Genomic DNA, 55,538 nt, shown 5'->3' with positions numbered 1-55,538 from the left:
CGGATCGTAATCGGCCGGAAAATTCAGGGTGAGATTGAGATGCTGGCTGGCAAAGATCCCGAGCATCCTGTCATGGTGTCCAACTCAAAGTACTGGATGGGCCCGGATATTATCGTTGCTCGCGGCACCAAGTCCAAGGTGCGTGACTATGGCCGGGTTTGGGATTTCGGTGGCAAATCAGCCGAGATTTGCCCAATCGACTGGCACGGGCCCAAGTGATGATTACCGGAGCGTTTGCCCGGGAGATGGCCCGATATAATCATTGGGAAAACAGTCAGTTGGCTGCTTTTCTTCAGGAGCTTTCACCTGCCGATCTGACCCGTGATCGTGGAGCCTTTTTCGGATCCATCATGGGTACAGCAAACCATCTTCTGTGGGGCGACTGGATCTGGATGTCACGCTTTGACAAAGGCGCTGCCCCTGATGGTGGTATTCTGGAAAGCACGTCAATTTGTGCTGATCTGGCGGAGTGGCTACCGCTGCGCGAAACCATTGACGCGCGTATCACTGACTGGGCTCAGTCCCTAGGGGATGATCCGATCGAGGGGTCCTTCACATGGTTCTCAGCTGCGAAAGAGGCCAATGTTACAAAGCCTTACGCGCAATGTGTGATCCACATGTTCAATCATCAGACCCACCATAGGGGTCAGTTGCACAAAATGTTGACCGAAGCAGGCTCAGACGCTCCGGTCAGCGACCTTGTTTTTCTGCCCGAGGATTTTTGAGATGGCAGTCATCACACCCAGCCGCCGCGTTAGAAAAACACCGTTTTCACCTGGTGTCGAAGCCGAGGGCGTAAGCGGGTACACAGTGTATAACCATATGCTGTTGCCGACTTTTTTTGAAAGCGTCGAAGCGGATGCGGCGCATCTCAAGCAACATGTGCAGGTCTGGGATGTCTCCTGTGAGCGTCAGGTTCAGATCAAAGGGCCAGACGCGCTGCGTCTGATGAAGATGCTCAGCCCTCGCGATATGGATCGGATGCAGGCTGATCAGTGCTACTATGTTCCCGTTGTTGACCAGAATGGAGGCATGCTGAATGATCCGGTAGCAATCAAGCTTGCCGATGATCACTATTGGCTGTCGGTGGCTGATGGGGATTTCTGGCAATTTGCACTGGGGATAGCCGTTGCGCTGAATCTGGATGTTCAAATCGCCGAACCGGATGTCTCGCCACTGGCGGTTCAGGGACCAAAAGCAGACGATTTGATGGCGCGCGTTTTTGGCGAAGAAGTCCGTAATATCAAGTTCTTCCGCTACAAACGTCTGGCATTTGAGGACACCGAGTTTGTTGTGGCTCGCTCTGGATGGTCGAAACAGGGCGGGTTCGAGATCTATGTCGAAGGTTCCGACTACGGTATGCCATTGTGGAATGCGCTGTTTGCCCAAGGTCGTGACCTGCATGTGCGGGCGGGGTGTCCGAACAATATCGAGCGGATCGAAAGCGGTTTGCTGAGCTTTGGCTCGGATATGCGGCGCGAAAACACGCCTTATGAATGTGGGCTGGGACGGTTTTGCAATTCACCAGAGGACTACATCGGCAAGACAGCTTTGGCCGATCAGGCGGAAAACGGCCCTCCGCGCCAAATCCGACCGCTTGTCATTGAAGGTGAGATCGGACCCTGCACGGAAGCGTGGCCGTTGATGGCCGAAGGTGGTCAGGTCGGGCAGGTGGCGTCAGCGGTTTTCTCGCCTGAGTTTGGGGTGAATGTCGCAATCGGTATGGTCGACAGATCCCATTGGGGCCCGGGAACACGGGTCGAGGTATTGACCGAGCATGGAATGCGTTGGGCTGAAGTGCAGGAGAAATTCTGGCGCTGATCAAGCCAGACTATAAAAAAAACAAGGGTCAACAGACCCGTTGCTAGGAGCAAGATGATGTTTAATGCGTTACTCGTTGAAAAAGATGAAGAAAGTGGATTGGCAAGCGCGTCGGTCAAGCAGGTGTCCGAGGATATGCTGCCGCACGGAGAAGTGACGGTTGCCGTTGAATATTCGACCGTCAACTATAAGGATGGACTGTGCATGTCGCCCAAAGGTGGCGGCCTTGTGCGCAGCTATCCACATATTCCCGGCGTCGACTATGCGGGCACCGTCGAGGCATCGTCGGATGATCGTTACAAGCCTGGCGACAAGGTCGTACTGACCGGTTGGCGGGTGGGCGAGGCGCATTGGGGCGGGTATTCCCAAAAAGCAAATGCTCTAGCCGATTGGCTTGTCCCTCTGCCCGAGGGCCTGAGCGCACGTCAGGCGATGGCTGTCGGGACGGCAGGTTTTACCGCAATGCTTGCAGTAATGGCATTGGAAGATCATGGGCTGACACCTGATCATGGTCCGGTATTGGTCACCGGCGCAGCGGGTGGCGTAGGGTCGGTCGCCACGGCAATTCTGGCCAATCTGGGATATGAAGTTGCAGCAGTGACAGGCCGACCGGAGACCGAAGACTATCTGAAATCTCTGGGTGCGACGACTATTGTGCCGCGGGATGAGCTCAATGAGACAACCAAACGCCCATTGGAAAGCGAAATGTGGGCAGGGTGCGTTGACGCCGTAGGTGGCGCAATGCTTGCCCGCGTGCTGGGGCAGATGAAGTATGGCTGTTCCGTTGCGGCTGTTGGCCTGGCAGGTGGTGCTGCTCTGCCTGCTTCCGTGATCCCATTTCTTTTGCGTGGCGTGAACCTGCTGGGCATCGACAGCGTAATGCAGCCTTATGATAACCGTGTGAGGGCCTGGCAACGCGTCGCGACCGATCTGCCAATGGACAAGCTGGAAGCCATGGTACATGCCGCGACACTGTCCGATCTGCCGCAATTGGGCGCTGATATCCTTCAGGGACAGGTAAAGGGTCGCGTCGTTGTTGATGTAAACAGCTGACCTTTACCGAAACTCCTTTGACCGGTCAGTCATCGTGCTGGCCGGTCTTCTATTCTGGAAAATGGTACAAAATGGCAGAAACAACTCTGGTCATTGGTACAATTCCTGATCATGATTGCTATACATCCCATTTGCGATGGCTTAAGACCCATCCGAACAGCACCTGAATACGGGGAGTGAGCAGCATGTCTGATGATTTTATTCTGGACACCGATGATCTTAAACGCCGCATGGACGGCGCAATGTCCAACCTGAAAACCGAATTTGCCTCGCTGCGCACGGGGCGCGCTTCTGCTTCGATGCTCGAGCCTGTGATGGTGGATGCCTACGGTTCAATGACCCCGATTAACCAGGTCGGTACCGTCAACGTACCCGAGCCTCGCATGGTTACGGTAAATGTCTGGGACAAAGGTCTTGTTGGTAAGGTCGAAAAGGCAATCCGTGAAAGCGGACTGGGTATTAATCCACAGCTGAACGGCACGATCATCATGCTGCCCATTCCGGAACTGAACGAAGAGCGCCGTCGCGAACTGGGTAAAGTTGCAGGCCAGTACGCAGAACACGCACGCGTGTCGATCCGCAACGTCCGTCGTGATGGTATGGATCAGATCAAGAAGGCCAAGGCCGATGGCATGTCCGAAGATGATCAGAAACTTTGGGAAGCCGAAGTTCAGGATCTGACCGACGAGATGATCAAAGCGGTCGATACCGCTCTTGAAACCAAACAAGCCGAGATCATGCAGGTCTGAGCCACGATCATGCCCAAGGATCCCCAAACACCGCCGGTCCAGGGGCCGCGCCATGTTGCCATCATTATGGACGGAAATGGCCGCTGGGCTCAGGCGAGGGGAAGGCCACGTCTGTTTGGTCATCATGCCGGTGCCCGTCGCGTGCGCGAAGTTGTTGAGGCATGCCCGGGACTGGGGATCAAGTATCTGACAGTGTTCGCATTTTCGACCGAGAACTGGAAACGAACTCAGGTTGAAGTCGCCGGACTCATGAGCCTGTTTCGACGCTACATCGTGAAAGAGACGCGAACACTGAAAGAGAACGGTATCCGCGTGAGATTTATCGGTGATCGGGTGAGGCTGGATTCAAAGCTGACCGATTTGATGGATACACTTGAGCGGGAAACGCAGGACAATGACCTTGTCCACCTGACCGTTGCGTTGAACTATGGCGGTCGGGATGAAGTCGCGCGTGCAACCCAGCGGTTGGCACGGGATGTGGCTGACGGCAAACTGCTGCCTGACGATGTCGACGAAGAAACGCTGCCCAGATATCTGGACACTAGGGTACTACCGGATCCGGATCTGGTGATACGTACCAGCGGCGAAGCACGGATTTCAAATTTCCTCCTCTGGCAGTCGGCGTATTCCGAATACGAATTTATCGATACACTTTGGCCTGACTTTACTGCGGCCGAGTTGGAACGCCTTTGCAAGAGCTTTGGTTCCCGGGAGCGGCGCTTTGGAGCGGTTCCGGCATGAGTGATGGCCGATGGTCTGATCTGACTGCCCGCATATTGTCCGCAGTTGTTTTGATTGCAATCGGTGCAATCGAAGTTTGGCTTGGTGGTCTGTGGTTCGAGGCGTTCATAGCAGCTGCCTGTGGTCTGATGACCTGGGAACTGGTCCGAATGGTTGATCCAGAGCGGAGCGGTGTTGCAATCCAGCTGGGTATCCTGACTGGATTTGCTGTTGTTCTTAGCTATCATCTTCCACCGCTCTACAAACTTCCCTTCCTGTTGGCTCCGGCACTTGTCGGTGCCGGGCAGGTAAAAAAGGCGCGTGGTATTTACGCTTTGTTTGCGATCTGGATCGCGGCTTCGGGCCTGGGGTTCATTTCGATCCGCGAGAATATGGGTTTCGGCTGGATGGTTTGGTTGATCTCGGTGGTGGTTGCCACCGACGTTGCCGGGTATTTTGTGGGCAAAACCATCGGTGGCCCTAAATTCTGGCCAAAGGTGAGCCCCAAAAAAACCTGGTCGGGAACTGCCGGTGGTTGGGCTGCCGCAGCAATCGTTGGCGGCATCTTCGCAATGCAGGCCGGTTTCGGCATCATGTTCGTGTTGATTTCAGTGCTGGCTTCGATGGCTAGTCAGGCGGGCGACATCGTGGAAAGCGCAACAAAGCGGAAATTTGGCGTGAAAGACAGTTCAAACCTGATCCCCGGGCACGGAGGATTTCTGGATCGCTTTGACGGAATGATGGGAGCATCGCTGTTTGTGCTGATCGCTGGGTTATTCTACGCGCCCGGAGGCATGTAATGCGCAAGATAACAATCCTGGGTGCGACCGGATCTGTCGGACAAAATACGATTGATCTGATTGCGCGCGATCGCGATGCATATGATGTTGTCGCATTGACCGGTGGTGCAAATACCAAACAACTTGCCGATGACGCAATTCGGCTGGGCGCAGATTTGGCTGTAACGGCTTATGATGATCGTTTGGATGACTTGCGGGCAGCACTGTCCGGCAGTGGTGTGGAAGCCGCGGCTGGTCAGGCCGCAATCAAAGAAGCAGCCGCACGTCCCGCCGATTGGGTGATGTCAGCAATCGTCGGATCAGCAGGTCTTGCGCCGGGAATTGAGGCGCTAAAGCAGGGCGCAACGCTCGCACTTGCAAATAAAGAGACGCTGGTCTGCGCTGGACAATTGGTCCTTGAGACCGCGCAACAACATGATGCGCGGCTATTGCCGGTAGATAGCGAACATTCGGCTGTGTTTCAGGCGCTTGTTGGTGAAGACATGGCGGCTGTTGAACGCATCATTATCACCGCAAGCGGTGGGGCTTTTCGCGACTGGCCTATTAGCGATCTTGCAAATGCAACTGTCGAACAAGCCTCGAGCCATCCCAACTGGGATATGGGGCAGCGGATCACTATCGACAGCGCATCGATGTTCAACAAAGCGCTCGAGTTGATTGAAACCAAAGAATTCTTTGGAATCGATCCGACAAAGATCGAAGTCTTGGTTCATCCGGAATCGATTGTTCATTCGCTGGTTGGCTTTAACGATGGCGCGGTGATGGCCCATCTTGGGGCGCCAGATATGCGGCACGCAATCGGCTATGCGCTGCACTGGCCAGATCGGCGCGAGCTGCCGGTAAACCGGCTGGATCTGGCGAAACTCGGGCAATTGCGCTTTCAGGAACCTGATGAAGCTCGCTATCCGGCATTGCGCCTTGCGCGTGAGGTGATGGAGCGGGGAGGTTTGTCCGGCGCCGTATTCAACGCCGCAAAAGAACGGGCGCTCGATCTTTTCATAGATCGACGTATCCGGTTTCTGGACATGGCCGATGCGGTGGCTGCAGTTCTGGATCGGTTTGAAAGCGAGTCCCATCTTCTTGATGCCACTCTGACCCTTGATAACGTGCATCAAACGGACCATCTGGCACGGCAATGGGTGGATGACGCCGTATTGCAAAGAGCAGGATAAAAACTTTGGATATACTTTCTCTGATCCCTCAATTCGGCAATTTGCTCTATACTATACTGGCTTTTGTCATCGCGCTGTCAGTCATCGTCGCGGTGCATGAATATGGTCACTACATCGTAGGGCGCTGGTCGGGCATCCATGCTGAGGTGTTCTCAATCGGATTCGGCCCGGTTCTATGGAGCCGCGTAGACAAGCGGGGAACGAAGTGGCAGATCGCATTGCTGCCCTTTGGTGGCTACGTCAAGTTTCTGGGGGACGCCAACGCTGCTTCGGGCAAGGATGAAGAGGCGATGGCCGAAATCGTCGAACAAAGCCCTGAAGAGCTGCGCCGTACGATGCACGGCGCGCCCTTGTGGGCTCGTGCTGCAACTGTGGCAGCAGGTCCGATATTCAACTTCGTAATGTCGATCCTGGTGTTTGGCCTGATTTTCTGGTCGGATGGAGTATCCCGAGAGCCGTTGACAGTCGGATCACTGCACCCACTGCCGGGAACGGCTCAGGAATTGCAGGATGGTGATGAAATCGTAGCCATCGCAGGCATACCAGTACCCGATTTTGATGAAGAAGGCGGGTGGCGCAATTTTACCCGCTCGTTGCCGGTGGAACCGGCGCTTGATTACACGATCATTCGCGATGGCGAGACGTTCGATGTGACTGCGCCATGGCTTTTCCCTCCGCTGATTCAGCAGGTTGCGCCGCGCAGTGCGGCGATGGACATCCAGCTTGAACAAGGCGATGTCATCACCGCCGTCAATGGTGATCCGATCTTTGCCTTTTCACAGTTGAAAGAGCACGTGGAAAGCTCTGATGGTAAGGTTCTGTTGCTGGATGTCTGGCGTGATGGGGCAGAGCTGGAGTTCGCACTTGCCCCACGAAGAACGGATGAACCGCAAACGGATGGTGGCTTTGTTACGCATTGGCGTATCGGCATCGTGGGCGGCATGATGTTGGAGCCTGCGACGGAACCGGCCGGTATTGTTGATTCCTTGTCCGGGGGGGTCCGTCAGACTGTCCGCATTATCGAAGGGTCATTGTCAGGTATCTGGCACATGGTTACCGGTGCTATCAGCACGTGCAACATGTCTGGCCCAATCGGTATCGCCGAAACATCGGGCGCAATGGCAAGCCAGGGCGCGCAGAACTTCATCTTTTTCATTGCTGTTCTGTCTACGGCGGTCGGGTTGTTGAACCTGTTTCCAATCCCGGCGCTTGATGGAGGTCATCTGGTATTTTACGCCTATGAGGCCGTGGCGGGTAAGCCGCCAAGCGACAAGGCGTTACGGGTGCTGATGGCTGTAGGCATCACCCTGATTCTGTCGTTGATGCTATTTGCGGTCAGCAACGATCTGTTCTGCTAAATGTGACACCTGCGGCACCTTAAAGCCGTAAAATTGCCCTAATTCGAGTTCATAGAATTGGGGCAATTTTTCTATGTCCGGATCCGGCATCATGACCAAGGCACTGCAAAAATCTTATCAGGGATTTCGCTTCCTGTTCGTCCTGAATTGGGATGTTTTACTAAGCTTTGGGGTCACTGCGCTCGCTCTGACGGTTGGCGCGTATCTTGCCACGGTCGCCATCGTCTTGGGTTTCTGATTCTTCACACACTATCGAAAATTTACATCGCGCGGCCCATTGGGTCGCGTTTGTGTTTGGTCTTTTGACAACGCGCGCCAATGCCGTTACTCAACTTCTAAAGTCCGAAAATTCTAGGTAGAGAAAAATATGGCTTACAGGAGAGGCGCGGGCACATCCTGCGGTATGCAAAAGCCGCAAGGCAACATTTTGTGGCAGACACTAACGATTTTTTTCCTCTTTGCAGCAATGAGTTTACTGGTTTTGCCACAAGCCGCACAGGCGCAAAACTATAGCTTCAGTTCATTTCAGGTTGATGGAAATCAGCGGATCGAAAGTTCGACAATCATTGCCAGAACGGGAATCGCACCTGGTCAATCTGTAACAGCGGGCCAGTTGAACGACGCTTACCAGCGTTTGCTTGACAGTGGCGTTTTTGAAACAGTCGAGCTGACACCTCGTGGGAGCACATTGGTTATCAATGTGCAGGAGTACCCAACAATCAACCAGATCAGCATCGAAGGTAACCGTCGCGTAAAGGACGATTTGTTGCTTGATGCCATATCCTCCGAACCAAGGCGTGTCTTTACGCCTCAGGTTGCGGAAACAGATGCTGACCTGATCGCTGAAATCTACTCGGCCCAAGGCCGTGTTTCGGCCACCGTGATACCGCGGATCATTCGGCGCAGTGAAAACCGCGTCGACCTCGTATTCGAAGTTTCCGAAGGTACCACTATTGAGATTGAGCGCGTCAGTTTTGTTGGAAACCGTGCTTATTCTGACCGTCGTCTGCGCCGCGTACTTGAGACCAAGCAGGCAAACATTCTTCGAACCTTTTTGCGCGGTGATACCTTCATTGCGGATAGGATCGAGTTTGATAAGCAGGTCTTGCGTGATTTCTACTTGTCTCGTGGCTATGTCGACTTCCGAGTGAACAGCGCGAATGTCGAGTTCACACGTGAGCGAGATGCTTTCTTCCTGGTTATGAACATCACCGAAGGGCAGAAATTCAAGTTCGGCAAAATCAGTACTGTCAGTGAAATCCCGGGCGTGGACGCTGCGGCATATCAAGCGGCGCTCAAGATCAAGCCGGGCGTTACGTATTCTCCAACCTTGGTTGAGAACTCAATCGCGCGGCAAGAACGTTTGGCAATCAAGCAAGGCGTGGATTTTCTTCGCGTCGAGCCCCGGGTGACACGCAACGAACGCGATCTTACTCTGGATGTTCAATTCGTTCTTACCAAGGGCCCTCGTATCTTTGTTGAGCGCATTGATATTGAAGGCAACACAACCACACTCGATCGTGTAATTCGACGCCAGTTCGATACGGTTGAAGGTGACCCATTCAATCCTCGTGAGATACGACAGAGTGCTGAACGCATTCGGGCATTGGGTTTCTTCGCGGTCGCTGATGTGGAACCACGCGAAGGTACAACACCGAGTCAGGTCATCGTCGATGTCGATGTCGAAGAACAGCCAACCGGCTCATTGAGCCTTGGCGGTAGCTATTCGGTCTCGGATGGTTTTGGTATTGCGATTGGATTGCAGGAATCTAACTTCTTGGGTCGCGGTCAAACGCTTGGTATCAATCTTTCGACCGCACAGGATGCTGAAGAGTATAGCCTGAACTTCACCGAACCATATCTGCTGGGTCGTAAGTTGCGCTTTGATTTGGGACTGGGATTGACCAGCACCAACTCCAGCTTCGCCAGCTATGATACTAAATCGGTATTCTTCAGGCCGCAGCTTAGCTATGCAATTGGCGAGTTGTCCGCATTGAGGCTTCGCTATGGCTGGGATCGCAGTGAGATGTCCCAGCAAAGTGGTGAAGTAAACGGAGCGGTTATTACTTCTGAAATTGCACAAGGTGAACGTGTAAGCAGTTCGTTGGGGCTTACCTACGTATATGACAGCCGCTTGGGTGGTCTGAATCCAAATGCGGGTGTTCTGTTCGAAGTCGGCGTGGATGCCGCAGGGCTTGGAGGTGACAACCAGTACTTCAAGACATCCGCACGAACGATAGCCCAAACCAGAGTTTTGAATGAAGAAATGACCTTGCGTGCGAGCTTAGAACTAGGCGCATTGCACTGGAGAGGAAATGACTTCAGCCGGACAATTGATCGTTACGTGCTTGGTCCCAGTACGTTCCGTGGTTTTGAGCCAGCTGGTCTTGGCCCGCGAGATTTGTCCAACGGGCAGGATGACGCGATTGGCGGTAACTACTACTGGGTCGCAAGGTTCGAGACAGATTTCCCATTGGGTCTGCCTGAAGAGCTGGGTCTGCGTGGTGGCGTTTTCTATGATGTTGGTAACCTCTACAACATCGACAACGTGAACACAGCTGGTGCTACGATTGTTGGTGCCAACGGATCTATACGACACGTAGTGGGGGTATCGGTACTCTGGGAAACACCGTTTGGGCCTTTGCGGTTCAACTTTTCCAAAGCTCTCAAGAAGGAAGATTTCGACAAGGAGCAGAACTTTGACCTGACCATTCAGGCACAGTTCTGATTTCCATGATCAAAGTACCGATGGAAATACTACAGGGCTCGCTTAGAGCCCTGTTTGTCTTTTTTCTGATGTTAATTGCCAATCCGGCATTCGCTCAGCAATTGGGTGTTCCTGAATCCGGAGTGCTGACGATCTCTAGCGAAAGGCTGTTCGCCGAATCCGCATTCGGACAGCGTGTATTCGGAGAAATCGAAGCCGAAAGCGCATCGCTTGCTGCCGAAAACGAACGGATCGTATCTGAACTTAGCAATGAGGAAAAAGAACTCACCGAAAAAAGGGCACAAATTGAAGCGTCTGAGTTTCGCCCATTGGCCGAAGCATTCGACCGGAAAGTGCAACAACACAGAGATAGCCAGCGCGCAAAACTGGACGCATTGGCCCGACGCAGCGAGGAAGCTCGTGGCAGATTTTTTGAGTTGGTCCAACCGGTTCTCATTGATCTTCTGCGTGAATACGGTGCGTCGATGATCATTGAGCGTTCCAATGTTTTTCTCAGCTCAGATGCTTCTGATATAACGGATGCCGCTATCGCTAGGATAAATAGCGCGATTGGTGACGGGACCGGTTTGGAAGACAATGACAGCCAATAGGCTGTCTTGCTCTTATCCAGCGGTATTGCTAACCACTCGAAAACGAGAAATCCAGAACAGGAAATCTGCACAATGACCACAGAAACCAAGAGTGCCGACATTCAGTTGATTCAGCGCATTCTGCCGCATCGCTACCCGTTTCTGCTGGTCGACAAGGTGGTGGATATCTCGGGCTACAAGTCTGCGGTTGGCATTAAGAACGTCACCATGAATGAACCTCATTTTCAGGGTCATTTTCCGGGCACGCCAATCATGCCGGGTGTAACAATTGTTGAGGCAATGGCTCAGACAGCAGGTGTCATGCTGGGTGTCGGCATGGACGTCATCGACAGCGAGTTGCTGATCTACTTCATGAACATCGACAAGTGTAAGTTCCGTCGTAAGGTTGTGCCTGGCGATATACTTGAAATGCATGTGGAAACCGTTCGTGGTAAAATCGGCGGCAAGATCTTCAAATTCAGTGGCCGGGCGACCGTAGACGGTGAAGTGGCGGCCGAGGCCGAATTTTCAGCCTATGTAGACTGGGACATGGAAAAGACGACATGAGCGGTATTCATCCCAGCGCAATCATCGAAGACGGCGCGCGGATCGGCCAGGACTGTGTAATCGGGCCGTTTTGCTATGTCGGCGCGCAGGTCAGTCTGGGTGACCGGGTCGAGCTGAAGTCACATGTGGTTGTCACCGGAGACACTTCGGTGGGTGAAGACACCGTGATATTTAACTTCTCGGTCATTGGAGAGATCCCCCAGGATTTGAAGTTTGGCGGCGAAGATACACGTCTTGAGATCGGCAAACGAAACCGCATCCGCGAACATGTGACGATCAACACCGGTACCGAAGGTGGTGGTGGTGTAACCCGTATTGGCGATGACTGCCTGCTGATGGCGGGTGTTCACGTCGCGCATGATGTACAGATCGGCAATCGGGTCATCATGGTGAACCATGCCGGCGCAGCTGGGCATTGCGTCGTTGAAGACGACGTGATCGTCGGCGGCATTTCAGGTCTGCATCAATGGGTTCGTGTTGGTCGTGGCGCGATCATTGGTGCACTGACGATGGTCGCCAATGACGTCATTCCCTACGGCCTGGTACAGGCACCTCGTGGTGAGCTTGATGGTCTGAACCTTGTAGGGCTGAAACGACGCGGTGTTTCCCGAGAAGATATCTCGGCTCTGCGTGCAGCCTTTCGTGAGTTGTCAGAAGGCGATGGTACATTCATGGACCGGGCCAAGCGACTGGGCGATTCTGACAGCGAATATGTTCGGAGGATCGTCGATTTTGTGACCGGCGAATCCGACCGATCTTTCCTGACACCAAGGAAGTAAGCAAATGCTGGCTCTGATCGCAGGAACAGGTGCGTTGCCGGATGAACTGATTGCTCGGTTGGCCGAGCGCCCATTGATCTGTTCCATGGAAGGGTTTTTGCCCGACAACCTGGCTCCTGAGATTAAATTTCCTCTCGAGCAGTTGGGCAGTTTCGTTTCAGAGCTGAAGAGCCGAGGAGTGACTGAAATCTGCATGGCAGGCGCAGTACGACGCCCTGCAATTGATCCAAAGCGCATCGATGCTGCTACGATGCCATTGGTTCCAATATTGCAGAAAGCCATGATGTCAGGGGATGATGGTGCCTTGCGCGCAGTGATCGGCATTTTTGAGGATGCTGGCATTAACGTGCGCGCAGCCCACGAGATTGCACCGGACATCCTGCCTCCGCTGGGGTGCCTGACACAGGCGCAGCCATCGGACGCTGATCTTGCAGATGCCGATCGGGGTGCCGGTATTCTTCGCAATATGGGCGCTGCTGACATCGGACAGGCCTGTGCTGTTCTCAAAGGGCAGGCGCTGGCCGTTGAAGGTATCTTTGGCACTGCGTGGATGCTGCAGTCTTTGACCCAGCGACCAGACGCGGGCGGAGGGATCCTGTTCAAAGGCCCAAAGCCGGATCAGGACAGACGTGCTGATCTGCCTGCGATCGGGCCGGACACTGTCGCGGCAGCCGTAGCGGCTGGCCTGACAGGTATCGTCATCGAAAAGGGCGGCGTCATTGTTCTCGAACGCGAGCGTGTAATCGAGGAATGTGACCGGCTGGGACTGTTCCTGTTCGTCCGCGAGCGGGCGGTCTGATGCGTGTTTTTCTGGTCGCCGGAGAACCTTCGGGCGATCGGTTGGGTGGCGCATTGATGGAGGGTTTGAAAACCCTCGTCCCCGAAGTTCAGTTTGACGGCGTTGGCGGCCCTCTGATGCAGGAGCAAGGACTGGTCAGCCGGTTTCCCATGTCAGAACTCAGCGTCATGGGACTGGTTGAGGTGTTGCCGAAGTTCTTTCACCTGAAACAGCGCATTTCCGAGACAGCGCAAGCTGTATTGGACACGAAACCAGATGTACTGATTACGATCGATAGCCCTGATTTTTCATTGCGCGTGGCCAAAATCGTGAAGTCTGGTAGTGATATCCGCACAGTTCACTATGTGGCGCCCAGTGTTTGGGCATGGCGGCCCGGACGGGCGGATAAGATGGCGAAGGTCATTGACCACGTTCTGGCGCTGCTGCCGTTTGAACCGCCCTATATGGAACGCGCTGGGATGGAATGCGACTTTGTTGGTCACCCCGTCGCCAGCGAACCAATAGCGACCCCTCAGGACATCTCGGCATTCCGTCAGACATTTGATTTAGGGGATGCACCGATTTTGCTGGCCTTGCCGGGCTCTCGCAAAGGCGAGATTGAAAGGCTGGCCCCGTGTTTCGGCGAGGCGCTGCAGCTTTTCCTGGCCGAGCGACCAGATTTTCGGGTTGTTGTTCCAACTGTCGGGCCAGCCACAGATCTGATCAATTCGATCGTGCCAAACTGGCCTGGCAATGCGCTGGTGTTAGACCCCCGAAAGGTAAGCGCATCGCAGGCCACGGCCCATAAACGGGCGGCCTTCGGCGCGGCTGATCTGGCGCTTGCAGCGTCGGGCACAGTTTCGTTGGAATTGGCAGCACAGAACACACCAATGGTGATTGCCTACAAGCTGAACTGGCTGACACAAAAAATGGCCGAGCGCATGGTCAAGTTGGATACCGTAACACTGGTCAACCTCGTATCAGACACACGTGCGGTTCCGGAATGTCTGCTGGATGATTGCCAACCCGATAAGATCGCATCGGCATTGAAACACGTTTCTGAGAACCCGACCGAGCAATACGATGCCATGTCAGTCACTATGGAGCGCTTGGGAAGAGGCGGAGAAGCCCCAGGCCTGCGGGCAGCCCGGGCGGTTCTTGAGCGAATGAGGGCCTGATGCTGGATCACGTGGTTTTTGCTGCATCCGCTTTCATGGCTCAGATATTGACCAATCTGGACAATCTGGCGGCCTTGCTCGCCCTGATGCTGGTATCCGGGCCGCGTCGGGCTGTAACGGGATTTCTTCTGGCACAGATTATCGTGATCAGCGCCGCATTGTTGCTTGCATTGGGCGTAGATGATGTCGTGCCTCACTGGGCCGGATATCTGGGCGTGTTTCCTCTGACCCTCGGGCTGTTTGGAGTAGTACGGCAGTACAGGGGCACTGGCTCCGAAACCGACCCGCACATATCATCCAGCGCATCAACGCTGGTGACTATGATGCTTTTCATCAGCTTATCGATGGATACATTCGCCGTTCTTGCGCCTTTGCTCGCCGATTCCGCCCCGAGTTTCCGGATAGCGGGCGTGATTGGCGCGTCCTTGGCTGCTTTAGGATTGGCTTTTTTGGGCTTTCTGGGCGCGCGAACACCGGTCATGACCGGCGGATTGGCCCGCCGGCTGGAGAAACTGGTGCCCTATGTGATGATCTGCGCCGGGATCTACATCCTCAGCAACTCATGGACTGACGCGATCTAATAACCGCGCCAGATCCACCCGCCGCCAAAGATGCGGCTGCCCTCGGATTCATAGAATACACAGGCCTGACCGGGAGAAATGCCTTCTTCTGCCGTAAACAGCTCTACTTCGGCAGTAGTGTCCGACAGTGGTCGAATGATTGCCTCGCGCGGTGGCCGGGTCGAGCGGACCTTGACCGAGACATGCCATTCTTTCTGAGACATGAATGGCGCATCGCCCAGCCAGTTAATCTCACGGACAGGAACCGTGCGGGTGGCCAGCATCTCTTTCGGACCAACCACAACCTGCTTTTTGTCGACGTCGAGCTTTACCACGTACAAAGGCTCGCTCAGGCCGCCGATGCCAAGACCGCGACGCTGACCGATCGTGTAGTGAATGACACCGTTATGTTGCGCCAGAACCCGACCGTCCGCATGAACGATCTCACCCGGTTCTGCTGCACCTGGACGTAATTTTTCAATCACACTGGCATAATTGCCGTTCGGTACAAAACAGATGTCCTGGCTGTCAGGCTTATCTGCGACCGCCAATCCATACTGCGCAGCCATTTCACGCGTCGCGTCCTTTGAGGGCAGGTGGCCAAGCGGAAAGCGAAGGAAGTCCAACTGCTCTGGCGTGGTCGAGAACAGAAAATAGGATTGATCCCTGTTCGCATCCTCTGCGCTGTGCAGCTCGGGCCCGTTCTCTCCCATCTTGCGCTGAATGTAGTGGCCGGTTGCCATACAGTCGGCATCTAGGTCCTTTGCCGTTTCCAGCAGATCCTTGAACTTCACACGCTCATTGCAACGGATACACGGTACAGGTGTCGCGCCAGCCAGATAGCTATCTGCGAACTCATCAATCACCGCATCTTTAAAGATGTTCTCATAGTCCAGAACGTAGTGCGGGAACCCGCGCTCTTCGGCGACGCGACGTGCATCGTGAATATCGATCCCTGCGCAGCATGCACCTTTTTTGGCCAATGCAGCGCCGTGATCATAAAGTTGCAGAGTTACACCCACGACGTCATACCCCTGATCCGCGAGGTAGGCCGCAACGACCGAACTGTCCACGCCACCGGACATGGCAACAACCACCCGCGTTTCCGAAGGCGGTTTGGCAAAACCAAGTGAGTTCAGCGGGGTCTCGGTATCGAGGGCCATGGCGGTTCCAGTCAGGGTTAAGAAAGACCGGCAGAATATAGGAAAATTCTACACACTCTCAAGGGGCGGTTTCACTCAGCATTAAGTAGGCTGGGTTCAGCTTTGTCGCAGCAAGAAAAGGGTTGAGAAGATGTATTTGCACAAAGTTGAAGGACCACGGTCGGTAACCCTGCCTGATGGAACGATTTTAACGCGTGCTGATCTGCCACCTGCAGACACGCGACGCTGGGTTGCCTCGCGAAAAGTGGTGGTCGTACGCGGGGTTTTGTATGGGTTAATAACGCTGTCCGATGCCAAAAAGCGATATGGCATCAGCGAAGAGGAGTTTAATTCCTGGGTTTCCGCCGTGGCAGAGCATGGTGTGGATGCGTTGAAAGTGACGGCTATAAAAAAATATCGACAACCTAAGGTAGAAAGTGAATAACTGATTCAACGGTAACGTCAGATTAACCATTTTTGTTCAGGTTCAATTTGAACTGGAATATTTGACCCGAATTGGAGCAGTGATTATGCGCATACTTCTTGTCGAGGATGATCCGACCACGTCGAAAAGCATCGAGCTGATGCTGACGCATGCCAACCTGAACGTTTATGCGACGGACCTCGGTGAAGAAGGCATAGATCTGGCCAAACTCTATGACTATGACCTCATCCTTTTGGATCTCAACCTGCCTGACATGAACGGTCATGAGGTTCTGCGCCAACTCAGGATCTCTCGTGTCGAAACACCAATCCTGATCCTGTCCGGAGCGGATGATACCGAAAGCAAGATTAAAGGCTTCGGATTTGGGGCGGATGACTATTTGACCAAGCCGTTCCATCGCGAAGAACTTGTTGCAAGGATCCATGCCATCATTCGCCGGTCCAAGGGACATTCTCAATCGATCATTCAGACAGGTCGGGTCGCAGTAAATCTGGATGCCAAAACCGTTGAAGTGGAGGGTAAAACCGTTCATCTGACCGGTAAGGAATACCAGATGCTGGAGCTTCTGAGCCTTCGCAAGGGCACCACTTTGACTAAGGAAATGTTCCTGAACCACCTGTACGGCGGCATGGATGAGCCTGAACTGAAAATCATCGATGTGTTTATCTGCAAACTGAGAAAGAAACTCAGTAATGCAACGGGCGGCGACAACTATATCGAGACGGTGTGGGGTCGGGGTTACGTTCTGCGCGATCCTCAGAACAATACAGTCGATGAGACCAGAATGGCCGTCGGCGCCTGACTTGAATTGGGGGGCTGCCGTTAATGGTTCGGGATGGCAGTTCCCACACTCACGGCGCAGTACGCCACTGGACCTGGCCATGCCCCCGTCTTATCACTGGTTCCAAGAATTCGTGACAGGACGTGGGCATGAGCAACACAATTTCGGTACAAGAGCTGACTGAGGATCAGGCGCGGGAAGAACTGGCGCGCCTTGCCACGTTGTTGCTGCGGGCAAACGATCTTTATCACACCAAAGACGCGCCAGAGATTTCGGATGCCGAATACGATTCCTTGAAACGGCGAAATATTGAGATTGAGGCGCGATTCCCCAAGCTCAAGCGTGATGACAGCCCGTCCGAACATGTAGGTGCACGCCCGGCTGATGGGTTTGCGAAAGTCTCTCATGCCGTTCGGATGATGTCGCTGGGCAATGCGTTCGATGATGAGGACGTGGCCGATTTTGACCGGTCGATCCGCAAGTATCTGGGCCTGTCAAATGAGGCACCACTGTCCTTTACCGCCGAGCCGAAGATCGATGGCCTTTCGCTCTCACTACGTTACGAAAATGGCGAATTGGTTCAGGCTGCAACCCGCGGTGACGGTGAGGTGGGTGAGAACGTCACGGCGAATGCGCTGACCGTCGCTGACATTCCCAGACGGATCAAAAATGCTCCCGACATTTTGGAGGTTCGGGGCGAAGTTTACATGTCGCACGAGGATTTCGACAAGCTGAATGAACGACAGGTCGAGGCCGGAGGCAAAACCTTTGCCAATCCGAGGAATGCGGCTGCTGGATCATTGCGACAACTGGATTCAGAAATTACTCGGGCGCGACCTCTCAGATTCTTTGCTTATGCCTGGGGAGAGTTGTCGGAGCCGCTGGCAGAAACCCAGATGGGCGCGATCCAACGTTTGAAAGCCTTTGGATTTCAAACCAATGAGTTAACACGCCTTTGCGAAACAACCTCGCAGATGCTGGACCATTACCGTGATATCGAAGCCCAGCGTTCGACACTGGGCTATGACATCGATGGCGTCGTCTACAAGGTGGATGATCTGGCGTTGCAGTCGCGGCTTGGGTTTCGGTCGACGACGCCGAGATGGGCAATTGCCCATAAGTTTCCTGCTGAGCTGGCATGGACACGATTAGAGGCAATCGACATCCAGGTCGGGCGCACCGGCGCGCTGAGCCCCGTGGCACGTCTGCATCCGGTGACGGTTGGCGGCGTAGTGGTATCGAATGCAACGCTGCATAACGAGGATTACATTGCCGGCCGGGATGCCAAAGGTGGTGAAATTCGTGGTGGTAAGGATTTTCGTATCGGGGATTGGGTTCAGGTTTATCGGGCAGGGGATGTAATCCCAAAGCTTGCAGACGTGGACTTGTCGAAGCGCCCGGAGGACGCAGTGCCCTACGAGTTTCCCACCAAATGTCCGGAATGCGACAGCGACGCGATCCGTGAGGATGGTGATGCTGTACGGCGCTGCACCGGTGGTTTGATCTGCCCGGCGCAGGCTGTTGAGAAGCTCAAACACTTTGTTTCGCGCAAAGCCTTTGACATCGAAGGTCTTGGGGCAAAACAAATCGAGATGTTCTACGATGATCCGGTTTTGCCGATTAAAACTCCGGCAGATATCTTCACCTTGCAGGACCGAGACGCCGGAAGTGTTTCCCGACTGAAAAACCGGGACGGGTGGGGCGATACATCTGCCAACAACTTGTTCACGGCGATACAGGAAAAGCGGACCATTCCTTTGGTTCGTCTGCTCTTTGCACTTGGCATTCGTCATGTGGGTGAGGTTGGCGCGAGGGATCTGGCACTTTACTACCGAGGCTGGGATGCAATGGCCCGAGCAGTAGATTTGGCGCGCCCTGCTGCGCTGGCGCAACGCGCTGCGGATGAAGCGGAAGAGGCTGAACGCAATGCAGCGCAGGCTGAAGGGCGACGGTCAAGGCTCAAAGATGTCCGTGATGCAGCCATTGCCTCGCATGATGTACCCACCGAAGCCGCAACGGCATGGTCTGATTTGATCAGCATTGATGGAATTGGGGCAACGCTTGGACTGTCCCTGTCAGATGCATTTGCGAACAAAGATGAGCGCAAGGCTTTCGACGAATTGCGTGCATATCTGGAGATCACACCACCAGATGCCCCAAGTTCGGATAGCCCTGTGGCAGGCAAAACCGTCGTCTTTACTGGAACTTTGGAAAAGATGACGAGAGCAGAAGCGAAAGCCAGAGCCGAGGCGCTTGGGGCAAAGGTTTCCGGTTCGGTAAGTGCCAAAACTGACCTGTTGGTCGCGGGGCCCGGAGCCGGATCTAAGGCCAAGAAAGCGGCGGATCTTGGGATCGAGACACTGGATGAAGACGGCTGGCTGCAGCTGATCGGGGATGCATGAGCGGCCGTCCCGAACTACTTTTCCCGCTGTTTGCAAAGCTTGAAACCCTTGATGGGGTGGGGCCTAAAACGGCGCAATTGCTAACTCAGATTGGAGTCGAGTCACCTCGTGATGTGCTGTTTGGTCTGCCTTATGCTGTCATAGACCGCAGGCGACGCGACACTATTCAGGGCGCCGATCTTCCAACAACCCTTACTGTTGAAGTCACTGTCGGAGCGCACAGGCCACCCCGTAACAAAGGTGGCGCCTATCGTATTCATGTGGAGGATACTCAAGCTGATTTCCAGTTGGTCTTTTTCCATGCACGAGGGGACTATTTAAAGAAAGTCCTGCCTGAAGGTTCGCGCCGTGTTGTGTCTGGAAAGCTGGAACTGTTTGATGGGATGGCACAGATGGTCCACCCGGACCACATCGCCGCCCCCCAGGAAGCGAATGATATTCCAGAGTTCGAACCCGTCTACCATCTGACACAAGGCGTCACGCAAAAGACTGCGTACAAGGCAGCCCAAAGCGCGTTGTCAAAGTCTCCGGATCTTGCTGAATGGATAGACCCCGCACAGGTCGAACAAAAGAAATGGCCGTCCTGGAGCATGGCGATCGAGGCGGCACACCATCCACAGGGGGCGGATGATGTCGCTTCATTCGCTCCAGCAAGAGAACGCTTGGCATATGATGAGCTTCTTGCCCACCAGCTGACATTGGCGCTGGCCCGACAACGTGAAAAAAAGGCGCGCGGGATTGTTAGCAAGGGCACAGGCAAGCTTCAGACCAAGGTACTGGCCAGTCTTCCATATCGACCGACAAATGCGCAGTCCCGCGCAATCGATGAGATTGCTGCTGATATGGGATCAGATGCACGGATGAACCGGTTGCTTCAGGGGGATGTGGGCGCAGGGAAGACACTGGTTGCTTTCATGTCGTTGTTGATCGCCGTCGAGGCGGGTGCACAGGGTGTCATGATGGCCCCAACAGAAATCTTGGCGCGCCAACACCTTGAAGGGCTGCGGCCTTTGGCTGAAGAAGCTGGAGTGGTTCTGGAAATTCTGACGGGACGCGACAAGGGTGCCGAGCGGAGGGCAAAACTGGCGGCTTTGAAAAAGGGCGACATTCAAATCCTTGTCGGCACGCATGCGGTGTTCCAAAGCGACGTTGAGTTTCGCGACCTGCGCCTTGCGATCGTGGATGAACAGCACCGGTTCGGCGTACGCCAACGGATGGAACTGTCAGAGAAAGGGCAGGGTGCAGATGTGCTGGTTATGACTGCGACACCGATCCCTCGTAGTCTCGCCCTTGCGCAATACGGAGACATGGACGTTTCTGTGTTGGACGAAAAACCGCCCGGGCGAAAGCCGATCAAAACGGCCATTGTAAGCACGCAGCGCATGGATGAAGTCGTGTCGCACTTGCGTCGCGCAATCGATGAGGGCAAGCAATGCTACTGGGTTTGCCCTCTGGTCGATGAGTCCGAGGTTTCCGATCTGACAGCTGCGGAAGAGAGGTTCAAACGACTGCGCGCTTTGCTGGGCGACGAAACGGTGGGCCTGGTCCACGGCCAAATGCCACCAACGGATAAGGATGCGGCCATGGCTGCGTTCCAGTCGGGCCAAACAAAGGTTCTTGTTGCGACGACCGTGATCGAAGTCGGGGTAAATGTTCCCAACGCCACGATCATGGTGATCGAACGCGCCGAGATCTTTGGGCTGGCACAATTGCACCAGTTGCGTGGTCGCGTAGGGCGGGGCGAAGATGCTTCAACCTGTTTGCTGATGTATCAGCCACCGCTCAGCGAAGGTGGGCGCAAGAGGTTGGAAGTGCTGCGCGAAACCGAAGATGGTTTCCGGATAGCTGAGACAGATTTGCAGATGCGAGGCGCGGGAGACCTCATTGGAACCGCACAATCCGGACTGCCGAAATTTCGGATAGCTGATCTTGAGCGGCAGGCGGGTCTGATGGCGGTGGCGCAATCGGATGCGCGCGCATTGCTGAATGCAGACCCAAAACTAACCTCAGAGCGCGGGCAGGCGGCACGCGTTCTTTTGTGGCTCATGAAACAGGATCAGGCAATTCGTTTGATTTCAGTGGGTTAAGCAGCATGTTCCGGTAAGTTCACAAATGTTCTCAAAAAGTTCTTTACCGACTCGCGAAAATATGAGAACAAAAGGTCAACAAAGGATTAAAGCTCTGACCGGAGGTGAGACCATGCTGACCCAGATCAAGACCGCTTTCAGCCGTTCGCAGGCTACCATTCTGCAAGATGCTGCGGGTGTGATGTCATTGGTGGTTATGCTGGTCGTTGCCCTTCACCTGCCGGTAGGGTTCTGAGCCTTTCTGCCTGCGATCTCGTGCCGATCAAACCGCGCTGTCATCCCCATAGCGATCAAGGGTGACCTGCCTGTCCCAATTCCCTTGAAGGGGCCAGCCTCGGCCCCGCGTGGCTATCCGGACCCCACACGAGAAACGCATGTCTTGCCGCCGCCCTTTCCGCCCGGAAGGTGCGGCGGTTTTTTTATAGCTGACCGGTTTTTAATATTTCGAGCATTGCAGAGAGAACCGAGTTCACCGCGACCGAAGCAAGGATCATGCCCATGACGCGGCTGATGATGGCCGCACCGGAATGGCCAATCAGGCGAATGATGGGTTCTGCAAGCAGCATGAGCACAAAGGCAATGGCAAGAACCGACAACATTACCAGAGCGGTGATCCCCTGATCCGCAGCGCTGTAGCGATGATTGTCGGTCAGAATGACGATCGCCAGCATAGCACCGGGTGAGGCCAGAGATGGAACCGCCAGCGGAAAGATGGCCGGATTGTGCTGATGTATCGTGTCTTCTTTATCTTCTTCGGCTTGTCGCTGCTCGATGTCCTGTTTGCTTTCACCGAAAATCATTGTCAGGGCGAACAGGAACAGGATGATACCGCCTGCGACCTGGAATGAGTTCAACCCGATATCCAGCGCTTCGATCAGAAGCTGTCCAAAAACAAGGAAGAAGAGCAGGATACCTGCGCTGATCAGCGCGGCCATCAGTGCTGTGCGACGGCGCGCAGCCGTTCCAAGACCTGCAGTTACTGCGATGAAGACAGGGATTGTACCGATGGGATCGATAACTACCCAAAGCGTTACAAAGTGTTCCAGTAAATTGTTCAACGCATCTCTCCCCTAAAATTGTCGTGAGACTAGACGCGTTTAACCGTAAATACCATGTTTACGCGCAATTAGCTTGCTCGGCCTGAGCCATAGCTTCTGCCGTAGCGTCCAGAGCCAACAGGATTGACGCATGGCGGTTTTTATAATCACGAGCTGGTATTAGCACTTCGAGACCGTCGAACGGCGCATCCGGTGCTGGGCCGTCCTTCTTAAGCATATCAGAGAGCTGATCCCGTGCAGCTTCGACCTGAGCGCGGGTTGCGCCGAGAATGGCCGCACCGACAACCGCAGCTGAAGCCTGTCCCAGAGCGCAGGCTTTGACATCCTGGCCAAACTCAGAGATTCGACCGTCATGCAGTTTGACATCAACGGTTACGGTCGACCCGCAAAGAGGCGAGCGCTTCTTGACGCTGGCATCGGGGTTTTCAAGCCGGTCGAGATGCGGAATGTCCGCAGCAAGGGCCAGAATGCGACCGGAATAGAGCTTGATCAGATCGGTTTCGCCCGACATGGCTTTCCCTCGTTTGCTGTTCCCCATACATAGTGGCCATGACCCGGGATGCAAAAGGTTTTTACTATGTCACACACCGTCTTGTTTGACCCATCGACCCTGAAATTCAACGAGGCCGGTTTGGTCCCTGCGATTGCTCAGGATGAACATACGGGCGAGGTGCTAATGATGGCATGGATGAATGCAGAATCCATTGCTCAGACATTGAAAACGGGACGGGTGACATATTGGTCAAGGTCTCGACAGGCATTCTGGATCAAGGGCGAAAGCTCGGGCCATGTTCAGCAACTGGTGGATTTCCGCGTTGATTGTGACCGGGATTGCCTGCTGGTCGTAGTCAACCAGACAGGCCCGGCTTGTCACACCAATCGGCGCAGCTGCTTTTATACTGCAGTACGAGATGGTGAAGAAGTTGAGCTGATGTCACCTATGGAATGACCGGAAGACGTCGCCCAAATTACACTAGGGCGGCGTCTAGTCCGACCATACGTCGGATGTCCTGTGGCGTCGCGCCTTCCTGACGATACTTCGAAATGGCACGCGCATCGTCGCGTTTCGCGAGTCGTTTGCCTGCATCATCACGGATCAGGTTATGATGATAGTATTCTGGTGTAGGCAGACCCAGAAGGGTTTGTAACAACACATGAATCCGGGTCGCCTCGAACAGATCCTGTCCGCGAATAACCCGCGTGATACCTTGCTCAGCATCATCCAAAACGACTGAAAGATGGTAGGATGTTCCCATCCCGCGCCGCGAAAGAACCACATCGCCGATGGTCTTTTCCAACTCGTCGGGAGTGAATTCGATCAATCCGGTTTCGCCACTCGGGCCTAGGCCAAGTTCGGTGAACGTCGCGCGGGATCGGAATAAGTTCGCTGCCTGACGCGTTGCCTCAGCCATGTTGAGCCTTAAGGGAACCTCTTTTGGCCGTTCGGGCAGATCAGTGGTCGCCCAGTCTTTTCGGCAAGTTCCCGGATAGATGATCCCGTCAGGACCATGAAGCGGGGCACCTTCTTGCGGTGCGCTTGCGGCGGCTGCAATGTCTTTCCGATTACATGTACAGGGGTAGAGCAGACCTTGTTCCCAAAGCCGATCAAGGGCCCTTTCATATACATCCAATCGCTCTGACTGACGCATAACCGGTTCAGGCCAATTGAGACCTAACCAATTGAGATCATCATAAATCTGTTCTTCCCAGTGCTTGCGCGAGCGGGACTGGTCGATATCTTCTATCCGCAGCAAAAATTCGCCACCCTGAGCGGTTACGATATCGTGGGCTACTATCGCCGAATAGGCATGTCCCAGATGAAGCGGTCCGGTTGGAGATGGCGCAAAGCGAGTGATAAAGGTCACGTCTTCTCAACAACATATACGTCAGATTTAAGGTCAAGCCCGGGTAGGTGGGGGCCATATTCCCGAAACAGCAGCCGGGCGGAACCCATATCCAGCCAGTCGTTCAGGCGACCAGAGTAAGCGCGATCAGCAAGGGCATGATCGTTGAAAGAAAAAGCCAAAAGGCCGCCTTTGGGCAATGCATTCATCAACAGATCGAATGTCTCTGGCGGTGCGGCTCCGACCCCAATCACTCCGATTGCGGTTATCGCCTTGTATGCATCCTGCTCAAGCGGGTCAGGATCCGTGATCTCAAAAGTGGAAAGGTTTCGATAGACACCCTTGGCCGCAGCACCTTTAAGCATTTGAGACGTAGGATCGACACCGTCGATGATCTGGAAACCTGCAGCGTTCAGCGCAACACCCGAAAGCCCGGTTCCACAGCCATAATCTAGGATTGGCGTCTGCGCCTCAGGCATTTTTAACCATAATGCATCGGCGACGCGGCCCGGCGTGGCATAGCCATGTTCGCCAACCTCGTCGTCGTAGGAACCTGCCCATTTCTGATAGTGTTCGCAGGTTTCCTGAGGCGTGTTCAGGTTATAGGTGTCTTTCAGAAACTTCTCGCTCATATAGCTATGTTAGGCGTTTGCCGCTGGCCTCGTCCAGTCAGCAATGCGCCAGCCAGTCGGTCCATGCGGCTTTGGCGCGATCTGTGTATGCCTTATAGCGATCCTTTCGGCCGCGACGCCCACCTTTCAGGCCATCAACAGGTTGGAACAGTCCGAAGTTCACGTTCATAGGCTGAAAGGTCTTCGCTTCGGCCCCACCGGTTATGTGATGGATCAAAGCGCCCATTGCGCTGTCCTGCGGAACCGAAGGCAGGGTGTGCCCCAGTATTTCCGCTGCTGCCATCCGGCCAGCCAAAAGCCCCATCGCAGCACTTTCCACATATCCTTCAACACCAGTAATCTGACCGGCAAAGCGAATGTTTGGCTTGGATTTCAGCCGCATTTCAGCGTCCAGCAAGGTCGGTGAGTTGATGAACGTATTGCGGTGAATACCACCTAACCGGGCAAAGCTTGCGTTTTCCAGCCCCGGAATCATGCGGAACACTTCGGTCTGCGCCCCGTATTTCATCTTGGTCTGGAAGCCGACGATATTGAACAAGGTGCCCAGGGCATTATCGCGCCGCAACTGAACAACCGCATACGGTTTGACATCGGGCTGATGCGGATTGGTCAGACCTACAGGCTTCATCGGGCCGTGGCGAAGGGTTTCCCTGCCTCGCTCTGCCATGACTTCGATTGGCAGGCAGCCATCAAAGTAACCAGCAGTTTCGCCTTCATGAAACTCGGTTTTGTCTGCTGCAAGCAAGGCATCTATGAACGCTTCGTACTGATCACGGTCCATGGGGCAATTCAGATAAGCCGTTCGCTCTTCTTCGGTTTCGCCCTTGTCGTATCGCGATTGCATCCACGCCTGACTCATGTCGATGCTCTCGGCATACACAATGGGTGCAATTGCATCGAAGAATGCCAGTGACTCAGCGCCGGTTTCGGTTCGGATGGCTTCACCCAAAGAGGGGGAGGTCAGCGGACCGGTGGCAAAAATCCAGTGACCTTCACCGGGAAGCGCATCGACTTCCTCATTCGTGACACTGACCCGGGGGTGATCATGTAGTTTGGCTGTCACTGTCTCAGCAAATGGATCACGGTCAACCGCCAATGCCCCGCCAGCAGGCAGACGATGCGCATCTGCGGTAGTCATGATCAGACCATTGGCTGCACGCATCTCCCAGTGCAGCAGCCCGACGGCGTTTTGCTCGTCATCATCTGAACGGAAGGAGTTCGAACACACCATCTCGGCCAGGTTTCCCGTTTGGTGTGCGAATGTCTCAACCTTAGGCCGCATTTCATGGATGACGACATCCACGCCCATTTCTGCGGCTTGCCAAGCAGCCTCGGACCCGGCCATGCCGCCGCCCACGATATGCAATTTCTGTGTCATAAGCTGCCACATAGGGCAGAGTGCAGGCATGCGCAATGACGCAGTGCAAGAACCATATTTGTCATGAAATCTTGGGGTCGCCGCTGCGGGGATGTCTGTGCCGGTGAGAGAGACCAGCCTGGAGGGACCTTCCGCCCACGGCGACCCAAAAGTGTTTCAGAGCCTCAGCCCTGTCTCAGCATTGCCACAGTGTCGCCCTTTTGAAAAGTGCAAAAATGCGAACACTTGATAAAATTATGTATCATCTTTTCGCAATTGAGACCAATTTGGTGATCGTTTCTCAATAAATGCAGAAATTCCTTCTTCGGTATCCCGATGCAGCATATTCTCGGCCATTACGTCTCCGGTATAGGCATAAGCCTGATCTATTGGCATCTGAAGTTGCTGATAAAACGCTTGTTTTCCGACCTTGACGGCCGACCCCAATTTCGTCGCGAGCTGTTCTGCCAACGAGACCGTTTCATGTTCCAGCAGCATTTCGGGCACGACGCGATTGATTAGACCCAATTCGGCTGCACGTTCGGCTGAGATAAAATCGCCTGTCGTCAGCATCTCAAATGCTTGTTTACGTGGAATGTTGCGGCTCAGCGCGACCATTGGCGTTGAGCAAAACAATCCGATGTTTACGCCATTTACGCCAAATCGCGTACCTTCGGCAGCCACCGCCAGATCACAGGTCGCAACCAATTGGCATCCAGCGGCTGTGGCGATGCCATGAACCTGAGCAATCACAGGCTGGGGCAGGGACTGTATGGACATCATCATTTTTGCGCAGCGGCTGAAAAGGTCCTGAAAGTAGGCAAGCCCACCGTCTTCACTCTGGCGGCCCGCAGTCATTTGCTTGAGATCATGACCGGCACAAAAGGCCTTGCCCTCACCCGAAAGGATTACTGCTCGGATCGATGGGTCGTCCCGCAATGTGTCGAATTCGCTTTGAAGTGCTGCAAGCATTTCGTCACTCAGGGCATTCAGGCGCTCCGGAGTGTTCATTTTTAGCTGAGCGACCGCGCCTGTGTCGTTACGTTCCAGAATTGCCATCTTGCCCTCCCGCTGGCTGTCGGGCCAACTCTAGGTCGGCAAATCGATGAGGGAAAGCATGTCGTTGGCGATGAACAAACAGGAATTGTCGGAATATCTTGCGCAGGTTTTTCCGCAGGTGCGCGAAGACTTTGTTGTCGAAGAGCTGACCGACGACACAATTACAATTCGGCTAGTGGTGCAAGAACGCCATTTGCGTCCCGGTGGCACCGTATCAGGCCCTTCGACATTCTCGCTGGCTGATGTAAGCGTCTATGCCATGGTTCTTGCCCGAATGGGTCGTCAGTCGCTGGCAGTAACGACCAATAGCTCTTTGGATTTCCTAAGAAAACCAGATGGGGGCGTTGATATGATCGCCAAATGCAGATTGCTGAAGCTCGGCCGAACTCTGGCTGTGGGAGACGTGCTGATGTATTCAGATGGGTCAGACAAGCCAGTCGCAAGGGCGACCATGACCTACTCACTTCCACCTGCAGGATCAGCGGCAGCAGCGTTCGGATAAAAATGGCCGGGGACAAGCCCCGGCCCAGGAAGAGGTCCCGAAATGGGACTGGGGATTAATCAAGATAGCCAAAAGTAACGGCGCTTCTCGCGGTCGGCCTGATAACGTGTCAGTCCGACGTCACGCAGCAGCCTGTCGTCCAGTTGGCCAAGGTTTACGCGGCTGCGGCGCCGGCGTTCCCATTGTGTGACAGTCGCCGCAAACCGCACGGCCAGTGCGGCGATAATCGGCAGCCGGGGACTGTCGTTCAGCAGCATGAGGGCGGGGTTGTGCATTGCGCGTGTCATGTCATAGTCCTTTCAAATTGTATTGACACAAAGTATAAATGATCGGTACATATGCTTGATACATTCGGAATTGTGTCGAAATCAAAGGAAGAATTGTAATGGATACAATTTGGCCCGAGGCGTTACCCAAAGCAAAGGGCCCAAAGTACACTTTGGTTGCAGATACGATACGAAAAGCTATCGAAAACAAAACACTGGAGGTAGGGGTTAAGCTACCTCCGGTGAGGGAGCTTGCGTATCGATTGAAGATAACCCCCGGGACAGTCGCACGGGCCTATACGATTCTGACGGACGAGGGTTTGCTACAAGCCGAGGTCGGGCGTGGCACATTTGTGGCGCCACCAAAATCCCCGATCCTGGATGATGTGTGGTCGCGCCAATTGCATCTGCGCGATGACAAGTATGATGCGAATGTTAGCTTGTTCAGCCCTCGATTGCCTGATGCAGGGCAGGTGTCTCTAATTCGAGAGTGCATGGCAAAGGTTGCGCAGGGCGATCCGCGCATGTTCATGAACTACCCAACGCGAGATGCGTATCAGCCCGTCCGGCAGGTCGTAGCCGACTGGCTGTCTGATTTGCCTTTGGGGGTGATGACTGCTGATGACATTGTTCTGACACATGGGGGACAAAGCGGTATCTGCGTCGTTTTCCAAACAGTCCTGAAGGGGCCGAAACCCATCGTACTGGTCGAAGACCTGTCTTACGCAGGATTCCGGCGGGCAGGGGAGTTAATGAGGGCAGAGGTCGTCGGCGTCAGAATGGACAAGTGGGGCATCAGTGCCGAGGTGCTGGACCATGTACTTCGCCAGACCCCAGCACAGGCAATATGTGTCTCACCGGAAGTGCAGAATCCCACTGGCGGTCACACCCCACTGGAACGTCGGAAAGAAGTGATCGAAGTTGCGCGGCGCCATGACGTACAGATCATTGAAGACGACTGTTATCGTATGGGTGATGCGCGGGCTCCAAGTTATCGGGCGCTTGCTCCGGAAAGGGGTTGGCATGTCTCGTCGATCTCGAAAACACTCACGCCTGCTTTACGTGTTGGGTTCGCGATTGCACCAAAGGAGCGAAGCGGAGACCTGCGTCGCTCAGCGGAATATGGCTATTTCGGACTGGCACAGCCTTTAGCTGAATTGACCCGGCTGTTACTCAGTGATCCTCGGGCTAGGCAGCTTGCTCAGGATGTCCGTACAAAAATGGGCGAGTATGTACGAGTCACAGTTAATGCTTTGGGCGGGTTTGATCTGAACTGGGATTCCGAAATACCCTTCGTCTGGCTCAACTTACCATCCGGCTGGAGGTCAGCAGCATTTAGCCGGGCAGCAGAGAGAGAGGGCATTCAACTTAGATCAGCGGATGAGTTTGCTTTGCGTGACGGTCGTGCCCCAAATGCCGTGCGCATCGCAATGAATGGTCACGTCACTCTGGATCAGTTTGAAGATGCAATGCTTCGTTTGCGTGCCCTGTTGGATAATCCACCTGAGCAAATCAGCGTTTGAATGTGGGGTAAAATAATACCTAATTTGTAAGTAGTTGTTTGTGCTTAATAATATCAACATTGATGCGCTTGACGTGCGCAGCGGCACACTCTAAATACGCTCCATCGAATTCGGACCGGTCTGCATTCAGGCCGGTCTTTCACATCAAACAGGACTATCCTGCCATGAAAACCTTTTCTGCAACACCTGCAGACATCGACAAGAAATGGATCCTGATCGACGCCGAGGGCGTTGTTCTGGGCCGTCTTGCGTCGATCGTCGCCATGCGCCTGCGTGGCAAGCACAAAGCGTCGTTCACCCCGAACATGGACATGGGCGACAACGTCATCGTAATCAACGCTGACAAAATCCAGATGACCGGCAAGAAGCGCGAAGAGAACTTCTACTGGCACACTGGCCACCCGGGCGGCATCAAGTCGCGCACCAAGCAGCAGATCCTCGAAGGTGCACACCCCGAGCGCGTTGTGACCCAAGCGGTCAAGCGCATGCTGCCGGGCAACCGTCTGGCGCGTCAGCAAATGACCAACCTGCGCGTTTACGCCGGTGCCGAGCACCCGCACGAAGCCCAGGCCCCCGAAGTTCTGGACGTTAAGTCCATGAACAAGAAAAACACCCGGAGCTAATGACCGATGGCTGATCAGATCAATACTCTAGAAGAGCTGAGCGCCGTCGCAGGCGTTGAAACCGTGGCCGAAGAAGTCATCGTACGTGAACCCGTACGTGACGAACTGGGTCGTTCGTATGCCACCGGCAAGCGTAAAGACGCTGTTGCCCGCGTTTGGATCAAGCCGGGTTCCGGCAAGGTCACTGTGAACGGCAAAGACCAGGACAAGTACTTCGCTCGTCCCGTTCTGCAGCTGATCCTGCGCCAGCCGTTCCAGGTTGCTGGTGTTGAAGGCGAATTCGACGTTGTTGCAACCGTCAAAGGCGGTGGCCTGACCGGTCAGGCCGGTGCGGTCAAGCACGGCATCTCGAAAGCACTGCAGCTGTACGATCCGTCGCTGCGTGGCGCACTGAAAGCCGCTGGCTTCCTGACACGCGACAGCCGTGTTGTTGAACGTAAGAAATACGGTAAGCGCAAAGCGCGTCGTTCGTTCCAGTTCTCGAAGCGTTAATTCGCTCCGAAGCAAATTTACATTGGCGGTCGCGCGATGGCGCGGCCGCTTTTCTTTTGAATGTTTCGGAAAGCGCTCGTCTCTAGTTCGAGTAGTTCGAAACCAATGGCTCCAGCGCATCATAGGCTATATCGGCGACGACGCGATTGCCTTCTGCATTCAGATGCCCATCAAATCTGTAATAGAGCTCAGCCTTGTTCTCCACATAGTTTTGCGCAAGCACAGGTAGGGTAGCGATCCAATCGATCTCATTCTCCGATGAAAATTCTTCGAACATCTGATCGGGCAGATCTGGATTTACATCTGGAACAACTTCACCACTTGCCTTCTGCAAGACCTGAAACAATTGCGGCACAGACAGCACAACAAAATCAGCACCGTGTTGCGAGGTGAATTGTTTCGCTCTCATGAGTATATCTTTGGTTGTGTCCGCTTTTGTCTCCATTTTCTCCGAAGGTGGATTCTCAAAGAATGCCTTTCTCGGAGTCATAAGATAGAGACGTCGATAGGCGGCGTCGGTCCCCATCATCATCCGCTTCAACAAAGTGACGGACTGGAAAGAAGACTTTTTACTACCGCCGGTCTGGACGACAGCACGGGCATCACCACGCGCCTGGTCCTGCCCATCGACATTCTGAATAGGCCGATTGGCAAACAAGTCATTTGGCAGGAATGTAAGTAGTACGATATCTGGTTGATAGGTCTCAAACAGGCGCTCCAGATACAGGACCTGTTGAGATGTATCGAATCCCGGCACGCCGGCGTTGATCACCTCGACGTCCAAGCCTTCCTGTTTGAAACGGTTTGCAAGCAGCTCTGGCCATATGTCATCGAAGTGATTTGCCGCCCCAAAAACAAAGGAGTCCCCGACCAAAAGTACTTTGGTTGCAGAGGCTTCTGAGCTTGGTCGACTGTCTAAAGACGCATTTCTGAAACCACGTTCGTCCACGATATATTCAACGCTGAATTCAGGGGCGGTAACTGCGGCATGGGTGTTTGGCCGATTCAGGTGACCTGTCACAGGGTCTTTGATGCCCAGAGTTTCACCCACCAGATAAGTGGTTCTGACCGTTTGGGGAAAGAACTGGCGGACAATCACCTCAATAAGAGCGAATAGAACCGCGGAAAAAATCAGCACCAAAACGGTGTTCTTCAAAAACTTAACCATTTGAACTCGCAACCTGGAAAAAACAACAGGACTTTGACTTTATCATATCTACGGACACACTTTGTATCACTTGCCCGAGTTCATCGGGTGAAGCGTGAACTGAATGCTCCTGTAAAGATTCTTGGGGCGTGAGCGACGCCTCGTCAAGTGCGTAGGATGCTTACCCGCCGAATAAAACCGCGGAGGATGAGCGCCCTGCAGGATCAACAGGGCACTCAGAAAAGCTCACTCTTCGTAAACCATCTTCCAAGCACCGTTTTCCACGACGCTTACATAGACTGAATCAGCCCCCTGATGGTCGTCTGGACCGAATGTCATGTGGTTTCCGACCAGATCATCCTGATAGTCCAATGTTTCCATTGCGGCGATAAAGCTCTCTTGCGTCAGATCCGGTCCAGCAGCCTCTAGGGCTTTGACCATCATTTCAGCGGCAGCATATCCAAGCATCGAGAAACCAACAGGGTCTTCTCCGGTCGCCGCTTTGTATTCTTCGATGAACGCTGCCGGGGCGGGTTCATCTGCACGCGCCCAGAGATCCTGCCAAGAGGCGGCAGCATAGAAGCCGTCCGTGACACCCCCGGGAACTTGTGCAACCACGGTCAGGAAGCTGGCGGAAGTTCCGAGGAACTTCATGTCTTCCAGTCCCATCTTCTTGGCGGTTCCGACGACTGTGATCGCCTGCCGAACACCAAGGGCTATTGTAACGATATTGCAGCCTTCTTCTTTTAGCTTACTGAGAGAGCCGACAAAATCAGTCTCGTCCGGTTTGTGCGTTGTCTCTGCTGCAAAGGTAATTCCGGCCTCTTCGGCACCTGCATGACTACCTTCCAGAATTTCTTTTCCAAAATCGGTCGGCAGATACATTGTACATACATTTTGGCCGCCGAATTCGGCAGCGAGATACTTCACCCCGACACGGGCTTGGTCGTAGTAGCTGGAGAACGACGTAAACTTGTTATCCATCGGTTCCTGCAGCATCTGACGCGCCGCAGAGAGAGGAGCGACATTAGGAATACCTTTTGGGTCCAACAACTTGAAGCCGGCCAGATTCATCGGAGTTCCAAGCGATTGCAACATGGCGAAAACCTTGTCGCGATTCAGAAGCTTGTTATAGCCCTGCATCGCGCGCGGCATCTGATAACCATTGTCTTCAACCACATAGCGGATCGTGCGACCGTGTACGCCCCCTTCAGCATTGACCCGATCGAAAACGACATTCGCACCCTTGATCGCCGGAACACCGACAGCAGCAAAAATACCACTCAGATCATTGACGGAACCGATGACGATTTCATCGTCGCTGACGCCTTGGGTTTCGGCCATTGCTAGCCCTGCTGTCGCCGTCAATGCGGTCGCAGTCGCCAGTATTTTGAAGACGTTCTTCATGTTATTCCTCCCTTTGGGTCATCCCTTATCTAGTTGTACATCTCCTCGATGAGATGTCCGTGCTTCTTTTCAACGAAGCTGCGTTTAAGTTTCATGGTCGCGGTTAGCTCGTCATCTTCTGCCGTGAGCAATACATCGATCAGGCGGAAGTCCTTGATCTGCTCCACCCGGGCGAACTCTTTGTTCACGGCCTTAACCTCTTGCTCTACGAGGCTTTTAATCTCCTGCGCGGCACATAAAGAAGCAAAGTTGGAGAAGGGGACCTTTCGGTCCTGAGCAAATTTTTCGACGTTTTCCTGATCGATCATAATCAATGCGGTAAGGTACTTACGCCGATCACCTATGATGACTGCATCTGAGATGTAGTGACTGAATTTCAGTCGGCTTTCGATTTCGGCAGGCGTGATGTTCTTACCACCAGCTGTGATGATGATATCTTTTAGCCGTCCGGTGATCGTGACGAATCCATCGTCATCGACGTGCCCCATATCTCCGGTTCGCAACCATCCATCTGCGGTAAATGTATCCGCTGTCTTGGCGTTGTTGCGCCAATAGCCTTGAAACACATTCAGGCCTTTGACCTGGATTTCACCCTCGTCAGAAATACGCAGGTCGTTGCCAACCACAGGTCGGCCAATTGTGCCGATCTTATTGTTTTCGGTGGTGTTAATCGTTGCGATCCCAGCGGTTTCCGTCATCCCGAAACCTTCGATCAATGGAACACCAATCGCCCAGTACCATTTCAGCAATTCAGGTGAGATCGGAGCTGCACCAGTCCCGCCGCGGCGCAGTTTGTCCATTCCCAGCATCCGCCTTAGATTGCGAAGAACTAACCGATCCCAGAGCCAGTATTGGGCTGAAACGGTGGCGGGAACGGGTTTGTTTTCCAGAATATACTCCGCACGTTTCATACCAGCCCTGAGCGCCATTCCAAACGCTGCACGACCTGCCGGAGTGGCTTCTTGCGCCAGGATCAATACCTGTGAATAGATCTTTTCCCAGACCCTCGGCACAGCGGTGAATGTTGAAGGGGAAACCTCTTGCAGATTGGTAAAGACCGTCTCAGGGCTTTCTGCGAAATTCACTGTGCATCTGGCAGCGAGCGGAAAGTAGATTGAGACATCACGCTCAAGGATATGACACAGCGGAAGAAAGCAAAGCTGCTCATCAGAGGCGTATGTTGCCAGGCAATGTGCGCCCGCTTCGATTGCGGCCATGATGTTCTCATTGCTCAGCATCGCGCCTTTGGGCTTGCCAGTTGTACCTGATGTGTAAATCAGCAGCGCAGTATCCTGTGGCGACGCCAGCGCTATTTCAGCTTCAAATAGCCCGGGCTGATCGGCTTCTGCCTGCTGGCCAAGAGCATAGAGATCGTCGATCATCATGCAGCGGGGATGATCAAGGTCATGCAGACCTTCATCTTCGAGAATGATCACCTTGATAAGGTCAGGGACCTCGCTTTCAATCTCAAGAAACTTATCCAGTTGCTCTTCGTCTTCAACGATCAGAAACCGGCTGTCACTGTCATTGATCAGGTACTGAAGCTGATTGGCTGAATCAGTCGTGTAGACACCCGATGCGATCCCGCCGACGCATTGAATGCCCATATCAAACCAAGCCCATTCCTTGCGATCTTCGGAAAGGATCGAGACTACTTCTCCGCGCTGCAATCCCATTTTCCGTAACGCAAGCCCGATCCGCTTGGCATGATGCCAATAGTCGGCCCACGAGTAGGATTTCCAAATCCCGAAGTCTTTCTCACGGTGGGCGGTGCGATCACCAAGTTCGGCGCAGCGTTTTTGAAACAGACCACTGATCGTTGTGCAGCCGTCAACGTGCAGCGGTCGTTGACCCGGCGTGGCATTGAATTCAACACCATTGATGACGGTTTGGGCGGGCAGGGCTGCCATGTTCATTGTGCTCACCTCCACGTCTTTTTTCGCTTCCAGCGGCGGTTTTCTCTCGAGCCTTCTTCTTGAACACCGAGATAAAAGTTCTGGATGTCTTCGGATTGCATCAAGATATCCGCAGCACCATCCATGACAATGCGACCGACTTCCATCACATAACCATGATGAGCCAGTGCCAGCGCTGCATTTGCATTCTGTTCAACAAGCATCATCGTCATGTTTTGCTCATGATTCAGGCGACTGAGAATGCCGAAAATTTCCTGCACCAGCAGGGGAGACAAACCAAGCGATGGTTCGTCCAGCAACATGATCCGCGGGTTTGCCATCAGGCCGCGACCAATGGCCAACATCTGTTGCTGTCCGCCTGACAGCGTACCGGCCTCTTGATGGCGGCGTTCTTTGAGGATGGGGAAATAGCTGAAGACCAAATCCCGATCGTGTTCGATCTGGCCTTTGTCTGATGAGGTGTATGCACCAAGGCTCAGGTTCTCGTCCACGGTCAGCAGGGGAAAGACCTCGCGACCTTCTGGAACATGTACGATGCCTTTTTGAACAACTTTGTGCGGTTCTGATCCCTGAATGTCCTCGCCATCAAAGTTGATGGTACCTTTTTCAGGATCCATTACGCCGGACACCGTTTTCATCAGCGTTGTCTTGCCAGCGCCATTTGCCCCAAGGATCGACACGATTTGCCCATCATGCACGTCCAGCGAAACCCCACGTATGGCCATGATGGGGCCATAGAAGCTTTCGATATTGCGGATTTTCAGAATGGGTTCGCTCATGATGCTTTACCCAGATAAGCTTCTACAACGGCCGGATGGGATTGAACTTCGGCAGGCGTTCCCAGAGCCAACTTGGCACCGTCGGCCATGGCAAGAACCCGGTCTGAAACTCCTGAAACTAACCCCATATCATGCTCGACCATGAGGACGGTGATCCCCATCTGTCGTCGGATATCGTCGATCCACCACCGCATATCCGTGGTTTCTTCGACTGACAAACCCGAGGCAGGTTCATCAAGCAACAAAAGCTTGGGGTCAGTGGCCAGCGCACGTGCGACTTCCACAACCTTGCGGACCCCGTAGGGCAGGCCTGAGATCATCTTGTCCCGGAAGGCCTGTAGGTCGAGAAAGTCGATGATTTCCTCAACCTTTTCTCTGTTCTCTATCTCCTGCCGACGAACCGATGGTGCAAACAGAATTTCAGAAATGAGGTTCGTCTTGCGATGGCGATGACGTCCGACCAGAAGGTTCTGTAAAACCGTGGCGTGTTCGAACAACTCGATATTCTGAAACGTACGCGCAACCCCATAGGCCGCAACACCCGAGGGTTTGACCGCCAGCAGATCGTGCCCATCATATCTGATGGATCCAGCAAAAGGATCATAGAACCGCGAGATCAGGTTGAAGACAGTAGATTTGCCCGCACCGTTCGGCCCGACGATGGCGAACACCTCGCCTTCTTCAACCTCAAAAGACAGATCGTTTACTGCCGTCAGGCCACCGAATTTCAGAGTGACGTTTTCAAACTCCAGCAGACTCATCTCAGACGCTCCGTCTTCAGATACGACTTCTGCCGTCGGAACATGTCTTTGCGATAGAACGGGAACAGTTCAAACCAAGTACGGATCTTGAGCCAACGGCCGTAGATACCCATTGGTTCGAACAGGATGAAGCCGATCAGGATCATGCCGAAAATGCCGAACTCCAACCCCGGAATGGCGACTGTGCCGCCACCGACAAGGGCACCGACATATTCTTTGGAGATCGAAAGAAACTGCGGCAGGAACCCAATCACGATCGCTCCAAGGAAAGCACCGTGGATCGAACCCAATCCGCCGATCACAATCATCATGAGTAGCTGGATCGAGATGACGACGCTGAACGTCTCGTTGTTGAATGCGCCGGCGTATAGACCCATCAAAGCGCCAGCCCAACCTGTGACTGCGCAGGACAATGCGAATGAGATCATCTTGGTCCGCGCAATGTCCACGCCCATTGCCTGAGCAGACACTTCGGAGTCGCGGACGGCGATGAAGCTGCGCCCTAGCGGTGCCCTCAGCAGATTGATGTACCCAAGAGTGACAAGAACAGTGATCGACAGAACCAGCCAGAAGAACTGATCCGGTGTCGCCCAGCGATCAACCAGATGACCGAATATCTCAACGCCACCGAGATACTTGCCAGCAACTCCACCTGTAATGGGCTCAGCCAAAACGATTACGTCATCCATGAGAATGGATAGGGCGAGTGTAAAAATAGCAAGGTAAATACCGTGCAAGCGCAGGGCAGGGATGGCGACTGTGACACCGGCTATTCCGGTCAATACACCAGCCAGCGGGAATGCTATAAGAAACGGAACTCCTGCCTCGATCAGGATGACATTCGCATAGCAACCAAAGGCCAGAAAGGCAGCGTGCCCAAGGCTGACTTGTCCGGTATGCCCGGTCAGGACCATAAGACCCAGCCCGGCAATCGCCCAGATCAGTACGTTGGTCAGTTCACCCAGATAAAACTCGTCCAGCCACCAAGGAGCGGCCGCAACCACAGCCAACAGGAGCAGGTAGAGGCCCAGCTGATACCCATCCTTCCAGGGGCGGATATCCTGCATGTAATTGGTCTTGAATACTATGCGCATGTATCTAGACCTTTTTGACCCGAACCTGACTGAACAATCCGTGGGGACGGAAGATCAGGACAGCCAGCAATAGCGCGTAAGGGGCGATTTGGCTGTAGCCGGCAGCGATATAACGGCTGGCGAAGGGCTCAATCACACCAACAATCAATCCGCCGGCAAGTGCACCGGGAAGACTGCCGAACCCGCCGATTACCGCTGCGGCAAATGCCTTGATACCCAAAAGACCGGTTGTTGGGTCAACAGAGCCTTTAGCAGCAAACAGAATGCCAGCTATACCAGCAACCACCCCGGCCAAGGCCCAAATGAACCCCTGAACTCGCTTGACCGGGATACCCATATAGTAAGCGGCAAGCTGGTTTTGCGACGCTCCCTGCATTGCAAGGCCCAGCTTTGTTTTGCTGAAGAAAACGTAAAGACCCCACGTCAGAAGAACCGTGACCACGATGACCGCGACATCCTCCATCCCTAGGACAAGACCGCCAAATCGCACCTCTTTTCCGGCAAGTGGATTTTGCAGTGTTTGAGGTTCGTGGCCCCAGATCAATCCGGCGACAAAACGAATAACAAAGCCCAAAGCGATAGTCAGAATGACAACGGCTGTCTGGCTCTCGCCAAAGAGGCGGCGGATGATCAGGCGATCAAGCAGATAACCCAGTGCACCCATGATCCCCAGAGAAATCGGTAAAGCCAGCCAGAACGGCAGACCCATATATTCGGTGTTTGTCAGTCCGATCGTCACGAAGGCACCCAGCATCATGAAATCGCCCTGCGCGAAGTTCACTGCCTCGGTCGCCTTGTAGATCAGTACAAATCCCAGTGCGATAAGGCCATAAACACAGCCATTCGCCAGCCCGCTGATCAACAGCTGCGCATTATCCAAGCTCTCCTCCCTATACCGGTACGTCCGGCGTTATTTGCGCCCCGGTTCTCCTCCAAAAGCCGGGACGCATTTCTACTATGGCGTGATAATTACCTTTCCGTCACTCTTTTTTAGTGCCGTCGCCAGATTTGGTACGACATCCTTGAGTGCAAGGCGTTCAGAAACATCAGTTTTCCAACGCCCGTCGGCAAATCTGTCCTGAACTTCTCCGACCACGCGCATTTGATCCGCAGGCGGGGTCGACATCATCCATTGCGTCAGCCAGAACCCTTCGATGCGTTTGTTCATGAAAATCAACTGACCCATTTGTGTCAGCTTCGGCAGCTCGGTGCTGAGCTTTCCGTAGCATACCCAGCGGGCACCGTTCGGCATGGCGCAGAACACCTGCTCGGATATCTGATCAGCCACGGCGTCCAGAAAAACGCGTGGCTTCAGTTCTGCGCTGAGTTTGGCAAACTTTGACACCATGTCAGTATCGGTCGTGGCCAGAACCTCTGCCGCGCCCAATTCCTTAAGCGTCTCTGCCGTCTCAGCACGGCGAACCATCGCGATGGGATTCAATCCCAAATCCCGTCCCAAGCTGCACATCAGCTTACCCAACTGACTGGTGGCTGCGGACAGAACGAAGGCATTGCCCGCGACTTGGGCGATATCGACCATTGCCATCGCGGTCAGGGGGTTCACGATTTGCGCCGCCCCATCCTCGTCCGAGATTTCCGGGCGCAAAGGGATACACATCTGAGCTTGCGTCACGATGTATTCGGCCCAGGCACCAGATCCTGCGGCCACAAACGCAACCCGCTGGTCCTGTAATGCTTCGGCGCCGGTTCCGGTGGCGACCACATCACCGCAGCCTTCAAATCCTGCTGGCATTCCCTTGATGCGCGGCTGGCCGTATTCGCCTTTGATGAAATGAATATCGGATGGGTTAACCGACGCCGTACGCAAACGGATGAGAACTTGTCCGGGGCCGGGCTTTGGTACCGGGATTTGCGCGGCTTCCAGCCAGTCAGCGGCGTTTTCAATCACAGGCCCCGTGGCCGTATTTGAATAGCCATCAAATTTTTGAACAACCGCGGACATTGATGAGGGGATAGGGGACATGAGTGCATCCTCGGCTTTGCAGTTGTTGCCGCGCGACAGAGAGGAAGAAGGCTGGTCGCCCGTGTCGATGCAAGTATGATCGCACCCGTCCCCAGATATGTTCGCGGCAGAATTGATCCGAGCCAAACAAATGCGCCGCTCTGCGTCAATTATTCTGTCCCATAACGTAGCGGAACGGCCCCGAATGAAAGAGGAGTTCGGGCCGGCGGATCACACCGGCCCGAAAAAGTTATTGCTGAGTCAGCAAATTGCGAAGTTCCTGAATTTTCTCGACCACAGTGTCGGGTGCTGCTTTGATATCATCCAGAATCTTGATGGCCTGCGTTTTAATTTCTTGCGTCAGCGAGCTTTCCTGCACAGAAGCGACCATCTTATCATAGTCAAACTGCTGCGCAGTCAACATGCCGTCCTGAATCCAAGAGTTGAAAAGCTCCTGTCCTTGTCCAGTTAGGGCCGCAACCTGATCGCCCGCCTGATTGGCAAGGTCGGTTGCTGTGTCCGTGGCCTGATTGGCCAGATCTGTGGCAGTATCGCTTGCCTGATTTGCAAGATCTGTCGCAGCCTGACCGGCCTGTTCAGCGGCTGCATTAGCCTGATCGGCGATGCTGGATGCCGCTTCGCTTGCTTGTTCAGTCGCTGAATTGAGCGCATCACTGGCTGCTTCCTGCGCTGCGGATGCCGCTTCACCGACCGCATCGCTTGCATCTTCTGCGGCTGATTGAATTTTCTCAGCCGGTGTTTGTTCTGGTTGGTTTACATAATAGTAAGCGCCGATGCCGATCACGGCGATGACGACAATAAGGATTAGGCGGGACATGACGATCTCCTTTGGAATATGTGCCGCTGAGATGGAATAAAGCTATGTGACTTCAAAGGGGAAAACCCCGGAAACCTTTTCATATCCGGGATTTGAGCTATGCGACGCTGATCAGGCTGTATGATGGTGGCAACATCACGCCACTCGCCAAAATAGCGAGTTGAAATGCAGTGATTTCCAACACTTGAATTGACATGCCAAGGTAAGCTTATGGCGGAGAGACAGGGATTCGAACCCTGGGTCGGCTTGCACCGACAACGGTTTTCGAGACCGCCCCGTTCGACCACTCCGGCACCTCTCCGCGGGGGTCTGTGAGGGGGGGATTTAGTGATGAACGCGCAGGGGTGCAAGCAGAAAATTCCTGAAATTCGCAATCGATGGATTTTCCATTGCCTGTCCTCGGAAAAGGCCTAGGCTGAAGCCTATGACATACAGCATCCGCTACATGATTTTCTGCCTGGTTGTGCCGATGGTGGCACTCGTTTCAAACCCAATGCCGGTTGAGGCCGCAAGCCGGGACCGAATTGAGGCCTTTTTGACTACGACAGGGTTTGATGTCGCCCTCGAGAGTATTGCGCTCGCTTCTGCCTCGGCTCCGCAAATGCTGGGCATCGACCCTGATGGTTTCGGGGCCGATTGGACGCGCTTAACCGAAGAAGTTTTCGATACCGAGGAGATGCATGAAACTGCTGTATCGATTCTCGAGCAGACACTTCGCGACGAAGCGCTAAACCATGCCGTCGAGTTTTACGCCTCAGATCTTGGACAACGATTGGTCGAGGCGGAAAATGCCTCGCATATGGTCGAAGATGATGACGCGAAACAGCTTGAAGGGCAGGAAATCATCTCGGATCTCGTCAGATCAGGATCAGATCGCGTCGAAGGCCTGAAGAGGATGAACCGCGCAATCGATTCAAGCGATACGTCGCTGCGCGCGTTACAGGAAATTCAACTGAGGTTCCTTCTGGCCGCAAGTGCTTCGGGTGTCATAGATCTGCAATTCAGCGGGGATGAACTTCGTGAGGTGTTGCGAAGGAACGAGGCTCAGATGCGTCAGTCGATCCAGCTTTCAGCTTTGGCCGGCGCAGCTTACACCTATCAGGACTTCTCGGACACGGATATTGACGCCTATGCTGATGCGCTTGAGCAGCCATTGATGCAGGAAGTTTATGAACTTCTGAATGCCATTCAGTACGAAATCATGGCGATGCGGTTCGAGGTTCTTGCAGCCAGAATGGCGGAACTGCGTCCGGCACAAGATATATGATGCGTCTGATCGCAACCTTTGCCTCTGTCATCCTGCTATGGGCCGCGCCCGTTTCGGCCAGTGAATATGTTGAACGACTGGCCACAGCGATGCAGTTGGATCAGGTCGTTGAGATTTTCCGCGAAGAAGGGCTGACTCAGGGACGCGAGCTGGATGAGATGCTTCTAAGCGGGGCCGGCGGGACGTTCTTTCATGCGCAGGTTGATGATACATTTGACCCAACCTGGATGCGATCGAAGATAACCGATGCTCTTGATGCAAGGATGAATGACAAGCAGCTTGAACAGGCAGCGATCTTTTTCGAAAGCGATTTGGGCAAGACTATCGTCGCATTGGAAAACTCGGCACGCCGTGCCTTTTCGGATGAGGCGGTCGAGGAAATGGCTCAGTCATCATACGAAGATATGGACAGACAGTCCGAGTTCTTTCGGCTTATTGAAGAATACATCGAGATCAACGATCTAATCGAGCGCAACGTACAGGGTTCTTTCAGTTCCGATTACAGGTTCTTCCGCGGTATCATGGACGGGCAGGGGATCGTTGGTGATGATGGCGAGATGCTGGCCGAGCTTCTTGCGCAGAAAGACGAGACCGAAACTGTGACCCGCAATTGGTTATATTCGTTCTTGTTGCTGGCGTATCGGCCACTGAACGAAGCCCAAATGCGTGAAAACATCGCTTTTTCCAGAACCGATGCAGGGCGGGCATTGAACGACGCCCTGTTCATTGGTCTTGACGAGATGTTCAACGAGACTTCATACCAGCTTGGAATGGCTGTTGGGCGTGTTGTCGGGGCATCCGAACTGTGATGCCGGTTCTGGGTTGACTTTCCACCCGAATATTTAGATAAGCGCGCATCCCGGCCGGAATCTCCGCGCCGGGTCTCGTTATTATTTGACCTATGGGGTTCGCTCCGGGGTCGTCACACAGCCCGAAAAGGGCGCGCTGTTCGAGGTGGCCTAGGCCAAAACACCCGATTGGGGACCACAGAACGCGGGTATGAAAAGGAAAGACGCATGTTTGCGGTCCTCAAGACTGGCGGCAAGCAGTACAAGGTTCAAGCGGGTGATATCCTCCGCGTTGAAAAGCTGGCTGCCGACGCAGGTGAAACTGTTCAATTCAACGACGTTCTGATGCTGGGCGGTGACGCTCCGGTTGTTGGTGCACCTTTCGTCGAAGGCGCAGGCGTACAGGCCGAAGTGATCGAACAGATCAAAGGTGACAAGGTCATCAAATTCGTCAAGCGCCGTCGTAAGCACAGCTCGAAGCGTACCGTTGGCCACCGTCAGAAACTGACTCTGGTCAAAATCACCGACATCCTGTCGTCGGGCGCTGACAAGTCGGGCATCAAAGCTGCAACCGGTTCGGCTCCGGCTGGCGAAGCTGCTCCTGCAGCAAAAAAGCCTGCCAAGAAAGCTGAAGCCAAAGCAGAAGCACCCGCTGCAACTGCTGCCGCTGATGATCTGACCAAGCTGAACGGTGTCGGCCCTGCCGCCGCCAAGAAGCTGGCCGAAGCCGGTATCGAGAGCTTTGCCGCTCTGGCCGCCTTGTCGGACGAGCAGATTGCTGCTATCGAAACGGTCAAAGTGAAACCCGAGTGGGTTGAGCAGGCCAAAGAGCTGGCCAAAGGCTAAGGAGAGAGAGAATGGCACATAAAAAAGCTGGCGGTTCCTCCCGTAACGGTCGCGACTCAGCTGGTCGCCGCCTTGGCGTGAAACTGTATGGTGGCCAGGCTGCCATTGCAGGCAACATCATCGTACGTCAGCGCGGCACCAAGTTCTGGCCGGGCGAAGGCGTAGGCATTGGCAAAGACCACACGATCTTTGCAACTGTCGATGGCGCCGTGAAGTTCCACAAGGGACTCAAAAACCGCACCTTTATTTCGGTCCTGCCAGTGGCGGAGGCCGCAGAGTAAGCCGAAACCCAGAGGTTTAAGAAAAATTCATGGGGGACCGGCACAAAGTGCCGGTCCCCTTTCTCGTTTTCAGGAGTGGTCTTATGACCGAAGAGATCAAAACAGAGCGTCTTGTCCTGCGTCGGTTCCGGCGTGAGGATTCGTCGCGTCTGGTCACACTTCTGAACGACCTCGAGGTGGCGCGGTGGCTGACAGTAGTACCGCACCCCTATGAGGATACGCATTCGGCCGAATTCATCGACACCATGGCCAATGAACACGATGCCTTTGCGATTACTAAAGACGACACTTTGGTCGGCTGCATCTCAACCGGTTCCCAGTTGGGCTATTGGGTCGAGAAAGGATCGTGGGGGCAAGGCTTCGTCACCGAGGCCTGCCGCGCAATGATTGCACGGTTCTTTCGGTCCGATCGGTCCGAGCTCACGTCTGGTTATCACCTGGGCAATGAGCGGTCCAAGTCCGTTCTGACGAAGCTAGGGTTCAAGCCCGACGGCCAACACGCAGCGACGGTACGTTCGACCAACGAAGATGTGACCATTCAGGACGTGCTTTTGACACGCAGGGATTGGGAGGCGCAGCAATGACAGTCGCCACAACCAGTTTCCTGATTTTCGCTGCAAGTCAGGTCGGCACGCCAGGTCCTGCCAACATGGTTCTACTGGGCACGGGTGCGCGGTATGGGTTCCAAGCCGCGCTGCCGTTTGTGGCTGGTGTCATCTTGGGCAAACAGCTGATCATCTGGCCGGTAGGTTTTGGTCTGCTTCAGCTCGCGGATCAGGCGCCGATGGTCTTTACGGTCCTGAAATACGCCTCAGCGGCGTATATCTGCTGGCTGGCCTGGAAGATCGCCAATCTGCGCCTTTCACGCAGTGAGACCACCGGAGAAGTGCCTGGTTTTTGGGCGGGTTTGATTGTTCATCCCCTTAATCCAAAGGCTTGGGCCATGATCATTGCCGGGTTTACCGGGTTCGTTGCGGCTGGCACGCCCACCTTTAACGCAACGTTCACGATCGCTCTCTGTTTATTGTTTTGCCAGGTGATTTTACACCCGATCTGGACATTTGCCGGAGATAGAATTGCCCACGTGGTTGAAGGTCGACCCGCGGAAAAATATCTGATGTGGACGTTAGCGAGTCTCACTGTTGTGTCCGTACTTTTTGTGTTGTTCGGAGGAGGAACGCACTCATGAAACTTGAGACAATAATAAATCAGCCGGTCATAGAAACCGAGCGGTTCGATCTGCGCCCATTGCGCCGTTCGGATATGGGTCTCATCGAGCATTATGCAGGCGATGAGCGTGTTGCACGCATGACCACAACCATTCCGCATCCGTTACCGCCCGGTTCGACCGAGGCTTTTGTAACGCGTGCGATGTCGGAAGAGCGGGAAGAGGACGTTTGGGCCATGGATGCCACCAAGGATGGTGGACCAGAGCTGATTGGCCTGATCTCGCTTCAGGGTCTTGACCGCAATCAGTCCGAAGTGGGCTATTGGGTTGCTCCGCTCTATTGGAATACCGGTATCGCTTCACTGGCGGTCGAAGCGTTGGTTCTGGCCAACCCGCTGGAAAACTCGAACATGTTCGCCAGCGTGTTTCAGGACAATCCGGCGTCGGCCCGGGTGCTGACTCATTGCGGGTTTGAATACCTTGGTGATGCCGAAAGCTATTCGGTGGCGCGCGATGCAAACGTGCCCACCTGGACGTACAGTAAAAAACTCTGACTTGTGGCCGATGGGGCCTTTGCATTAGGGGACAGTCATGAAATTTCTCGATCTTGCAAAGGTCTACATCCGGTCCGGGGCCGGCGGTGGCGGGTGCGTCAGCTTTCGGCGCGAAAAGTACATTGAATACGGCGGTCCCGACGGCGGCGACGGCGGTAAGGGCGGGTCCGTCTGGGCCGAAGTAGTGGATGGGCTGAACACCCTGATCGACTTCCGTTATCAGCAACACTTCTTTGCCAAGAATGGCCAACCCGGTCGTGGTCAGCAACGTACTGGCAAGGATGGTGATGACATCGTCCTGCGTGTACCCGTGGGCACCGAAATCCTCGATGAAGATGAAGAGACCGTCATTTGTGACCTGACCGAAGTCGGTCAACGTGTTCTGCTGGCCAAAGGTGGAAATGGTGGCTTCGGAAACCTGCATTTCAAATCGGCCACCAACCAGGCACCACGCCGTGCCAATCCCGGACAGGGCGGCATCGATCGCACCATCTGGCTGCGACTTAAGCTGATTGCCGATGTGGGTCTGCTGGGTATGCCAAATGCCGGCAAATCAACCTTCCTCGCCGCAACTTCCAACGCGCGTCCGAAGATTGCCGATTATCCGTTTACAACTCTGCACCCAAACTTGGGTGTTGTAGGTGTCGACAACGTCGAATTTGTGGTGGCCGACATTCCCGGCTTGATCGAAGGTGCACACGAAGGGCGCGGCATTGGCGACCGGTTCCTTGGGCATGTCGAACGCTGCGCCGTTCTGCTGCATCTGGTTGATGGCACCTCTGAAACCGTGGCTGAAGACTATCGAACAATCATTCATGAGCTGGAAGCTTATGGTGGTGAGTTGGCGGAAAAACCGCGGATCACAGTATTGAACAAAGTTGATGCTTTGGATGAAGAAGAGCTCGAACTCGCCAAGACTGAGCTGGAAGAAGCTGTCGGTGGCCCCGTCATGACGATGTCTGGCGTAGCTCATCTGGGCGTCACAGATGTGTTGCGTGCTCTACGCGCGCAAATTGATGAAAATCGCCTGCGGCAAAAGCCCACTGAGGAGGCGCAGTCTTGGCAACCCTAAGCACTGCCAAACGCCTGGTTGTCAAAATCGGGTCTGCACTGCTTGTAGACCGCGAAACGGGATTGCTGCGCTCAGACTGGTTGCATTCACTGGCGCAGGACGTTGCTTGGCTCAAAGGGCAGGGGACGGATGTTATCCTGGTTTCGTCAGGCTCAATCGCCCTTGGGCGTGGGGTTCTTGGGTTGCCTTTGGCAAATCTGCCGCTGGAGCAGTCTCAGGCCGCTGCCGCTGTAGGCCAGATCAAGCTGGCGCGTGCCTATGAAGAGGCGCTTGCCCCGCATGAGATCAAAACAGCTCAGGTATTGGTAACGCTTGAGGACAGTGCAGACCGGAGGCGGTACCTGAACTCTCGTGCCACTTTGGAAACTCTGCTGAGCCTTGGCGTTGTGCCGATCGTTAATGAAAACGACACAGTTGCGACGGATGAAATCCGATATGGCGACAATGATCGTCTGGCGGCACAGATCGCGGTGACAGTGGGCGCTGATCAATTGATCCTTCTGTCGGATGTGGATGGGTTCTATTCCGGTAATCCTAACGAAGATCCCACCGCCACGCGCTACGAAGTGATTGACCAGATCACGCCCGAAATCGAAGCGATGGCCGGTGATGCCGGTTCTGGATTGTCAAAGGGCGGTATGAAAACCAAATTGCTGGCTGGTAAGATGGCTATTGCCGCCGGTTGCGATATGGCGATCACTGAAGGATCCCCGCTGAACCCTCTGAAAACGCTTGAAAATGGCGCGAACTGTACCTGGTTTACCGCTACGCTTGATCCGCACGCGGCTCGCAAGCGCTGGATTTCTGCTATGAAGCCACGTGGAGAAATCACCGTAGATGAAGGTGCTGCGCGGGCACTTGCGAATGGTAAGAGCTTGCTGCCCGCTGGTATCGTCGAAGTGACCGGCGATTTCGGGCGCGGTGATCCGGTAGCGATATTAGATCCTGGCGCACGGCGGCTGGCACAAGGTCTCAGCCGCTATACTGCGCAAGAAGCCGATGCCATCAAAGGGCGCAAATCCTCGGAAATCGAGGCCACGTTGGGTTATCCGGGCAGGGCTGCTTTGGTTCATCGTGACGATCTGGCTCTGTAAAAACGCGAACTACTAATCAGAATACTCCGACCTGAAAGGCACATAAAATGAAGGATTTCGACAACATCCCCGCCCTGATGGCCGATCTTGGAAAACGTGCGAAAGAGGCGTCCAAAGACCTTGGTTTTGCCACCGCTGAACGCAAACACGCCGCTCTGATCGCGGCAGCAGACGCAGTCTGGAAGAATCGCGCGAAGATTATCGAAGCCAATCAGAAGGATCTGGAATTTGGCCGCGAAAAGGGTTTGAGCCCGGCGATGATGGATCGCCTGATGCTGGATGAGGCCCGTATTCAGGGCATGGTCGATGGCTTGCGTACCGTTGCCGAGCAGACTGATCCGGTTGGTGAGGTTCTTTCGGAATGGGATATGCCGACGGGTCTGAACATCCAGCGCGTTCGCACACCGCTGGGCGTTATCGGAGTGATTTACGAAAGCCGTCCGAACGTGACCGCTGATGCAGGCGCGCTTTGTCTGAAATCAGGAAATGCTGTGATCCTGCGGGGCGGGTCCGAGAGCTTCCATTCTTCAACCGCTATCCATGCCTGTCTGGTCGAGGGGCTGAAGGCCGCAAATCTGCCCGAAGATGCAATTCAATTGGTACCCACACGGGACCGCGCGGCAGTTCAGGAATTGCTGACCATGACTGACTATGTGGACGTCATTGTACCGCGTGGTGGTAAAGGGCTGGTTGGGTTAGTACAGCGTGAGGCTCGGGTGCCGGTATTTGCTCACCTCGAGGGCATTGTGCACATCTATATCGACAAAGCTGCTGATCCTCAGAAAACGCTGGACGTTGTACTTAACGCCAAGACCCGTCGCACAGGCATCTGTGGCGCAGCCGAATGTCTGCTGATCCATCAGGACGTTGCAGAGACGCTTGGCAGAGACGTCATAGCAGCACTTCTGGCAGCGGGTGTGGAAGTTCACGCAGAAGGCGCTTTGGCGATTGATGGTACCGTCGCAGCCTCGGGCGAAGATTGGGGCAAAGAGTTTCTCGACAGCATCATTGCTGCAAAACCAGTTGCTGATATCGACGCTGCGATCTCGCATATTCGCGAGTTTGGCTCGAACCACACGGACTGTATCATGACCGAAGACGCCGAGGCGGCCGCGCGGTTCTTTGAACGTCTCGACAGTGCCATTCTGATGCACAACGCCTCAACCCAGTTCGCCGATGGTGGCGAGTTCGGCATGGGGGCTGAAATCGGGATTGCCACTGGCAAGATGCATGCCCGTGGCCCAGTTGGCGCAGCTCAGCTGACCAGCTTCAAGTATCTGGTTCGCGGAAACGGAACGACCCGTAGCTAGAACTTGATCGCTACGCGGGTTGAGGTGGTTTCCACCACGACCCGCCGCCCCAGAATCGCGGCTGTTTCAGGCAGCAGCGCGAATTGCACCTGAGCCGGGGTGATTTTATTTGGAAAGCGGCCGGTTGTGACATTCTTCCATAGATCACCATCAATATTCAGCTTGTCGCCAGTACCCATTACCTGCCACTGGTCGCCCCGGACGGTGATTTCAACCTCTCCGCCCATGGGCATTGCACTTTCGCAGCACATCATTGCGAGAAAGGCCAGCTTTACCTGATTGCGTGGGATGGCTTCGCTTGGTGCCCAATGGATGCGCACCCGGCCAGCGCGTTCGATATCCTTGAGCAATTCGGCGATTTCAGCACGTCCCAATGGGTGATCGCTGGCCGAGCCAAAAGCCACCCGAAAGAACCGGATCCGCGCGCCTGCGCTCCCAACGCTGCCTGATATCAGTTCCATCTCGGGGCCCTGTACGGCACCGACCATATCCAACAGCTCCAACCCATTGGTGATCGCCCCGATGGGGCTGATCAGATCGTGACAGATCCGAGAACCGATTAACTCGGCCAGGTTGACGTTGGTGTCGCCCATGCGTACCTCCTGATGCATCTGCCTATTGCCGGACCGGAGCCTCTGCATGACAGATTTGAATGCCATTCTTGCACCGGGCATGTATGTCCGTCACCCGGATTTCCCCGATTGGGGTGTTGGACAGGTTCAGTCCAACATCGCGGGCAAAATCACCGTGAATTTCCGCGAGCAGGGGAAGGTGGTGATTGACGGAACACGCATCGCTCTGATGCCGGTCTTTGATCCGTGAAACTGGTTTAAGAAAAGTTAACGGGAATAGCCAGTCGCGCACTTGTTGCCTTCGGTCGAAGAACTGGGGTATCAGCCGCCGTAGCAACAAAGGACCGATACGCCTGACATGCCGGACGCTGGCCTCTCATTCACGATCAAACTGGCTGAAACCGAAGAAGAAATGCGCGCTGCGCAGCGGTTACGCTATGACGTTTTTGTTCGTGAACTTGGTGGCGGCGGTGAGATGGTCGACCATGAGGCTGGGCTGGAGCAGGACCGTTTCGATCCCTATTTCGATCACATGCTGGCCTATGACGATGCAACGGGCGAGGTGGTCGGCGTCTACAGGCTGTTGCCGAGTGATCGCGCTGCCGAGCTTGGGCAATTCTACTCCGAAGATGAATATGACCTGACCATACTCAAGCAAAGCGGTCGCAAGCTGTTGGAACTAGGTCGGTCTTGCCTGCATCCGGACTATCGGGGTGGAACGGCCATGTATCACCTCTGGAACGGTCTTGCTGGCTACGTTGCCGAGCGAGGAATTGAGGTTCTGTTTGGGGTTGCCAGTTTTCACGGAACGGATGTTCAGGAATTAGAGCAACCACTTTCGATGTTGCACCACAACCATCTGGCGCCACCGGATCTGAGGGTGCGGGCTCAACCGAATGTGTTTCAGACTATGGATCTTGTCGCTCCCGAAGCGCTGGACCGACGCGCGGCAATGGTTCAGGTTCCCGCGCTGATCAAAGCCTATCTTAGGCTTGGTGGCTTTGTGGGCGAGGGGGCTTTCATTGATCACGCCTTCAATACCACGGATGTGTGCCTGATCCTGGATACAGCCCGTATGAATGAACGCCAAAAACGCATCTATGGCGGAGCCTAAACAGGTGAACGATCCACTCTGGAACAGTGAAGACGCCCCCGATCCAATCGAACTGGGTATTTTGGGCTGGCTGCTTGTAATCCTGCGCGGCGTGCCACTGGCACTGCTCGTATTTGGTGGCCTGATCGTGCTGCTGACCATCCGCCTTGTTGAACTGCCTCTGTTTGGGGTGAAGCGCCCGATAACGCCGTTTGTCACCCAATTTGTTTGCCGCAATGCCTTCCGAATTCTCGGAATCGGTTTTCAAAGTTCGGGCGAATTGATGAGGGAACGAGGTGCGGTCGTGGCAAACCACACTTCGTGGTTGGACATTTTCGCTTTGAACGCACGCAAACGCGTCTACTTTGTCTCCAAAGCAGAGGTGGCGAAATGGCCAGTCATCGGTTGGCTTGCACGCGCCACGGGTACCGTTTTCATAGAACGAGATCGCAAGAAAGCGCGTGAGCAAACCCAGATTTTCGAAGAACGCCTCAAAGCAGGACACAAGTTGTTGTTCTTTCCCGAAGGCACATCGACCGATGGTTTGCGGGTTTTGCCTTTTAAAACAACGCTTTTTGCTGCGTTCTTCTCAGACGAGCTGCGCGATTTCATGTTCGTCCAGCCAGTATCGGTAGTGTTTCACGCCCCAATCGGACAACCCGATCGCTTCTATGGCTGGTGGGGCGACATGGATTTTGGACCTCATCTGCTCAAGACGCTCGGCGCGCGGCGGCAAGGTACTGTCGAACTGATCTATCACTCTCCGGCCCGGGTTTGCGACTTTGAAAATCGCAAGGCACTGGCTGCGCATTGTGAAGAGGCCGTGCGCCACGCGCACAGCTTGGCGCGGCTTGAAAAATAAGGGCGATTGGCCCTTGCGCTATATCCAAAGCTGCCGTATACGCGCGCCATTCAAACCCGCAGGCGGGGTTTGGGCTTTTTGAGGGAGACATCCTCATCAAGACCGCCGGTTGGAGCATCCGCTTCTTTCACCCCCGCCCAGGCGTAAACCGGAAAAGGAAAACATAGCATGGCTCTTCCCGAGTTCTCCATGCGTCAGCTGCTGGAAGCTGGCGTTCACTTTGGTCACCAGACACAGCGTTGGAATCCCCGCATGGGCCCGTTCATTTACGGCTCGCGCAATGGCATCCACATCATGGACCTGACCCAGACCGTTCCGATGCTGGACCAGGCTCTGCAGGCCGTTCGTGACACCGTCGCTAAAGGTGGCCGCGTTCTGTTCGTTGGTACCAAGCGTCAGGCCGCTGGTCCGATCGCTGAAGCGGCTGAAAAGTCGGCTCAGTACTACATGAACCACCGCTGGCTGGGCGGCACGCTGACCAACTGGAAAACCGTTTCCCAGTCGATCAACCGTCTGAACCAGATCGACGAAGCCATGGAATCGGGCGCCGAAGGCCTGACCAAGAAAGAGCGTCTGGGCATGGAGCGTGACCAGAGCAAACTGCAGGCTTCGCTTGGCGGTATCCGCGAAATGGGCGGCGTTCCTGATCTGCTGTTCGTCATCGACGTCAAAAAAGAAGCGCTGGCCATCGCCGAAGCCAACAAGCTGGGTATCCCGGTTGTGGCTGTTGTCGACACCAACTGCTCGCCCGACGGCGTTGACTACATCATCCCCGGCAACGACGACGCAGCTCGCGCAATCTCGCTGTACTGTGACTTGGCCGCACGTGCCGCTCTGGACGGTATGACCGCTCAGATGGGCGCTGCAGGCGTTGACCTGGGTGCCTTCGAAGAAGCACCGGTCGAAGAAGCCGTTGCAGAAGAAGAAGCCCCCGCAAAAGCAGAAACTCCTGCCGAAGCGTAAGCTGCCCGTCACGTAAATGACATATGGGGCAGGGTAGACCTGCCCCAATTCCGTTTGAATTGAGGAGAGCCAAAAGATGGCAATCACAGCAGCAATGGTTAAAGAACTGCGCGACTCGACCGGCGCAGGCATGATGGACGCGAAAAAAGCGCTGACCGAAACCGAAGGCAACATGGACGAAGCCGTTGATTGGCTGCGCACCAAAGGTCTGGCCAAAGCGGCCAAGAAATCGGGCCGTACCGCAGCTGAAGGTCTGGTTGCAGTCCACGTCGACGGTGGCAACGGTGTTGCTGTTGAAGTGAACTCGGAAACCGACTTCGTTGCGAAAAACTCTGAGTTTCAGGAAATGGTCGGCAAGATCGCATACGCAGCTGAAGGCGTCGACGATGTCGAAGCTCTGCTGGCGGCCGATCTGGGCGGCAAGAGCGTTGCTGATACCCTGACCGACAAAATCGCCACCATCGGTGAAAACATGTCGGTTCGCCGCATGGCCAAACTGTCGGGCGACACCGTTGTGTCCTACGTCCACAACGCAGCCACCAATGGCATGGGTAAAATTGGCGTTCTGGTTGCTCTGTCGGGTGGTGATGAAACCATCGGCAAGCAGGTTGCGATGCACATCGCAGCTGTGAACCCTGCTGCTCTGTCCGAAGCGGATATGGATCCGGCTGTTGTCGAGAAAGAAAAGCAGGTTCAGATGGACATCGCCCGCGAATCCGGCAAGCCGGAGCAGGTGATCGAAAAGATGATCGAAGGCCGTATGAAGAAATTCGTCGCGGAATCGACACTGCTGAACCAGGCGTTTGTTGTGAACCCTGACCTGACCGTTGAAGCAGCGGCCAAAGAAGCAGGCGCAACCATCACCGGTTTTGTCCGTCTGGAAGTTGGCGAAGGCATCGTAGTCGAAAAAGAAGACTTCGCAGCCGAAGTTGCCAAGGCAGCTCAGGGCTAAGCCCGCGATTTCACGGGCGACCGTGATCGAACAAGAGCCGGTTACGCCCAAGCGTAGCCGGCTTTTTTATGTCGAGGGAAAAACCTGAAAAAAAAAGCGCCCAAAAGGCGCAGCTTGAGAACAATCATAATTTGGATTGAGGGGCCCCGCATGATGGGGATGGTCGAGGCCCCCCAAAATTTCCGACACAGGTACGCGGACGAATAGGCGCCCCTTTGTCAGAGCGATCGGAGAGCTCTGGAATTGCAAAGATCCGACCAAATGTTCCCTGGCTAAAGCCACCACTCACGGAACAGTATCACTTTGCAATTTTACGCCCAGATTCGAAAAGTCATGATTTCCTTACCTAAGGTAAATTGACGCGGATTAGCGCCGATTTTACTCTCAGGCTTCCATGACGAATATCTGGTTCTGAAGCGATGCCTTCAGTACAGCTTGAGCCGTTGTTTCGACTGACAGAGCCTCACGAGCAAGGCGAAGGTGCTTTTCAACTGTGGCCGATGTGAGCCCCATTAACAGGGCGATATCCTGCGTGGTCTTACCATCACCAACCCATTGCAGTGCTTCTTTCTGACGTTTTGTCAAAGCGCGATTGGGCGCGTTATAGGGCAGGGTCAGAATCTTGAGATGCACGACATTGTTCATAAGCAGGATGTCGTCACCATGCTCCTCCCAGAGCGCATCCAGGTCATCCTGCGTTCGGCCACTACTGTCCGACAGTGAGATCGCACCCTTTGAACGTACCGAGACCGAGTTGAAGCTGACGGTATAGCCGACGGTAACGCCTTTGGACTTGTTGTAATCAAAAACTTTGCGTTCTGCTGGTGTCATTACACCGCTGGACATCATCTCATGGATCATGCTCCAGCTGGCAGCACCTTCGTGGTTCAACGCCCATTTCAACATCGGAGCGTTAAAGTATAGGCCATCTTTCAGGAAACCCTCCAGATACCCTTCGCCATGATTGGTCAGTATCACAAAGTCTTCGGGATCACCCAGCGACGTTTCTGTCCGGTACTGTGTATAGCCGTAGAGCAGGCGGTCGAAACCGTATCCCGCCATCTGACGACAATGCCCATCCCAAAGCTCTTCAAGCGTCGTGGAATAACTTACGAAGTTCAGATATTCATGAAGGTTCATCCGCTGCCCCCATCACTTAGATGAGCTGCCAACGCATCAAGGGCCAGCACATACCCCTTGGCCCCAAAGCCACAGATCTGTCCGATGGCTACTGGTGCGATGTAGGATTTGTGGCGAAATGCTTCGCGCGCGTGGATGTTGGAAAGATGAACTTCAACAACAGGCACTTCGGCTGAAGAAATAGCATCCATCAGCGCCACAGATGTATGCGTGAAAGCTCCGGCATTCAGCACGATCCCGGCCTGCACACCACGAGCGGTATGTATCGCATCGATCAATGCGCCTTCGTGATTTGACTGCATATGCGATACAGTCAGCCCAATCGAGTTGCCGTGCGAAACGCACAGGTCTTCGATCATCTTGAGTGTCGTGTGGCCATAAACCTCAGGCTGCCGCGTTCCTAGCAGGTTGAGATTCGGGCCATTCAAAACCAGAACGTTGTGCATTATCTCACTATCCCCATACTTTCTCTTAAACGCGAAAAGGTGGGGCTGTCCACCAGCATTGCTCTTATGAGGCGAGCATTGGTGAATCTCTGTGACCAGTCTTGTCGGGAGAGCTGAAAGATTGTTGGTCAATCGTCCGTTGTGACAACAACCTTTCCGAGAACAGATCGCTTCGTCAGC

The 55,538-nt window shown here is 54.3% G+C and carries 63 protein-coding genes and 1 tRNA gene (2 of these 64 only partly in view); 42 read left to right on the top strand and 22 right to left on the bottom strand.

The features are described from left to right. From GOX61_RS00595 to GOX61_RS00515, 17 genes are all read left to right on the top strand, one after another. Positions 1–219: the end of a DUF1326 domain-containing protein gene (locus GOX61_RS00595; RefSeq protein WP_155146951.1), read on the top strand. It extends 486 nt beyond the left edge of the window; the window shows 219 of its 705 coding nt (coding positions 487–705); its start codon lies beyond the left edge, outside the window; the stop codon is at positions 217–219. Between the two features lie 26 nt (positions 220–245). Further along, a complete protein-coding gene (locus tag GOX61_RS00590; RefSeq protein WP_367646918.1) occupies positions 246–725 on the top strand; it encodes a DinB family protein in 480 nt (159 codons plus the stop codon). Position 726: 1 nt separating this feature from the next. Next, positions 727–1,821: a dimethylsulfoniopropionate demethylase gene (locus GOX61_RS00585; protein ID WP_170330485.1), complete on the top strand. Its 1,095-nt coding sequence runs from the start codon at positions 727–729 to the stop codon at positions 1,819–1,821. 57 nt (positions 1,822–1,878) lie between these two features. Next, a complete protein-coding gene (acuI, locus tag GOX61_RS00580; RefSeq protein ID WP_170330483.1) occupies positions 1,879–2,874 on the top strand; it encodes an acryloyl-CoA reductase in 996 nt (331 codons plus the stop codon). A gap of 185 nt (positions 2,875–3,059) precedes the next feature. Beyond that, positions 3,060–3,623 carry a ribosome recycling factor gene (gene frr / locus GOX61_RS00575; RefSeq protein WP_155146946.1) on the top strand — a complete coding sequence of 188 codons (564 nt, stop codon included), beginning with the start codon at positions 3,060–3,062 and terminating at the stop codon, positions 3,621–3,623. A 9-nt stretch (positions 3,624–3,632) separates the two neighbouring features. Continuing rightward, on the top strand, positions 3,633–4,364 hold the full coding sequence (locus tag GOX61_RS00570) for an isoprenyl transferase (protein ID WP_170330481.1): 732 nt from the start codon (positions 3,633–3,635) through the stop codon (positions 4,362–4,364). Further along, on the top strand, positions 4,361–5,143 hold the full coding sequence (locus tag GOX61_RS00565) for a phosphatidate cytidylyltransferase (protein WP_170330479.1): 783 nt from the start codon (positions 4,361–4,363) through the stop codon (positions 5,141–5,143). Before GOX61_RS00570 ends, GOX61_RS00565 begins: the two co-directional genes overlap by 4 nt. After that, entirely contained in the window at positions 5,143–6,315 is a 1,173-nt protein-coding gene (gene dxr / locus GOX61_RS00560; RefSeq protein ID WP_170330477.1) for a 1-deoxy-D-xylulose-5-phosphate reductoisomerase, read from the top strand. Before GOX61_RS00565 ends, dxr begins: the two co-directional genes overlap by 1 nt. A 5-nt stretch (positions 6,316–6,320) precedes the next feature. Then, positions 6,321–7,673 (top strand): RIP metalloprotease RseP, encoded by a 1,353-nt coding sequence (gene rseP / locus GOX61_RS00555; protein ID WP_170330475.1) that lies wholly within the window; start codon positions 6,321–6,323, stop codon positions 7,671–7,673. Positions 7,674–7,764: 91 nt separating this feature from the next. Next, positions 7,765–7,911, top strand: a complete 147-nt coding sequence (locus GOX61_RS00550; protein WP_170330473.1) for a hypothetical protein — start codon at positions 7,765–7,767, stop codon at positions 7,909–7,911. Between the two features lie 129 nt (positions 7,912–8,040). Then, the gene (bamA, locus tag GOX61_RS00545) at positions 8,041–10,401 is read left to right on the top strand and encodes an outer membrane protein assembly factor BamA (protein ID WP_170330471.1); all 2,361 of its coding nucleotides are present in this window, start codon (positions 8,041–8,043) and stop codon (positions 10,399–10,401) included. Positions 10,402–10,406: 5 nt separating this feature from the next. Continuing rightward, positions 10,407–10,991, top strand: coding sequence for an OmpH family outer membrane protein (locus GOX61_RS00540; protein ID WP_170330469.1), 585 nt, complete (start codon positions 10,407–10,409; stop codon positions 10,989–10,991). Between the two features lie 72 nt (positions 10,992–11,063). Beyond that, positions 11,064–11,537, top strand: coding sequence for a 3-hydroxyacyl-ACP dehydratase FabZ (gene fabZ, locus GOX61_RS00535; protein WP_155139129.1), 474 nt, complete (start codon positions 11,064–11,066; stop codon positions 11,535–11,537). Then, positions 11,534–12,316 carry an acyl-ACP--UDP-N-acetylglucosamine O-acyltransferase gene (lpxA, locus tag GOX61_RS00530; protein ID WP_155139127.1) on the top strand — a complete coding sequence of 261 codons (783 nt, stop codon included), beginning with the start codon at positions 11,534–11,536 and terminating at the stop codon, positions 12,314–12,316. Before fabZ ends, lpxA begins: the two co-directional genes overlap by 4 nt. 4 nt (positions 12,317–12,320) lie before the next feature. After that, positions 12,321–13,115, top strand: a complete 795-nt coding sequence (locus GOX61_RS00525) for an LpxI family protein (RefSeq protein ID WP_170330467.1) — start codon at positions 12,321–12,323, stop codon at positions 13,113–13,115. Continuing rightward, entirely contained in the window at positions 13,115–14,272 is a 1,158-nt protein-coding gene (gene lpxB / locus GOX61_RS00520) for a lipid-A-disaccharide synthase (protein WP_170330465.1), read from the top strand. Before GOX61_RS00525 ends, lpxB begins: the two co-directional genes overlap by 1 nt. Continuing rightward, positions 14,272–14,853 (top strand): hypothetical protein, encoded by a 582-nt coding sequence (locus GOX61_RS00515; protein ID WP_170330463.1) that lies wholly within the window; start codon positions 14,272–14,274, stop codon positions 14,851–14,853. Before lpxB ends, GOX61_RS00515 begins: the two co-directional genes overlap by 1 nt. Here the strand turns inward: GOX61_RS00515 and mnmA are convergent. Continuing rightward, positions 14,850–15,995 (bottom strand): tRNA 2-thiouridine(34) synthase MnmA, encoded by a 1,146-nt coding sequence (gene mnmA, locus GOX61_RS00510; RefSeq protein ID WP_155139119.1) that lies wholly within the window; start codon positions 15,993–15,995, stop codon positions 14,850–14,852. The two genes, GOX61_RS00515 and mnmA, sit on opposite strands and share 4 nt — an antisense overlap. A 130-nt stretch (positions 15,996–16,125) precedes the next feature. Here mnmA and sciP point away from each other — a divergent pair, with 130 nt between their 5' ends. From sciP to GOX61_RS22520, 5 genes are all read left to right on the top strand, one after another. Beyond that, the gene (sciP, locus tag GOX61_RS00505) at positions 16,126–16,419 is read left to right on the top strand and encodes a CtrA inhibitor SciP (protein WP_155139117.1); all 294 of its coding nucleotides are present in this window, start codon (positions 16,126–16,128) and stop codon (positions 16,417–16,419) included. 85 nt (positions 16,420–16,504) lie between these two features. Beyond that, positions 16,505–17,221 (top strand): response regulator transcription factor CtrA, encoded by a 717-nt coding sequence (ctrA, locus tag GOX61_RS00500; protein WP_155139115.1) that lies wholly within the window; start codon positions 16,505–16,507, stop codon positions 17,219–17,221. 128 nt (positions 17,222–17,349) lie between these two features. Beyond that, positions 17,350–19,602 (top strand): NAD-dependent DNA ligase LigA, encoded by a 2,253-nt coding sequence (ligA, locus tag GOX61_RS00495; protein ID WP_170330461.1) that lies wholly within the window; start codon positions 17,350–17,352, stop codon positions 19,600–19,602. Further along, positions 19,599–21,689, top strand: coding sequence for an ATP-dependent DNA helicase RecG (gene recG, locus GOX61_RS00490; RefSeq protein WP_170330459.1), 2,091 nt, complete (start codon positions 19,599–19,601; stop codon positions 21,687–21,689). Before ligA ends, recG begins: the two co-directional genes overlap by 4 nt. A 112-nt stretch (positions 21,690–21,801) precedes the next feature. Further along, positions 21,802–21,924, top strand: coding sequence for a hypothetical protein (locus GOX61_RS22520; RefSeq protein WP_256372722.1), 123 nt, complete (start codon positions 21,802–21,804; stop codon positions 21,922–21,924). Positions 21,925–22,108: 184 nt separating this feature from the next. Here the strand turns inward: GOX61_RS22520 and GOX61_RS00485 are convergent, their stop codons facing one another. Together GOX61_RS00485 and GOX61_RS00480 are read right to left on the bottom strand one after the other, a co-directional pair. After that, positions 22,109–22,747: a MarC family protein gene (locus GOX61_RS00485; RefSeq protein WP_170330458.1), complete on the bottom strand. Its 639-nt coding sequence runs from the start codon at positions 22,745–22,747 to the stop codon at positions 22,109–22,111. A 58-nt stretch (positions 22,748–22,805) separates the two neighbouring features. Then, entirely contained in the window at positions 22,806–23,258 is a 453-nt protein-coding gene (locus GOX61_RS00480; protein ID WP_170330456.1) for an iron-sulfur cluster assembly scaffold protein, read from the bottom strand. Between the two features lie 48 nt (positions 23,259–23,306). Here GOX61_RS00480 and hisI point away from each other — a divergent pair, with 48 nt between their 5' ends. After that, a complete protein-coding gene (hisI, locus tag GOX61_RS00475; RefSeq protein WP_170330454.1) occupies positions 23,307–23,696 on the top strand; it encodes a phosphoribosyl-AMP cyclohydrolase in 390 nt (129 codons plus the stop codon). A gap of 19 nt (positions 23,697–23,715) precedes the next feature. Here the strand turns inward: hisI and gluQRS are convergent, their stop codons facing one another. The 4 genes from gluQRS to GOX61_RS00455 form a co-directional block, all read right to left on the bottom strand. Continuing rightward, positions 23,716–24,612: a tRNA glutamyl-Q(34) synthetase GluQRS gene (gene gluQRS / locus GOX61_RS00470; RefSeq protein WP_170330452.1), complete on the bottom strand. Its 897-nt coding sequence runs from the start codon at positions 24,610–24,612 to the stop codon at positions 23,716–23,718. Beyond that, positions 24,609–25,223 carry a class I SAM-dependent DNA methyltransferase gene (locus tag GOX61_RS00465; protein WP_170330450.1) on the bottom strand — a complete coding sequence of 205 codons (615 nt, stop codon included), beginning with the start codon at positions 25,221–25,223 and terminating at the stop codon, positions 24,609–24,611. The genes gluQRS and GOX61_RS00465 overlap by 4 nt, the downstream gene beginning before the upstream one ends. 37 nt (positions 25,224–25,260) lie before the next feature. Beyond that, complete coding sequence (gene trmFO / locus GOX61_RS00460; protein ID WP_170330447.1) at positions 25,261–26,601, bottom strand: methylenetetrahydrofolate--tRNA-(uracil(54)-C(5))-methyltransferase (FADH(2)-oxidizing) TrmFO; 1,341 nt, start codon at positions 26,599–26,601, stop codon at positions 25,261–25,263. A gap of 234 nt (positions 26,602–26,835) precedes the next feature. After that, entirely contained in the window at positions 26,836–27,639 is an 804-nt protein-coding gene (locus GOX61_RS00455) for an enoyl-CoA hydratase (RefSeq protein ID WP_170330446.1), read from the bottom strand. Positions 27,640–27,697: 58 nt separating this feature from the next. Between GOX61_RS00455 and GOX61_RS00450 the strand changes: the two genes are divergently transcribed. Further along, complete coding sequence (locus tag GOX61_RS00450) at positions 27,698–28,141, top strand: PaaI family thioesterase (RefSeq protein ID WP_170330444.1); 444 nt, start codon at positions 27,698–27,700, stop codon at positions 28,139–28,141. A 59-nt stretch (positions 28,142–28,200) separates the two neighbouring features. On the opposite strand, the gene GOX61_RS00445 is transcribed toward GOX61_RS00450, so the two are convergent. Continuing rightward, the gene (locus tag GOX61_RS00445) at positions 28,201–28,428 is read right to left on the bottom strand and encodes a DUF1127 domain-containing protein (RefSeq protein ID WP_170330442.1); all 228 of its coding nucleotides are present in this window, start codon (positions 28,426–28,428) and stop codon (positions 28,201–28,203) included. Positions 28,429–28,526: 98 nt separating this feature from the next. Here GOX61_RS00445 and GOX61_RS00440 point away from each other — a divergent pair, with 98 nt between their 5' ends. The 3 genes from GOX61_RS00440 (at position 28,527) to rpsI (ending at position 31,045) form a co-directional block, all read left to right on the top strand. Continuing rightward, positions 28,527–29,930, top strand: a complete 1,404-nt coding sequence (locus GOX61_RS00440) for a PLP-dependent aminotransferase family protein (RefSeq protein ID WP_170330440.1) — start codon at positions 28,527–28,529, stop codon at positions 29,928–29,930. A gap of 164 nt (positions 29,931–30,094) precedes the next feature. Beyond that, positions 30,095–30,553 carry a 50S ribosomal protein L13 gene (gene rplM, locus GOX61_RS00435; protein ID WP_039536983.1) on the top strand — a complete coding sequence of 153 codons (459 nt, stop codon included), beginning with the start codon at positions 30,095–30,097 and terminating at the stop codon, positions 30,551–30,553. 6 nt (positions 30,554–30,559) lie between these two features. Further along, a complete protein-coding gene (gene rpsI / locus GOX61_RS00430) occupies positions 30,560–31,045 on the top strand; it encodes a 30S ribosomal protein S9 (protein ID WP_039535473.1) in 486 nt (161 codons plus the stop codon). An 82-nt stretch (positions 31,046–31,127) separates the two neighbouring features. On the opposite strand, the gene GOX61_RS00425 is transcribed toward rpsI, so the two are convergent. The 10 genes from GOX61_RS00425 to GOX61_RS00380 all read right to left on the bottom strand — a co-directional run bounded on the left by GOX61_RS00425 (position 31,128) and on the right by GOX61_RS00380 (position 41,251). Next, positions 31,128–31,994 (bottom strand): SGNH/GDSL hydrolase family protein, encoded by an 867-nt coding sequence (locus tag GOX61_RS00425; protein ID WP_170330438.1) that lies wholly within the window; start codon positions 31,992–31,994, stop codon positions 31,128–31,130. 444 nt (positions 31,995–32,438) lie between these two features. Beyond that, a complete protein-coding gene (locus GOX61_RS00420; protein WP_170330436.1) occupies positions 32,439–33,599 on the bottom strand; it encodes an ABC transporter substrate-binding protein in 1,161 nt (386 codons plus the stop codon). Positions 33,600–33,628: 29 nt separating this feature from the next. Beyond that, positions 33,629–35,515 carry an AMP-dependent synthetase/ligase gene (locus GOX61_RS00415; RefSeq protein WP_170330434.1) on the bottom strand — a complete coding sequence of 629 codons (1,887 nt, stop codon included), beginning with the start codon at positions 35,513–35,515 and terminating at the stop codon, positions 33,629–33,631. A gap of 5 nt (positions 35,516–35,520) precedes the next feature. After that, a complete protein-coding gene (locus GOX61_RS00410) occupies positions 35,521–36,294 on the bottom strand; it encodes an ABC transporter ATP-binding protein (protein ID WP_170330433.1) in 774 nt (257 codons plus the stop codon). Next, positions 36,291–37,055: an ABC transporter ATP-binding protein gene (locus GOX61_RS00405; protein WP_170330431.1), complete on the bottom strand. Its 765-nt coding sequence runs from the start codon at positions 37,053–37,055 to the stop codon at positions 36,291–36,293. The genes GOX61_RS00410 and GOX61_RS00405 overlap by 4 nt, the downstream gene beginning before the upstream one ends. Continuing rightward, the gene (locus GOX61_RS00400; protein WP_170330429.1) at positions 37,052–38,149 is read right to left on the bottom strand and encodes a branched-chain amino acid ABC transporter permease; all 1,098 of its coding nucleotides are present in this window, start codon (positions 38,147–38,149) and stop codon (positions 37,052–37,054) included. The genes GOX61_RS00405 and GOX61_RS00400 overlap by 4 nt, the downstream gene beginning before the upstream one ends. 4 nt (positions 38,150–38,153) lie before the next feature. Next, a complete protein-coding gene (locus GOX61_RS00395; RefSeq protein WP_155143195.1) occupies positions 38,154–39,029 on the bottom strand; it encodes a branched-chain amino acid ABC transporter permease in 876 nt (291 codons plus the stop codon). Between the two features lie 75 nt (positions 39,030–39,104). After that, on the bottom strand, positions 39,105–40,133 hold the full coding sequence (locus tag GOX61_RS00390; protein WP_170330427.1) for an alcohol dehydrogenase catalytic domain-containing protein: 1,029 nt from the start codon (positions 40,131–40,133) through the stop codon (positions 39,105–39,107). 229 nt (positions 40,134–40,362) lie between these two features. Next, a complete protein-coding gene (locus GOX61_RS00385) occupies positions 40,363–40,950 on the bottom strand; it encodes a hypothetical protein (protein ID WP_170330426.1) in 588 nt (195 codons plus the stop codon). Between the two features lie 211 nt (positions 40,951–41,161). Further along, a tRNA-Ser gene (locus GOX61_RS00380) sits at positions 41,162–41,251 on the bottom strand. 123 nt (positions 41,252–41,374) lie between these two features. On the opposite strand from GOX61_RS00380, the gene GOX61_RS00375 reads away from it, so the two are divergent. From GOX61_RS00375 to GOX61_RS00330, 10 genes are all read left to right on the top strand, one after another. Then, positions 41,375–42,217, top strand: a complete 843-nt coding sequence (locus GOX61_RS00375; protein ID WP_170330424.1) for a DUF2059 domain-containing protein — start codon at positions 41,375–41,377, stop codon at positions 42,215–42,217. Then, positions 42,217–43,026 (top strand): DUF2059 domain-containing protein, encoded by an 810-nt coding sequence (locus tag GOX61_RS00370; RefSeq protein ID WP_155143202.1) that lies wholly within the window; start codon positions 42,217–42,219, stop codon positions 43,024–43,026. The genes GOX61_RS00375 and GOX61_RS00370 overlap by 1 nt, the downstream gene beginning before the upstream one ends. A 207-nt stretch (positions 43,027–43,233) precedes the next feature. Continuing rightward, positions 43,234–43,851 (top strand): 50S ribosomal protein L21, encoded by a 618-nt coding sequence (locus GOX61_RS00365; protein ID WP_170330422.1) that lies wholly within the window; start codon positions 43,234–43,236, stop codon positions 43,849–43,851. A gap of 11 nt (positions 43,852–43,862) precedes the next feature. Beyond that, entirely contained in the window at positions 43,863–44,132 is a 270-nt protein-coding gene (gene rpmA, locus GOX61_RS00360; RefSeq protein WP_050602452.1) for a 50S ribosomal protein L27, read from the top strand. An 83-nt stretch (positions 44,133–44,215) separates the two neighbouring features. After that, positions 44,216–44,716: a GNAT family N-acetyltransferase gene (locus GOX61_RS00355; RefSeq protein WP_170330420.1), complete on the top strand. Its 501-nt coding sequence runs from the start codon at positions 44,216–44,218 to the stop codon at positions 44,714–44,716. Continuing rightward, positions 44,713–45,321, top strand: a complete 609-nt coding sequence (locus tag GOX61_RS00350) for a LysE family translocator (RefSeq protein ID WP_170330419.1) — start codon at positions 44,713–44,715, stop codon at positions 45,319–45,321. The genes GOX61_RS00355 and GOX61_RS00350 overlap by 4 nt, the downstream gene beginning before the upstream one ends. Beyond that, positions 45,318–45,854 carry a GNAT family N-acetyltransferase gene (locus GOX61_RS00345; protein WP_155143188.1) on the top strand — a complete coding sequence of 179 codons (537 nt, stop codon included), beginning with the start codon at positions 45,318–45,320 and terminating at the stop codon, positions 45,852–45,854. The genes GOX61_RS00350 and GOX61_RS00345 overlap by 4 nt, the downstream gene beginning before the upstream one ends. 37 nt (positions 45,855–45,891) lie before the next feature. Then, entirely contained in the window at positions 45,892–46,926 is a 1,035-nt protein-coding gene (obgE, locus tag GOX61_RS00340) for a GTPase ObgE (protein ID WP_170330417.1), read from the top strand. Continuing rightward, positions 46,914–48,020, top strand: a complete 1,107-nt coding sequence (proB, locus tag GOX61_RS00335; RefSeq protein WP_170330415.1) for a glutamate 5-kinase — start codon at positions 46,914–46,916, stop codon at positions 48,018–48,020. The genes obgE and proB overlap by 13 nt, the downstream gene beginning before the upstream one ends. Positions 48,021–48,067: 47 nt before the next feature. After that, positions 48,068–49,330 carry a glutamate-5-semialdehyde dehydrogenase gene (locus GOX61_RS00330; protein ID WP_170330413.1) on the top strand — a complete coding sequence of 421 codons (1,263 nt, stop codon included), beginning with the start codon at positions 48,068–48,070 and terminating at the stop codon, positions 49,328–49,330. Here GOX61_RS00330 and GOX61_RS00325 read toward each other — a convergent pair. Then, complete coding sequence (locus tag GOX61_RS00325) at positions 49,327–49,923, bottom strand: histidine phosphotransferase family protein (RefSeq protein ID WP_170330411.1); 597 nt, start codon at positions 49,921–49,923, stop codon at positions 49,327–49,329. The genes GOX61_RS00330 and GOX61_RS00325 overlap by 4 nt on opposite strands. Positions 49,924–49,969: 46 nt before the next feature. Between GOX61_RS00325 and GOX61_RS00320 the strand changes: the two genes are divergently transcribed. The 5 genes from GOX61_RS00320 to tsf all read left to right on the top strand — a co-directional run bounded on the left by GOX61_RS00320 (position 49,970) and on the right by tsf (position 53,772). Beyond that, complete coding sequence (locus GOX61_RS00320) at positions 49,970–50,152, top strand: DUF3553 domain-containing protein (protein WP_008756567.1); 183 nt, start codon at positions 49,970–49,972, stop codon at positions 50,150–50,152. Positions 50,153–50,260: 108 nt separating this feature from the next. After that, positions 50,261–51,016, top strand: coding sequence for a GNAT family N-acetyltransferase (locus GOX61_RS00315; protein ID WP_170330410.1), 756 nt, complete (start codon positions 50,261–50,263; stop codon positions 51,014–51,016). Continuing rightward, positions 51,003–51,857, top strand: coding sequence for a lysophospholipid acyltransferase family protein (locus GOX61_RS00310; RefSeq protein ID WP_155143201.1), 855 nt, complete (start codon positions 51,003–51,005; stop codon positions 51,855–51,857). Before GOX61_RS00315 ends, GOX61_RS00310 begins: the two co-directional genes overlap by 14 nt. A 168-nt stretch (positions 51,858–52,025) precedes the next feature. After that, complete coding sequence (gene rpsB / locus GOX61_RS00305; protein WP_155143182.1) at positions 52,026–52,820, top strand: 30S ribosomal protein S2; 795 nt, start codon at positions 52,026–52,028, stop codon at positions 52,818–52,820. Between the two features lie 76 nt (positions 52,821–52,896). Beyond that, positions 52,897–53,772 carry a translation elongation factor Ts gene (gene tsf, locus GOX61_RS00300; protein ID WP_170330408.1) on the top strand — a complete coding sequence of 292 codons (876 nt, stop codon included), beginning with the start codon at positions 52,897–52,899 and terminating at the stop codon, positions 53,770–53,772. A gap of 384 nt (positions 53,773–54,156) precedes the next feature. Here tsf and GOX61_RS00295 read toward each other — a convergent pair whose 3' ends face one another. The 3 genes from GOX61_RS00295 to GOX61_RS00285 form a co-directional block, all read right to left on the bottom strand. Further along, on the bottom strand, positions 54,157–54,912 hold the full coding sequence (locus tag GOX61_RS00295) for an autoinducer binding domain-containing protein (RefSeq protein WP_155143180.1): 756 nt from the start codon (positions 54,910–54,912) through the stop codon (positions 54,157–54,159). Further along, a complete protein-coding gene (aroQ, locus tag GOX61_RS00290) occupies positions 54,909–55,358 on the bottom strand; it encodes a type II 3-dehydroquinate dehydratase (RefSeq protein ID WP_170330406.1) in 450 nt (149 codons plus the stop codon). Before aroQ ends, GOX61_RS00295 begins: the two co-directional genes overlap by 4 nt. A gap of 128 nt (positions 55,359–55,486) precedes the next feature. Next, positions 55,487–55,538, bottom strand: partial view of an NADPH:quinone oxidoreductase family protein gene (locus GOX61_RS00285; RefSeq protein WP_170330404.1) — the 3' portion only. The gene runs 947 nt beyond the window's last position; only the last 52 of its 999 coding nucleotides appear in the window; its start codon lies beyond the right edge, outside the window — the gene reads right to left on this strand; the stop codon is at positions 55,487–55,489.

It is taken from the genome of Ruegeria arenilitoris (genome assembly GCF_013030265.1).
Lineage (GTDB): Bacteria > Pseudomonadota > Alphaproteobacteria > Rhodobacterales > Rhodobacteraceae > Ruegeria > Ruegeria arenilitoris_E.
Note: the sequence above shows the minus strand (reverse complement) of the source record. Positions and strands in the feature narration are given on the sequence as shown.

Excerpts from the sequence above, each read along its gene's own strand:
- GOX61_RS00365 (WP_170330422.1), top strand. The coding sequence starts at position 43,234 with ATGTTTGCGGTCCTCAAGACTGGCGGCAAGCAGTACAAGGTTCAAGCG.
- GOX61_RS00295 (WP_155143180.1), bottom strand. The coding sequence starts at position 54,912 with ATGAACCTTCATGAATATCTGAACTTCGTAAGTTATTCCACGACGCTT.
- lpxA (WP_155139127.1), top strand. The coding sequence starts at position 11,534 with ATGAGCGGTATTCATCCCAGCGCAATCATCGAAGACGGCGCGCGGATC.
- sciP (WP_155139117.1), top strand. The coding sequence starts at position 16,126 with ATGTATTTGCACAAAGTTGAAGGACCACGGTCGGTAACCCTGCCTGAT.
- GOX61_RS00515 (WP_170330463.1), top strand. The coding sequence starts at position 14,272 with ATGCTGGATCACGTGGTTTTTGCTGCATCCGCTTTCATGGCTCAGATA.
- frr (WP_155146946.1), top strand. The coding sequence starts at position 3,060 with ATGTCTGATGATTTTATTCTGGACACCGATGATCTTAAACGCCGCATG.
- acuI (WP_170330483.1), top strand. The coding sequence starts at position 1,879 with ATGTTTAATGCGTTACTCGTTGAAAAAGATGAAGAAAGTGGATTGGCA.
- rpsI (WP_039535473.1), top strand. The coding sequence starts at position 30,560 with ATGGCTGATCAGATCAATACTCTAGAAGAGCTGAGCGCCGTCGCAGGC.
- GOX61_RS00350 (WP_170330419.1), top strand. The coding sequence starts at position 44,713 with ATGACAGTCGCCACAACCAGTTTCCTGATTTTCGCTGCAAGTCAGGTC.
- recG (WP_170330459.1), top strand. The coding sequence starts at position 19,599 with ATGAGCGGCCGTCCCGAACTACTTTTCCCGCTGTTTGCAAAGCTTGAA.
- GOX61_RS00345 (WP_155143188.1), top strand. The coding sequence starts at position 45,318 with ATGAAACTTGAGACAATAATAAATCAGCCGGTCATAGAAACCGAGCGG.
- bamA (WP_170330471.1), top strand. The coding sequence starts at position 8,041 with ATGGCTTACAGGAGAGGCGCGGGCACATCCTGCGGTATGCAAAAGCCG.
- GOX61_RS00405 (WP_170330431.1), bottom strand. The coding sequence starts at position 37,055 with ATGAGTCTGCTGGAGTTTGAAAACGTCACTCTGAAATTCGGTGGCCTG.
- GOX61_RS00550 (WP_170330473.1), top strand. The coding sequence starts at position 7,765 with ATGACCAAGGCACTGCAAAAATCTTATCAGGGATTTCGCTTCCTGTTC.
- dxr (WP_170330477.1), top strand. The coding sequence starts at position 5,143 with ATGCGCAAGATAACAATCCTGGGTGCGACCGGATCTGTCGGACAAAAT.
- GOX61_RS00565 (WP_170330479.1), top strand. The coding sequence starts at position 4,361 with ATGAGTGATGGCCGATGGTCTGATCTGACTGCCCGCATATTGTCCGCA.
- GOX61_RS00310 (WP_155143201.1), top strand. The coding sequence starts at position 51,003 with ATGGCGGAGCCTAAACAGGTGAACGATCCACTCTGGAACAGTGAAGAC.
- GOX61_RS00390 (WP_170330427.1), bottom strand. The coding sequence starts at position 40,133 with ATGTCCCCTATCCCCTCATCAATGTCCGCGGTTGTTCAAAAATTTGAT.
- mnmA (WP_155139119.1), bottom strand. The coding sequence starts at position 15,995 with ATGGCCCTCGATACCGAGACCCCGCTGAACTCACTTGGTTTTGCCAAA.
- GOX61_RS00445 (WP_170330442.1), bottom strand. The coding sequence starts at position 28,428 with ATGACACGCGCAATGCACAACCCCGCCCTCATGCTGCTGAACGACAGT.
- GOX61_RS00450 (WP_170330444.1), top strand. The coding sequence starts at position 27,698 with ATGTCGTTGGCGATGAACAAACAGGAATTGTCGGAATATCTTGCGCAG.
- hisI (WP_170330454.1), top strand. The coding sequence starts at position 23,307 with ATGCAAAAGGTTTTTACTATGTCACACACCGTCTTGTTTGACCCATCG.
- GOX61_RS00525 (WP_170330467.1), top strand. The coding sequence starts at position 12,321 with ATGCTGGCTCTGATCGCAGGAACAGGTGCGTTGCCGGATGAACTGATT.
- GOX61_RS00385 (WP_170330426.1), bottom strand. The coding sequence starts at position 40,950 with ATGTCCCGCCTAATCCTTATTGTCGTCATCGCCGTGATCGGCATCGGC.
- GOX61_RS00375 (WP_170330424.1), top strand. The coding sequence starts at position 41,375 with ATGACATACAGCATCCGCTACATGATTTTCTGCCTGGTTGTGCCGATG.
- aroQ (WP_170330406.1), bottom strand. The coding sequence starts at position 55,358 with ATGCACAACGTTCTGGTTTTGAATGGCCCGAATCTCAACCTGCTAGGA.
- GOX61_RS00400 (WP_170330429.1), bottom strand. The coding sequence starts at position 38,149 with ATGCGCATAGTATTCAAGACCAATTACATGCAGGATATCCGCCCCTGG.
- rpsB (WP_155143182.1), top strand. The coding sequence starts at position 52,026 with ATGGCTCTTCCCGAGTTCTCCATGCGTCAGCTGCTGGAAGCTGGCGTT.
- GOX61_RS00415 (WP_170330434.1), bottom strand. The coding sequence starts at position 35,515 with ATGAACATGGCAGCCCTGCCCGCCCAAACCGTCATCAATGGTGTTGAA.
- GOX61_RS00420 (WP_170330436.1), bottom strand. The coding sequence starts at position 33,599 with ATGAAGAACGTCTTCAAAATACTGGCGACTGCGACCGCATTGACGGCG.
- trmFO (WP_170330447.1), bottom strand. The coding sequence starts at position 26,601 with ATGACACAGAAATTGCATATCGTGGGCGGCGGCATGGCCGGGTCCGAG.
- rplM (WP_039536983.1), top strand. The coding sequence starts at position 30,095 with ATGAAAACCTTTTCTGCAACACCTGCAGACATCGACAAGAAATGGATC.
- lpxB (WP_170330465.1), top strand. The coding sequence starts at position 13,115 with ATGCGTGTTTTTCTGGTCGCCGGAGAACCTTCGGGCGATCGGTTGGGT.
- GOX61_RS00325 (WP_170330411.1), bottom strand. The coding sequence starts at position 49,923 with ATGGGCGACACCAACGTCAACCTGGCCGAGTTAATCGGTTCTCGGATC.
- GOX61_RS00540 (WP_170330469.1), top strand. The coding sequence starts at position 10,407 with ATGATCAAAGTACCGATGGAAATACTACAGGGCTCGCTTAGAGCCCTG.
- GOX61_RS00370 (WP_155143202.1), top strand. The coding sequence starts at position 42,217 with ATGCGTCTGATCGCAACCTTTGCCTCTGTCATCCTGCTATGGGCCGCG.
- GOX61_RS00320 (WP_008756567.1), top strand. The coding sequence starts at position 49,970 with ATGACAGATTTGAATGCCATTCTTGCACCGGGCATGTATGTCCGTCAC.
- GOX61_RS00330 (WP_170330413.1), top strand. The coding sequence starts at position 48,068 with ATGAAGGATTTCGACAACATCCCCGCCCTGATGGCCGATCTTGGAAAA.
- ctrA (WP_155139115.1), top strand. The coding sequence starts at position 16,505 with ATGCGCATACTTCTTGTCGAGGATGATCCGACCACGTCGAAAAGCATC.
- fabZ (WP_155139129.1), top strand. The coding sequence starts at position 11,064 with ATGACCACAGAAACCAAGAGTGCCGACATTCAGTTGATTCAGCGCATT.
- obgE (WP_170330417.1), top strand. The coding sequence starts at position 45,892 with ATGAAATTTCTCGATCTTGCAAAGGTCTACATCCGGTCCGGGGCCGGC.
- GOX61_RS00355 (WP_170330420.1), top strand. The coding sequence starts at position 44,216 with ATGACCGAAGAGATCAAAACAGAGCGTCTTGTCCTGCGTCGGTTCCGG.
- GOX61_RS00480 (WP_170330456.1), bottom strand. The coding sequence starts at position 23,258 with ATGTCGGGCGAAACCGATCTGATCAAGCTCTATTCCGGTCGCATTCTG.
- GOX61_RS00440 (WP_170330440.1), top strand. The coding sequence starts at position 28,527 with ATGGATACAATTTGGCCCGAGGCGTTACCCAAAGCAAAGGGCCCAAAG.
- rpmA (WP_050602452.1), top strand. The coding sequence starts at position 43,863 with ATGGCACATAAAAAAGCTGGCGGTTCCTCCCGTAACGGTCGCGACTCA.
- GOX61_RS22520 (WP_256372722.1), top strand. The coding sequence starts at position 21,802 with ATGCTGACCCAGATCAAGACCGCTTTCAGCCGTTCGCAGGCTACCATT.
- GOX61_RS00590 (WP_367646918.1), top strand. The coding sequence starts at position 246 with ATGGCCCGATATAATCATTGGGAAAACAGTCAGTTGGCTGCTTTTCTT.
- GOX61_RS00570 (WP_170330481.1), top strand. The coding sequence starts at position 3,633 with ATGCCCAAGGATCCCCAAACACCGCCGGTCCAGGGGCCGCGCCATGTT.
- GOX61_RS00585 (WP_170330485.1), top strand. The coding sequence starts at position 727 with ATGGCAGTCATCACACCCAGCCGCCGCGTTAGAAAAACACCGTTTTCA.
- GOX61_RS00315 (WP_170330410.1), top strand. The coding sequence starts at position 50,261 with ATGCCGGACGCTGGCCTCTCATTCACGATCAAACTGGCTGAAACCGAA.
- ligA (WP_170330461.1), top strand. The coding sequence starts at position 17,350 with ATGAGCAACACAATTTCGGTACAAGAGCTGACTGAGGATCAGGCGCGG.
- GOX61_RS00410 (WP_170330433.1), bottom strand. The coding sequence starts at position 36,294 with ATGAGCGAACCCATTCTGAAAATCCGCAATATCGAAAGCTTCTATGGC.
- tsf (WP_170330408.1), top strand. The coding sequence starts at position 52,897 with ATGGCAATCACAGCAGCAATGGTTAAAGAACTGCGCGACTCGACCGGC.
- GOX61_RS00455 (WP_170330446.1), bottom strand. The coding sequence starts at position 27,639 with ATGGCAATTCTGGAACGTAACGACACAGGCGCGGTCGCTCAGCTAAAA.
- GOX61_RS00465 (WP_170330450.1), bottom strand. The coding sequence starts at position 25,223 with ATGAGCGAGAAGTTTCTGAAAGACACCTATAACCTGAACACGCCTCAG.